The organism is Proteus sp. Marseille-Q3619, from assembly GCF_965283115.1.
The window spans coordinates 1-41,570 of the sequence record NZ_CBDIMP010000002.1 but is presented as its reverse complement, the minus strand read 5'-3'; the positions used below and the strand labels follow the sequence as shown (position 1 = coordinate 41,570).

Annotated in this window: 53 protein-coding genes; 14 read left to right on the top strand and 39 right to left on the bottom strand. The window is 39.2% G+C overall.

The window, feature by feature from the left end:
* Window positions 1-226, bottom strand: a 226-nt coding sequence (locus tag ACWPWK_RS18960; RefSeq protein ID WP_454209242.1) for a hypothetical protein, incomplete at its 3' end; no start/stop codon positions are given.
* Window positions 227-291: 65 nt separating this feature from the next.
* Entirely contained in the window at window positions 292-1,311 is a 1,020-nt protein-coding gene (locus tag ACWPWK_RS18955) for a terminase small subunit (RefSeq protein WP_109372829.1), read from the bottom strand.
* A 99-nt stretch (window positions 1,312-1,410) separates the two neighbouring features.
* Here ACWPWK_RS18955 and ACWPWK_RS18950 point away from each other — a divergent pair, with 99 nt between their 5' ends.
* Complete coding sequence (locus ACWPWK_RS18950) at window positions 1,411-1,839, top strand: hypothetical protein (RefSeq protein WP_109372828.1); 429 nt, start codon at window positions 1,411-1,413, stop codon at window positions 1,837-1,839.
* Between the two features lies 1 nt (window position 1,840).
* Here the strand turns inward: ACWPWK_RS18950 and ACWPWK_RS18945 are convergent, their stop codons facing one another.
* The 8 genes from ACWPWK_RS18945 to ACWPWK_RS18910 form a co-directional block, all read right to left on the bottom strand.
* Entirely contained in the window at window positions 1,841-2,293 is a 453-nt protein-coding gene (locus tag ACWPWK_RS18945) for a lysis protein (RefSeq protein WP_109372827.1), read from the bottom strand.
* A gap of 5 nt (window positions 2,294-2,298) precedes the next feature.
* The gene (locus ACWPWK_RS18940; protein WP_109372960.1) at window positions 2,299-2,652 is read right to left on the bottom strand and encodes a M15 family metallopeptidase; all 354 of its coding nucleotides are present in this window, start codon (window positions 2,650-2,652) and stop codon (window positions 2,299-2,301) included.
* A 31-nt stretch (window positions 2,653-2,683) separates the two neighbouring features.
* Entirely contained in the window at window positions 2,684-2,989 is a 306-nt protein-coding gene (locus ACWPWK_RS18935; protein WP_036908815.1) for a phage holin family protein, read from the bottom strand.
* Window positions 2,990-3,052: 63 nt separating this feature from the next.
* Window positions 3,053-4,105, bottom strand: a complete 1,053-nt coding sequence (locus tag ACWPWK_RS18930) for a DNA-methyltransferase (RefSeq protein ID WP_208623305.1) — start codon at window positions 4,103-4,105, stop codon at window positions 3,053-3,055.
* A gap of 142 nt (window positions 4,106-4,247) precedes the next feature.
* The gene (locus ACWPWK_RS18925; protein WP_109372826.1) at window positions 4,248-4,445 is read right to left on the bottom strand and encodes a TrmB family transcriptional regulator; all 198 of its coding nucleotides are present in this window, start codon (window positions 4,443-4,445) and stop codon (window positions 4,248-4,250) included.
* Between the two features lie 162 nt (window positions 4,446-4,607).
* Window positions 4,608-5,141, bottom strand: a complete 534-nt coding sequence (locus ACWPWK_RS18920; RefSeq protein WP_109372825.1) for an antiterminator Q family protein — start codon at window positions 5,139-5,141, stop codon at window positions 4,608-4,610.
* Window positions 5,129-5,440, bottom strand: a complete 312-nt coding sequence (locus ACWPWK_RS18915) for a Ref family recombination enhancement nuclease (protein WP_109372824.1) — start codon at window positions 5,438-5,440, stop codon at window positions 5,129-5,131. The genes ACWPWK_RS18920 and ACWPWK_RS18915 overlap by 13 nt, the downstream gene beginning before the upstream one ends.
* A gap of 11 nt (window positions 5,441-5,451) precedes the next feature.
* The gene (locus ACWPWK_RS18910) at window positions 5,452-6,045 is read right to left on the bottom strand and encodes a DUF1367 family protein (protein WP_219410104.1); all 594 of its coding nucleotides are present in this window, start codon (window positions 6,043-6,045) and stop codon (window positions 5,452-5,454) included.
* A gap of 259 nt (window positions 6,046-6,304) precedes the next feature.
* On the opposite strand from ACWPWK_RS18910, the gene ACWPWK_RS18905 reads away from it, so the two are divergent.
* The gene (locus tag ACWPWK_RS18905) at window positions 6,305-7,825 is read left to right on the top strand and encodes an RNA-directed DNA polymerase (protein WP_454209241.1); all 1,521 of its coding nucleotides are present in this window, start codon (window positions 6,305-6,307) and stop codon (window positions 7,823-7,825) included.
* Window positions 7,822-8,559: a hypothetical protein gene (locus ACWPWK_RS18900; RefSeq protein WP_109372822.1), complete on the top strand. Its 738-nt coding sequence runs from the start codon at window positions 7,822-7,824 to the stop codon at window positions 8,557-8,559. Before ACWPWK_RS18905 ends, ACWPWK_RS18900 begins: the two co-directional genes overlap by 4 nt.
* A gap of 47 nt (window positions 8,560-8,606) precedes the next feature.
* Here ACWPWK_RS18900 and ACWPWK_RS18895 read toward each other — a convergent pair whose 3' ends face one another.
* Genes ACWPWK_RS18895 through ACWPWK_RS18875 form a run of 5 tightly spaced genes read right to left on the bottom strand, consistent with a single transcriptional unit; the run spans window position 8,607 to window position 11,829 of the window.
* Window positions 8,607-10,016, bottom strand: a complete 1,410-nt coding sequence (locus tag ACWPWK_RS18895) for a replicative DNA helicase (RefSeq protein ID WP_109372821.1) — start codon at window positions 10,014-10,016, stop codon at window positions 8,607-8,609.
* A complete protein-coding gene (locus ACWPWK_RS18890) occupies window positions 10,006-10,836 on the bottom strand; it encodes a replication protein (RefSeq protein ID WP_109372820.1) in 831 nt (276 codons plus the stop codon). Before ACWPWK_RS18890 ends, ACWPWK_RS18895 begins: the two co-directional genes overlap by 11 nt.
* 1 nt (window position 10,837) lies before the next feature.
* Complete coding sequence (locus ACWPWK_RS18885; protein WP_103004846.1) at window positions 10,838-11,062, bottom strand: hypothetical protein; 225 nt, start codon at window positions 11,060-11,062, stop codon at window positions 10,838-10,840.
* Between the two features lie 17 nt (window positions 11,063-11,079).
* Window positions 11,080-11,535 carry a toxin YdaT family protein gene (locus ACWPWK_RS18880; RefSeq protein WP_049257326.1) on the bottom strand — a complete coding sequence of 152 codons (456 nt, stop codon included), beginning with the start codon at window positions 11,533-11,535 and terminating at the stop codon, window positions 11,080-11,082.
* Window positions 11,536-11,583: 48 nt separating this feature from the next.
* The gene (locus ACWPWK_RS18875) at window positions 11,584-11,829 is read right to left on the bottom strand and encodes a transcriptional regulator (RefSeq protein WP_109372819.1); all 246 of its coding nucleotides are present in this window, start codon (window positions 11,827-11,829) and stop codon (window positions 11,584-11,586) included.
* A gap of 105 nt (window positions 11,830-11,934) precedes the next feature.
* On the opposite strand from ACWPWK_RS18875, the gene ACWPWK_RS18870 reads away from it, so the two are divergent.
* The 11 genes from ACWPWK_RS18870 (at window position 11,935) to ACWPWK_RS18820 (ending at window position 20,610) form a co-directional block, all read left to right on the top strand.
* On the top strand, window positions 11,935-12,627 hold the full coding sequence (locus ACWPWK_RS18870) for a S24 family peptidase (protein WP_109372818.1): 693 nt from the start codon (window positions 11,935-11,937) through the stop codon (window positions 12,625-12,627).
* A gap of 401 nt (window positions 12,628-13,028) precedes the next feature.
* The gene (locus ACWPWK_RS18865) at window positions 13,029-13,361 is read left to right on the top strand and encodes a hypothetical protein (RefSeq protein ID WP_072069979.1); all 333 of its coding nucleotides are present in this window, start codon (window positions 13,029-13,031) and stop codon (window positions 13,359-13,361) included.
* A 12-nt stretch (window positions 13,362-13,373) separates the two neighbouring features.
* Entirely contained in the window at window positions 13,374-15,341 is a 1,968-nt protein-coding gene (locus ACWPWK_RS18860) for an exonuclease family protein (protein ID WP_109372817.1), read from the top strand.
* Complete coding sequence (locus ACWPWK_RS18855) at window positions 15,341-15,841, top strand: siphovirus Gp157 family protein (RefSeq protein WP_109372816.1); 501 nt, start codon at window positions 15,341-15,343, stop codon at window positions 15,839-15,841. Before ACWPWK_RS18860 ends, ACWPWK_RS18855 begins: the two co-directional genes overlap by 1 nt.
* A 47-nt stretch (window positions 15,842-15,888) precedes the next feature.
* Window positions 15,889-16,068: a hypothetical protein gene (locus ACWPWK_RS18850; RefSeq protein ID WP_049199463.1), complete on the top strand. Its 180-nt coding sequence runs from the start codon at window positions 15,889-15,891 to the stop codon at window positions 16,066-16,068.
* 28 nt (window positions 16,069-16,096) lie between these two features.
* The gene (locus ACWPWK_RS18845) at window positions 16,097-16,267 is read left to right on the top strand and encodes a hypothetical protein (protein ID WP_167392492.1); all 171 of its coding nucleotides are present in this window, start codon (window positions 16,097-16,099) and stop codon (window positions 16,265-16,267) included.
* A gap of 414 nt (window positions 16,268-16,681) precedes the next feature.
* The gene (locus ACWPWK_RS18840) at window positions 16,682-16,894 is read left to right on the top strand and encodes a hypothetical protein (protein ID WP_036937941.1); all 213 of its coding nucleotides are present in this window, start codon (window positions 16,682-16,684) and stop codon (window positions 16,892-16,894) included.
* 1 nt (window position 16,895) lies between these two features.
* Window positions 16,896-18,071: a tyrosine-type recombinase/integrase gene (locus tag ACWPWK_RS18835; RefSeq protein ID WP_109372815.1), complete on the top strand. Its 1,176-nt coding sequence runs from the start codon at window positions 16,896-16,898 to the stop codon at window positions 18,069-18,071.
* Window positions 18,072-18,254: 183 nt separating this feature from the next.
* Complete coding sequence (locus ACWPWK_RS18830) at window positions 18,255-19,205, top strand: hypothetical protein (protein WP_109372814.1); 951 nt, start codon at window positions 18,255-18,257, stop codon at window positions 19,203-19,205.
* Window positions 19,206-19,722: 517 nt separating this feature from the next.
* On the top strand, window positions 19,723-19,977 hold the full coding sequence (locus ACWPWK_RS18825; protein ID WP_109372813.1) for a hypothetical protein: 255 nt from the start codon (window positions 19,723-19,725) through the stop codon (window positions 19,975-19,977).
* 234 nt (window positions 19,978-20,211) lie between these two features.
* Complete coding sequence (locus ACWPWK_RS18820; protein WP_349419700.1) at window positions 20,212-20,610, top strand: LbetaH domain-containing protein; 399 nt, start codon at window positions 20,212-20,214, stop codon at window positions 20,608-20,610.
* Window positions 20,611-20,654: 44 nt separating this feature from the next.
* On the opposite strand, the gene ACWPWK_RS18815 is transcribed toward ACWPWK_RS18820, so the two are convergent.
* From ACWPWK_RS18815 to ACWPWK_RS18700, 24 genes are all read right to left on the bottom strand, one after another.
* The gene (locus ACWPWK_RS18815; protein ID WP_244185040.1) at window positions 20,655-22,028 is read right to left on the bottom strand and encodes a hypothetical protein; all 1,374 of its coding nucleotides are present in this window, start codon (window positions 22,026-22,028) and stop codon (window positions 20,655-20,657) included.
* Window positions 22,029-22,033: 5 nt separating this feature from the next.
* Window positions 22,034-22,690: a DUF2612 domain-containing protein gene (locus ACWPWK_RS18810; RefSeq protein WP_049213669.1), complete on the bottom strand. Its 657-nt coding sequence runs from the start codon at window positions 22,688-22,690 to the stop codon at window positions 22,034-22,036.
* On the bottom strand, window positions 22,687-23,874 hold the full coding sequence (locus ACWPWK_RS18805; protein ID WP_109372849.1) for a baseplate J/gp47 family protein: 1,188 nt from the start codon (window positions 23,872-23,874) through the stop codon (window positions 22,687-22,689). The genes ACWPWK_RS18810 and ACWPWK_RS18805 overlap by 4 nt, the downstream gene beginning before the upstream one ends.
* On the bottom strand, window positions 23,867-24,211 hold the full coding sequence (locus ACWPWK_RS18800; protein WP_109372848.1) for a hypothetical protein: 345 nt from the start codon (window positions 24,209-24,211) through the stop codon (window positions 23,867-23,869). The genes ACWPWK_RS18805 and ACWPWK_RS18800 overlap by 8 nt, the downstream gene beginning before the upstream one ends.
* On the bottom strand, window positions 24,208-24,900 hold the full coding sequence (locus ACWPWK_RS18795) for a Gp138 family membrane-puncturing spike protein (RefSeq protein ID WP_109372847.1): 693 nt from the start codon (window positions 24,898-24,900) through the stop codon (window positions 24,208-24,210). The genes ACWPWK_RS18800 and ACWPWK_RS18795 overlap by 4 nt, the downstream gene beginning before the upstream one ends.
* 2 nt (window positions 24,901-24,902) lie before the next feature.
* Window positions 24,903-25,718, bottom strand: a complete 816-nt coding sequence (locus ACWPWK_RS18790; RefSeq protein WP_109372846.1) for a baseplate hub protein — start codon at window positions 25,716-25,718, stop codon at window positions 24,903-24,905.
* Window positions 25,684-26,001, bottom strand: coding sequence for a phage baseplate plug family protein (locus ACWPWK_RS18785; RefSeq protein ID WP_109372845.1), 318 nt, complete (start codon window positions 25,999-26,001; stop codon window positions 25,684-25,686). The genes ACWPWK_RS18790 and ACWPWK_RS18785 overlap by 35 nt, the downstream gene beginning before the upstream one ends.
* A complete protein-coding gene (locus tag ACWPWK_RS18780) occupies window positions 26,001-26,528 on the bottom strand; it encodes a phage baseplate protein (protein ID WP_109372844.1) in 528 nt (175 codons plus the stop codon). Before ACWPWK_RS18780 ends, ACWPWK_RS18785 begins: the two co-directional genes overlap by 1 nt.
* On the bottom strand, window positions 26,525-28,783 hold the full coding sequence (locus ACWPWK_RS18775; protein WP_109372843.1) for a hypothetical protein: 2,259 nt from the start codon (window positions 28,781-28,783) through the stop codon (window positions 26,525-26,527). The genes ACWPWK_RS18780 and ACWPWK_RS18775 overlap by 4 nt, the downstream gene beginning before the upstream one ends.
* An 85-nt stretch (window positions 28,784-28,868) precedes the next feature.
* Complete coding sequence (locus tag ACWPWK_RS18770) at window positions 28,869-29,327, bottom strand: hypothetical protein (protein WP_109372842.1); 459 nt, start codon at window positions 29,325-29,327, stop codon at window positions 28,869-28,871.
* A gap of 39 nt (window positions 29,328-29,366) precedes the next feature.
* Window positions 29,367-29,819, bottom strand: coding sequence for a phage tail fiber protein (locus tag ACWPWK_RS18765; RefSeq protein ID WP_100157941.1), 453 nt, complete (start codon window positions 29,817-29,819; stop codon window positions 29,367-29,369).
* Window positions 29,820-29,829: 10 nt separating this feature from the next.
* A complete protein-coding gene (locus ACWPWK_RS18760; RefSeq protein ID WP_109372841.1) occupies window positions 29,830-31,317 on the bottom strand; it encodes a DUF3383 domain-containing protein in 1,488 nt (495 codons plus the stop codon).
* Between the two features lie 8 nt (window positions 31,318-31,325).
* A complete protein-coding gene (locus ACWPWK_RS18755) occupies window positions 31,326-31,841 on the bottom strand; it encodes a phage gateway protein (protein WP_109372840.1) in 516 nt (171 codons plus the stop codon).
* Window positions 31,828-32,199 carry a phage collar protein gene (locus ACWPWK_RS18750; protein ID WP_109372839.1) on the bottom strand — a complete coding sequence of 124 codons (372 nt, stop codon included), beginning with the start codon at window positions 32,197-32,199 and terminating at the stop codon, window positions 31,828-31,830. Before ACWPWK_RS18750 ends, ACWPWK_RS18755 begins: the two co-directional genes overlap by 14 nt.
* Window positions 32,199-32,657, bottom strand: coding sequence for a hypothetical protein (locus tag ACWPWK_RS18745; RefSeq protein WP_109372838.1), 459 nt, complete (start codon window positions 32,655-32,657; stop codon window positions 32,199-32,201). Before ACWPWK_RS18745 ends, ACWPWK_RS18750 begins: the two co-directional genes overlap by 1 nt.
* Entirely contained in the window at window positions 32,657-33,088 is a 432-nt protein-coding gene (locus ACWPWK_RS18740) for a DUF4054 domain-containing protein (protein WP_080726878.1), read from the bottom strand. Before ACWPWK_RS18740 ends, ACWPWK_RS18745 begins: the two co-directional genes overlap by 1 nt.
* Window positions 33,089-33,090: 2 nt before the next feature.
* Entirely contained in the window at window positions 33,091-33,432 is a 342-nt protein-coding gene (locus ACWPWK_RS18735; protein WP_109372837.1) for a hypothetical protein, read from the bottom strand.
* A gap of 69 nt (window positions 33,433-33,501) precedes the next feature.
* Window positions 33,502-34,569, bottom strand: a complete 1,068-nt coding sequence (locus ACWPWK_RS18730; protein WP_109372836.1) for a major capsid family protein — start codon at window positions 34,567-34,569, stop codon at window positions 33,502-33,504.
* A complete protein-coding gene (locus ACWPWK_RS18725) occupies window positions 34,569-35,066 on the bottom strand; it encodes a structural cement protein Gp24 (RefSeq protein ID WP_109372835.1) in 498 nt (165 codons plus the stop codon). Before ACWPWK_RS18725 ends, ACWPWK_RS18730 begins: the two co-directional genes overlap by 1 nt.
* Window positions 35,066-36,328, bottom strand: a complete 1,263-nt coding sequence (locus ACWPWK_RS18720; protein WP_109372834.1) for a DUF2213 domain-containing protein — start codon at window positions 36,326-36,328, stop codon at window positions 35,066-35,068. Before ACWPWK_RS18720 ends, ACWPWK_RS18725 begins: the two co-directional genes overlap by 1 nt.
* Complete coding sequence (locus ACWPWK_RS18715) at window positions 36,325-37,038, bottom strand: phage head morphogenesis protein (protein ID WP_109372961.1); 714 nt, start codon at window positions 37,036-37,038, stop codon at window positions 36,325-36,327. Before ACWPWK_RS18715 ends, ACWPWK_RS18720 begins: the two co-directional genes overlap by 4 nt.
* Window positions 37,039-37,075: 37 nt before the next feature.
* Complete coding sequence (locus tag ACWPWK_RS18710) at window positions 37,076-38,578, bottom strand: phage portal protein (protein WP_109372833.1); 1,503 nt, start codon at window positions 38,576-38,578, stop codon at window positions 37,076-37,078.
* Between the two features lie 3 nt (window positions 38,579-38,581).
* On the bottom strand, window positions 38,582-39,979 hold the full coding sequence (gene terL, locus ACWPWK_RS18705; protein WP_109372832.1) for a phage terminase large subunit: 1,398 nt from the start codon (window positions 39,977-39,979) through the stop codon (window positions 38,582-38,584).
* A gap of 437 nt (window positions 39,980-40,416) precedes the next feature.
* On the bottom strand, window positions 40,417-41,337 hold the full coding sequence (locus tag ACWPWK_RS18700; protein ID WP_109372831.1) for a hypothetical protein: 921 nt from the start codon (window positions 41,335-41,337) through the stop codon (window positions 40,417-40,419).
* Between the last annotated feature and the right edge of the window lie 233 nt (window positions 41,338-41,570).

Genomic DNA, 41,570 nt, shown 5'->3' with positions numbered 1-41,570 from the left:
AAACTAGCTCTCCTAACACGAATATAATGAAAATAATAAAACCTATATAAATAGTGTATTTATATGGAAATGATAAAGATGTCTCACCAAGCCATGCCGTAAAAGCAAGCGCAACTAAAAACATGATAAACAATGCCATATATGATGAAATAACTCCAAACGGCAACAAAAACAGAGGCGAAGGAATCGCTATACAAAAAAGTAATATAATACATTTTTCTTTCATTTTAAAAATCCCATTTATACAGCTTATTGAATAATAATTAAGTTGTGACAAACAAACATAATATATTAATTTTTTTTATACTTCCTCAGTTTCTTTAATTGTTCAAAGCTCAAGTGGCTTAAGTCGATCCCTGTCGTTTGAATAGGCCCACCATCTGCACCCGTTAATTCCGTCTTGTTCTTCAGCATACCTAAATGCTGTGCAACCATCTTAAGCGCTTCATCTTGATTACGAGTAATAACCTCGACACCAAACTTCCCTTCTTTCACACCGGCAAATACTCGACGCGCTGGCCCTGTTAAATCACGCGTATCATGGAAATACGCACGACCAATACCAGCACCATTACAACGAGGGCAATCAGGATTTGGATCTAATGTTTCATCGTAACCGTAGCCACCCACATCTTGTGGAGGCGGTTTATTGGCTGTAAGCGCTTTTTTAATGGCATCTTCAAACTCTATTGAATCACGCCACTGGTAATTGAAACCAAAGCCCCAGCAATGACGACAACATAATCGACGGTATTCGGCCAGCTCGTTAACGTCTGCCGTTGCGATATCCCACCACATTTTTAATACGGCATCTTGGGTTATCTCTGTTCTGCGTTCCCGTTCTGCTAATGCGTCAGTGATTGCTCTTGAAACCTTAGCATTTCTTAGCATGCGAGTAGCATTTACATAAGCTGTATTTCCTTCGCCTTTATAACCAGCTCGCTTATATGCTCCTGTTCGATTTAAGTCGATAAGGTATTCACTAACAAATTTAACCTGTTGTTCAGTTAACCCGTAATTGCGTAGACTAAAGGTGTTTTCATCATCATGCGCATTACTGGATTCATTACTCTGCACATCGGGTATATCACTCTTGCGCATTAGCTCTTTTGCGCATTCTTTTTTCTGCGCAGTGCGCAATTTCTTGTGCGCAGTTTTTTGCGCATTCTGCGCACTGGATACTTTGATATATCGTCGTGCTGTTGCGTAATTTAGTTCCTTTAGTTCACACCACTCTTTAGAGGATATTCCTGTTATAGCATGTTCGGCGAGGAACTGTTGTTGTAGCATCCCCCAATCCGGTTTTGCCATTGTGTTTATCTCCTTAGCCTATTAAAAAGCCCATTCGTTAAAATAAGCTTTGTAATGAGTTATATTGACTTGCTAAACGTTAATTTAAGGAATGTATTAATGAAGATTAGTAAAATAATTGAACCAATAAATAGATATGCCGAAAAATTAAATGATTTTTTTGATGAAGTACCATCAATTAGTAAAAGAATTAGTATCATAGTATCAAACTTAGCAGCTTATACAGTGGTAAATGGTTTAATTCTCCTTATAGCAATCAGGGCATCATGTAAATATCCTAAGCTACAAGTTAACCCATATGATGTAAGTGCTATTCTTATCGCTATGCTATTTTTTTTCTTTATCAATGATGTCTTTACTAATCACTTTCCGATAAAACCCCAAAAAAATGAGAAATTCACTTTAAAATTAGTTTTCATATATATATGTTTTGCTCTAGGTTCAATGCTTATCACATGGTTATATGTTGCTTCTATTTATCAGCCATTAATCTCAATGCCTGATAGTATTTTTGAATGCACATCATAAATTAATAATCAACGTTACACTCTGTTCTCACGTACTCCTGCAACCCTTTAATCATTTGCTCTGACTCTGCAATTCGTTCTCGGAGTAACCAATAATTTCGGATAGCGGTGTCAGTAGGTCGGGCGGTGGTTGCATCATCCATGCCGGAGGTGGTAACACCTTCGGATTTTGGACATTCGGCTTTGATGTACACCCGCTCAGGATGACGCTCGCTAAGATCACGTAACCGGCTAATTTCTGTTTTAGCATTATTGAGTTCCTGCGTATGTTTTACATCGAGGTCATGAAGGGATTTTATGCGTGCTTGGTAATCTTGATTGATATTGACTTGCTCATTGAACGAACTAGTAAGTAATTTGTGATTCGCTTTTAACGTTCCATAGTCATCTATTACCCACCAGAGCCAGAACACCAACACCACACAACTACCAGCGAGTAATTTGGTGATATTCATAGACGTTATGCTGGATATGATTTCCACGTTAATTGAAAATGAGGGCCATCTTTGAATGAATCCCAATTACCGCCCCACTCAACATCAATGCCAAACTCTTTACCTGCTTGGATCATCGCTTCAGCCACTTTTTTAAAGTATGGCCATTCTTGCCAAGGTATTGAGCCATTCACAATAGGGGCACAATCCACGGCATGACCAGTAAGATGCCGACTATTCATCGTTCGACTTTTACCATTAATAACCAACTGACGTTGACGAGCTTCATTACGCTTTCCTTCAATAACTATAAAATCGACATCTGTTAATTTAAGTGCTCGTCGAGTTACTTTGACTAAATCAGGATGAACACCCTGCATATTCTTTTCACTACGTGTGCTAAATACAAATTTACTCACCGCTAACCTTCCTTAAAAACCGTTTTTCTAATGTTTTAATTAACTCAGCTCCAGACCAACCGGCTAAACCAGCAATACCACCAGCGAGTTCTGGAACCCACTCATAATAGCTAGACGCTAAGTACACCATTGCGCCAGCAAAAATAGAGACGATAACTTGAAGGAAAAATACTCCCCAACTTATATGCTCCCCATTCAACGCTTTATATGCACAACTAGCTGCAGTGCCTAACAAAGTCATGACGCTGATAAGTATGCCCACAAGCCAGTTATAGTTATTGGGGTCTTTATATGGCATTTTCTTCATACCTCCCCCTTAGCTTGGGGCTTATTAGTTAATAAAAGTTGGACTTAGTCATAATTACTTTCGTAATCTAAACTGTTCTATTTCCAGTGTGGTTTGTTCAAATCGCTCTTTCTCAAGTTCAACCCCAAGAACTCGACGATTTAACTTTAATGCAGACTTTAGTGTTGCACCTGACCCCATAAAAAAATCAGCAACCAGATCACCTTCGCGACTGCTTGAACGAATAATGTGTTCCATCATTTCTGCTGGTTTTTCACAAGGGTGTTTACCTGCGTAATATTGCACAGGTGGATACGTCCACACATCGGTGTAAGGAACATCAACGGTGACAGAAAAAGGACGACGTAATAATTGATATTGTTCAGCAAGCTCCTGGTACTCTTGACTAAGAGAAGCCTGCACCTCTATCAAATCAGTATGATCACGATTTAAAGGATTACTACTAAACTTTTCACTTGCTACACGCTGAAACAGCTCCTGCAGTTTTTTGTAATCAGACTCACTAGGTAGTTGCCATTGGCTGTAACTAAACCAGTGTGAAGCCATCTGCTTACCTGTTGCCTGTTTTATTTCTTTTGCTGTTATTCCTAATGATTCACGTGCAGATTTAAAATACTCAATCAAAGGTTTAAATACGTTTTCTTTAAGCGCCTTGCATTGCTGAAGATAGACACTGGTTTTACCCTTGTATGGGCTTTGATAATGTTCAGCAAATAAAATTCTTTCAGTGCTTGGAAAGAAACTGCGTAAATCAGCTTTACATGCCCTGCGCCAAGGCCCTGATGGTTTAGCCCATATAATGTGACTTAGAATATTAAATCTTTCACGGACGAGTAATTCTGTATCTGACGCTAGTTTCGAACCGCAAAAGATATAAAGACTACCGTTAGGCTTTAATACCCGCCAAAATTCCGCAAGCATTTCATCAAGCCAAGATAAATATGATGTTACGTTTTCCCACTGATTATCCCAACTACAAGACTTCACCTGAAAGTAAGGCGGGTCAGTTGCGATTAAATCAATACAATTATCGGGAAGTGTTTTTATATAGCTGAGTGAGTCATCATTGACTAAATTCACACTGTTTAAATTCACAGTATTTTTCATAGATCAGGAGAACCTTTTTTGATAAGCTCACCATGCTTTGTGCACATAAGCAGTGGGCTTTAGTTTGTCCGTGATCTACCAGAACGGGCAAATGACTGTAAAGGTGCTACCAACACTTTTACAGTCGCCCATTTTCACAGTATTAGATATTTTGAAATGTGTTTTCTTTGATATTTTCTTTGATTAGCCCCGCCATCGCCAACTGCGTTAATATCAATTGACAACGTGGCTCAGTTAAATAAGTAAATTGTGCAACTTCGCCAACTGTAACTTCCATCGTGTGCGGAACAACTTCAAAAACAAGTCTTGCCTCTTCTGTCATATCACTATGTTTTAACATGATATTTTAATACCTTTGGTCAGTTATTGGTCGTGAACACACATGTAACTCTGAACAAAGGAAACAGCAAGCCTTATCTGTTTTAGATACAAAAAAACCCAGCGCTTAGGCTGGGTTAGTTGGTCACTGTATAAAAACGGCAACTTATATTTAAATAGTGGATCATTGGCTCAAAGAAGTCAACACGTTCTTGCTATTATTTTTACTTTTCCACTCTTTTTCACGTTTTTTAAATGCATCTTTTAAATGTGGGTAAATTAAATATTCGGCTGAACTAATGATGTCCTCAATTTCTCTTCTGCATGTAGACATAGAAGGTTTTCTATATTCTACCGTTCTATTGCGTCTAATCATTTGGCGCGGTTTCACGATATGGTGATAATAACGAGCAATAGCGCGATCTGAGCTACCAAAGGCATAACGCAGTAATAAGAGCGTAAACGCTATTCTGTCTATGTGATAAATTTTATCGACCACTTTAGCGATCAACATACCATCGTCGTCATTACACATTTCTCGCTCAGGATAATCACGCCTTTCTACTGTCTCCATAAATTCAGCAATAATACTGCTTTGCCTTTTTTCTATCCTCCCTGAATATACCCATGCTCCAAATTTTGATAACCAAGGCTGGATCCATGCAACCTGATCATCATCAAGTTTTAACCCATCTGATATGCTCTTTATACTCGACATGCTCGTAACTCCATTACTTCTTGCTTAGTCTGTTCTAATAACTCAATTTCGGTACCATGAATTTCTTGCCATGATTTAGGTGATGCATGAAAGCCGGTTTCATAACACGCCCTATGATGTGGAGGACATAGTGGTAAAACATCTGTATGACTGGCTCGCTGTGCCATTCCCTGCCCAGTCCTAACATGATGTATTTCCGCTCTACTTGCCCCAAGCCCCATATTGCGACAGCAAATACAACCCAGCTCCGCTACATCTGATAGCCATTTCTTTTCTTCTTTGGTCTTTGATTTGATCATTGGTCTTGCCTCTATGTGAAACTTAATAATTGAGATACTGCATTTTCTACAGCTTTTTGAGTAGAGAATTGCTTACGAAGGATAAAATTCCAAAGCACATCGAGTGTAGCTTTGTAGAGTTCGCTAAATGCTAGGTCATCCATATTTGCAAAGCTGATTGATTTAGCGATACGACGTAAACTACCGTCAGGCATTTCAAATGTGTCGTAATAACCGGCTTGCTCTACAACCCAATAGCGAAAAGCATCAAATGATTTTGTTGCTGAGATATTTTGCGCACGATCTTGTGCGACTTCTTCAAGATAAATATCAGATGCGGATAAAAGCGCGTCAGCATTATCCGTGTAATATGAAAGGAATGTGATGTAACCACGCACAAGCTCTTTTTCTTCAGGTGAAATGGTACCGCCAACTGGTTCCCAATATTCATAGCCTAAGTTGAGTAATGCGAAGTATTTACGATGAAATCGAGGGTTACGAGCTTTCTTAAAATTAGCTGAAAGCACATCACCACACTTGATTTTTGAATGCAGAAAATCTCTCGTAACAGGGTTAGCCGGTACAAGAGTATCGTTAGACATTTTGATAAAACTATGCTGTGCCATACTTGGGTCTCAGTTGACACAGCAAATGTTTAGGATTGGGTGTTCAGACCAATTATTATTGTATAATAAATTTAATATTATTACTATAATAAAATTAAACAACAATATTAAAAATTGAGAATATCATGGCTAAAAAAATAATAGATAAGAATACATTTATATATAAAAGTAATGACCAAAATCATCTTTTGCGCTAGCTCTTAAAAATATCATTAATTTTGGTGATACTGATATTTTTCCTTATCCATATGAAACAAGAATGTTCGATGATATATTTTCAGAAATTTTAACATCTTTAAAAGAAACACATAAGAATTTCACAGAACATATAAATGAATGTCCACCAATAAATATAAGTACATGCTCCACCGTAGGATACAATGGATATCGATGGGCAACTCAAATAGATCCATATTGGAATGCTTATTTTTTAGGATTAGTCTTGTTTCTAGCATCTGATATTGAAAATAATAGAGTTGATAGCACACATGTTTACTCATATAGATTCGCACCTGACTTTGCTTCAGGGGCTTTATTCTGTAAAAATATAAATTGGAGGAAATTTCAAGAAGATAGTTTAGAGCTAGCTAAATCAGATGAAAAAATTAATTTTATAGTCACATGTGATATAGCGGATTTTTACACTCGAATTTATCATCATAGGTTAGAGAATTCATTAGACAGAATAGACCCACATAAAAACATATCATCTAAAATAAAAAAAATGATGCAAATATTTTCTGGTACAAATTCTTATGGTCTACCAGTAGGTGGCCCAGCATCGAGGATATTAGCTGAATTAGCACTAAATAGTTTAGATCATTTATTATTAATAAATAGTATTAAATTTAAAAGATATGTCGATGACTTTGTTATCTTTTGCGAGACCAGAGAAGAAGCTCATTCTATATTAACTCTACTCAGTAAAAAATTGATGGAGAATGAAGGTTTAACTCTACAAAAGCATAAAACAAATATTTTATCTAAAGATGAATTTGTATCTCTAACCCAATCAAAGTTATTTGGTAGTTCTGAAGATATAGACTCTCCAATGAAAGCTAAATTTATGAGTTTACCTATCAGGTATGATCCATATTCACAAAATGCAGATAAACAATATGAAGAAATAAAAGACTCATTAAAAGACTTTGATTTGCTCGGAATGTTAAGTGACGAACTACAGAAGTCAAAAATTAATCAACCATTTACAAAACAGTTAGTAAAATCACTAACTGTTGCATCTGACAAAATTTTATCCGATGCTTTTAAAGTTATGTTTAATAGTATTAATGAATTATATCCAATATTCAATACAATAATCCAAATAGCTATATCTAGCTGGCAACGTTTTGATCCAGAAACCAAAAAATTCATTAATACTAAAATTATAGAGCTAATTAAAAATGATTCATTTATATTAAAAATAGAATTAAATATTTCATTTGTAATAAGACTACTATCAAAAGAAAATACTGTAGAAAATCAAATTATATTAATAGACTTATATAACTCTAATAGTGATAGCCTATTAATTAACTTATTAATTACCCAAGCGATGACAAAATGGAATACATTCTATTGGATATCCGAATTAAAAAGAAACTTTTCCACAATGTCTTCATGGCAAAGAAGATTATTCATTATAGCATCATACTTATTAGGTGATGAAGGAAAACATTGGCAAGAACACAATAAAAGTAAATTTAATTTCATTGATAAACTATATAAATCATGGGGAGCAAAACGCAAAGAAAATAAAGATTTGGGGGATGCTTTATGATTTCTGAAGTGACGTTTTCTAAGAAATTTACTTCATTTTGGAATGAAGTTTTACCGAATGCTAAAAACTATGTAAGACTAATTAATGGAGGACTACTAATCGCCGAATACAATCCTATTCCTTCGACGCATAGAAAAGAAAATATTGCATTAATTAACACTCTATCATTTTTTATGTTAAGAAAGTTAATTCAAAAAGAATATAATATTGAAAAGTTATCTCACAATTCATTTTTGAAGAGCGATGAATTTATAGTTATAATGGAAGAATGCTTACAATATTTATTAAACTTTAGCTATGGTAAAGATTTTTCTTTACCATTGGAAAATGTTGAATTGATTCAAGTTAATAAATTATTTAAATTAATGTATGAACACTTCAAAAACAACCGTGAAATATGCATAGATCCTTGTTTTGACGGATGTGGTTTTATAAACCAATCTTATGGGGATTTAATTTGTGATGGTACACTTACTGAAATAAAATCTGGGGAAAGAAAATTTAGTTTAACAGACATAAGACAAATAGTAATATATTTAACTTTGAATCATTATTCAAATATACCATATTTAATTAATAAAATAGAACTTTTTAATCCTAGAATGGGAATTTCATTTTCAGAAGATGTTAATGACTTTTGCTTAAAAATAAGTGCATTAAATTGCACTGAATTATATTCAGAAATTCAAAAATATATAATTGATAATAATTTTATTGAAGAATATTCTTTTTAGAAAAAATTAACGTATTGTAGTAATAAAATGCTACAATACGTTTCACTTTAAAAACCCAATGTCATTTTTTTTGAATATCCTATTTGATTTTCCATCCTCTTAAAACTTAATCTTTCCGCCTCCCCCTTACTAATATTTTTAATATAAGAATTCACCAGCTGAGCATAAGCGGTACCAGTATTTCCATCACGATTTAATCTAAGAAGAATTTCCATTAGAGATTTATCAGCATTATCGTTGTAAACAGCATCACGATATAAACCAATCCAGACATCACAATCTTGCTCAATTTGCCCTGTATCACGGCTATCAGCTGGTGTCGGGCGCTTATCTGCCCTATCTTCCAATTTACGGTTAAGTTGAGTTAATAACAGGACAACACAATCCATTTCTTTTGCTAGATTTTTTAACCCCGTAGTAATATCACCATATGCAATATCACGACGTTCAGCCTGCCCAGCTTTGATAAGAGTCAGGTAGTCAATCGCTATTAGGCCTATTTGCCCTTTAGCTCGTTTAACCTTGCGACATTCAGCAATGATATGGTTAAGATCAATACCAGGAGTGCTATCGATATACATATTCGATTCTGCAATCTCTTTTGCTCTGGCTAATGCCCTAGCCATTTCCATATCATCATGTGTACCTGTATAAAAAATATCTGCAGATACATCGCCTTCTTGAGAGATCATTCGTTCAATGATCCCACGGTCTGTCATTTCAAGGCTGAAAAGCAATGTGGGTAACTGGTGGTTTAATGCAAAGTGAGTTGCAACACGATTATAAAATGCGGTTTTACCCATTTTGGGTCTTGCACCAACAACAATTAATGATCCTCTTAATGCCTGCTTAGGAGCCATTAACTCATCCAGTGACTCTATACCCAAAGTAAAACCCACCGCATTTTTAGGATCACTAAAGCGCCTATCAACATCATCAAGCCAATCTCCAACAACATCTAGAGCAGGCCTTAAACCTTTGCTTTTTCCTGTTTTCGCATGTTCTACAATGCTTGATACAACCTGCTGAACATTTGATAGTTTATTGTTGATATCAAGACCATCATTCGCCATTAGCATTTCAACGCAGGTATTAAGGTTGTTGATAGCATAACGCTGTATCGCCTTATCTCGTACAATCCGAGCGTAGTTCACAATGTTAGCAACTGAAGGTAATCTACAAAGCTCCGCTATGTAGGCAAATCCCCCAACTTTTTCTAAATCACCACTACGTGTTAAAGAGTCACTAACTGTAATGACATCTGTTGGGTAGTCAGATTTTATTAACTTCACAATCTCTGTAAAAATTCGACTGTGAGGTCTTGAATAAAATGATCCTGATTTAACTAGTGATATCACATGTTGACGCTTATCTTCGTCAGTGCTGATCATCAAGCCACCTAGTACAGCCTGCTCTGCTTCAAGATTGTATGGAGGGGTGAAATAATCATTTGTCATTAGCACGTTCCTCTTTGACCGCAACATAACAACGTTCCGTAATTAAATAATCTAAATTTTTACGTCGCCATGTACCCCCTCGCCCATTATCTCGATCCTCCATCATCCATCGACAATTACTGGCAATATACGATAAATAATTTTCCCAGCGCTCTTGATTGAATTTAAATTTTATCCAGAAATTTCTTAGCTTCCGTTTACGCTCATCAGTCATTACTTTGATAGCTGGCATATCAGACAAAATATTGTGATATGAATTAATAATATTTTCATAATTCAATTTAATTTTTGGTGACGATTTGTTGTCGTCAGGTTCTCCTGACGTACCCTCAGTAATATCTGTAGTAATATATGTAGTAATCTCTGTAGGATCGAACTGCGGATTTGTTTCATCGCTACCGTCAGTTTTGTCTTGTCGCGGTCGTTCGTTTTGTTGTTCCGCGAAATCACTATTGTGACTTTCCCCAGTTGCGCTTTGCGCATTTGGGGCATTTTCAATAGGTTGTGACATGACATAATCTAATTTTTCGCAGTCAATTAGATAATAAATCTTATGCTCTAAGCGTTTATTAGTCTCAACCAGAATACCTCTGCTAACTAAATGCTTTCTAGCCGTAAGCTGTTCTCGGTAGCTTAAACCCGTCTCAGATTCAATTTCTTCTGATGTTTTATAAACACCTAATTTAGAGTCAGCTTTATCCTGCCAATAAAATATTTGGCTAAAAAATATTACTGCATTTACACTGCCCAAACGTTTTACTAACCCAGGGAAATAAGCAACTGGACGTCCAAAGTCTAATAACAAATCAGATGCTCTCACTTTACACCCCCAGTGCTTTAGCAATATTACGGCAAGCATTTTGGTACTGCTCAGGGGTTAAATTCTTCGACAGTAATTTTTGTTTTTGCTTTTCATACTGTTCCCAAACTAACAACGCAATAACACGTCTACCCTCAAAGATATCCCTAATTTCTGATATATGGGCAGGTTTATCATTCAGCATAAACCCATTACGGTATGTAATTTTTTCAGTTGATCTAATCATTGGTCTTGCCTCTTGAATTAATGCACGCTGGTCGGGCGTGATATCTCATTTAATGCACGTACTACATTGTTTATTTGGTGTGACATGTCACGACCTTCTAATAAGATTTCAGTCATAGCATCAGCAAAACGCTGAATAGCCACGGTTGCTAAATAGTTTTTCGTATCTCCACGTACTCGAGCTAACCTCGAAGCCGGTAGTGCCATTTCAATCGCAGGCATTAACTCAGCAATCTTCCTTTGAGATGCACGAGAATCACCTCTTAACCAGCGAAATATCTGTTGCCGGTTATTATTGATTGCTTTCCAATCGGCCTTACCAGTTTGATCCTCAATGGCATATAATCGACCATGTTCTTGATTAACCACTAATCGTAAATAAGCTCGGCTAATCTCAATGGCAACATGTTCTTGCCCTTGTTCTACCGCCCAATCTTCAATTTCAGCTCTGATAATGTTGATATCAAAATTCATTTTTGCGTCTCCTGTCGCTAGAAAAATTGATTATGCATAATCAGTTTTTTAATTTGATACCTGTAATACTGATGATGATTTAGGAAGCCCATCAAACTGATTAGGATAAATTTCTGGCGCAACCTCATGAGGTGTCACTTGCCATCCTAAACACTCACACAGGCTTAAAACCTTCGGAGCAGGAACGCCATTTTTAAACCATAAATGCACTGTTTGAGGCTTCGTATTTAATCGTCGAGCAATCTCTGATTGGCTCGCTAGATTGATAATTTTGTTTTTTATACAAGGTGTCATTGTTTTCTCCTTTTTGAATTACAAGTTAATCTTACAATCAAACACGCAACAATATCAAGTTTTTCTTGAAGTGATCCCTACAAGGAAAGCTTGTAATATAATTTTATGAAAAAGAATCCGAATGAAGTATCAGCTACACGTATTAGCCAAATACTAACCGAGCGAAACTGGTCTCAATCAGAATTAGCTCGTAGGCTCGGTGTTAGCCCTCAATCAGTGCAATTTTGGGTGAGCGGTAAAACAGCACCTAGGGGTAATAATTTAACAGCATTGTCTAGTATCTCAGGATATCCAGAACATTGGTTTTTTATGAGTGATGTTTCAACTGAAGTAATGAATAAGCCAGTTGTCCGTAAGAGTGATTCTTATCTTGTTGAACTACTTGATATAGAAGCAAGCGCAGGCCCTGGCATTATTAATAAAAGTGAATTTATTGAAACAATTAGAGCTATTGAATATACATCTGATGAAGCACTCCGTTTATTTGGCAACAGACCTAGCGCTAATATAAAAATGATCACTGTGGTTGGTGATAGTATGCAAAATACTATTGAACCAGGAGACCAAGTTTTCATAGATGTTCACATAGATTATTTTGATGGTGATGGCATTTACGTTTTCATTTTTGGTCAAACATTGCACATTAAAAGACTTCAAATGATAAAGAATAAATTAACCGTTATCTCTGATAATCCCAATTACCGAGATTGGGATATTGGTAAAGAAGATGAAGACCAATTCTTCATTTTTGGTAAAGTCCTCCTCAGTCAATCTAGAACATACAAGCGTTACGCTTAAAATCCTTTCATAAAATTCAAATTAAATTACAGGAGCTTAATAACTCTTGTAATTTTTTTTATATATAATTACAAGAATTATTTGTAAAATAGACTTGCAATATTCAATTTTAACTTGTAGATTTACTAACAACAAAAACAACACAGCAAGTGTTTAGGTAAGTGTTCAGACCTTCTTATTCAGCACTAGGGAATATTTAAGACCAAAGCTACAAAGACATGACCATGACGGCTCGGAAAGACGAGCAATAAGTTACAGACGTAAAAAAACCCACCGAAGTGGGTTCCTTTACCTCGGGTCGCCGACCAAAGCTAACCGAGAGTTCTACTAGCGCGACCAAACGCTAGAAGAGGCAAGACCAATGATAAATCACTGATCACCGTTATTTTAAAGGAGTTGCTATGAAAGCACAACCTGAAAGCCTAACCGTCACACTCTATATTCACGCTCAAAAACAGTTCGATGGTTCTTATCAATATAACGCCTACGCATTTAAAGCCGATCCTAATGATGGACTAGGTTTCGTTATTGCAGAACACACTGTTGATGTTCCTTTTAAAGAGCCAACTCAAACTGATCTCGTTCACGCTGAAATTGATTTTCTACGCAATGAGCAAGAAAAAATTCTTTCTGATGCCCAAGTGAAATCAAGCCTGTTAGAAGATCAAATCCAAATGCTTCTCTGCTTGGAAGGCAAACCCATTTCGAAAACTGACGAAGAAATCCCTTACTAAGAGGCAAGACCAATGAAAACTTTTATCTGTGTATTTGAGCCTACGACCGAGGCTCGTACAAACAATGGTGCTGTACCGTTGGCCATAGCGTTAAGCACTGCTAATGCAAAACTGGCAACAGCGACTGCAGTAGTGAAATTATCTGAAGCATATCCAGAAGCTATGGATAACTTTAATACTGATGAGCCATTAATTAGCGAACATCTTGACGGTTCTGCATGCCCTACTTTAGATGCTTTCGATGAAAAATTTGCTGTTGAAAATGAGTATGACGGTACTCAATGGAAACCTATCGAATATAGAGAGTTCAAAAAGCTAGCCACAAAACCTCGTATCGCCAGCCTGCTGTTATTTGGAAAGACTCAAATAACAAACAAAGAGTTCTCTTTTACATTGAAATATCTTGCTGGCACAGAAGATCCCAAAATTCGTAATATCGCCACAGGCCTTGCAGAAATAACAAAGTTATCTTTGATGGATGCTGAACAAACGATGGAAATAGCACAGGCTATCTATGAGTTTGCTAATGAAGATGTCACCGTTGAAGAAGCTAAATCACTAGGTGAAAGCTGGCTGACAGAAGAATCAGAGCAACCACAAGAAGAAATATCTTCTATCAAGCGTAACTACACAACTATAGATACTGAAATCGCCTTAGCGCTGTTAGATGATTTTGATCCTAATAATGTTCTTCCCTCTCAAGTAAAGAAAGCCAAAGAGCTGATAGATGATGACGACAAAGCATGGAAACGCTGGTCAATGGATTTACGCACAACAGCTGGCATCTTAGATATACCTCGTGAAAAGATTTTTGCATTAATAGCTGAAAGTAAAAAACAACCTGAGTTATTAGATAATCCTAATGCACGAAAAGAGTTGATTGATCTGCATTTGGGCATTAGCAAATCTAACAACATTAAAAAAGAAGAAATTACTACTAAGTTAACTCAAACAGATAATGCCTCTTTAATATCCAAAGAAAATACAGTTGAGAAAGAAACTAAGCCTAAACGTTCGCGTAAAAAGCAAGAAGTAGCACTTAAGACAGAAACAGCTCAAGTGATTGAGCAAACTGAAGAACCCAAAGAACCTGAAACACCATCAGTACAGCACGATAATTTTGAACAACGCGCGAGTGTGCTTGAGGAAGTTCTTAACTTAGGTGATGCAAATAATCTTAATATTTGGAAGCGTGTACAACGTACAGACCCTCGCTTTACTAAGCCGTTAGAAGGCATGGGATTTATAGGAACTAGCATAAACAGCACCTACATGTTTATGCGTGCGACTGAAATATTCGGCCCTATTGGTGAAGGTTGGGGTTATGAAGTCCTTGAAGAAAAATTTATTGATGGAAAGCCTCTTGTAGAACCTGTTCTCGATGAACGTAATAAACAAGTTGCAACCCGTTTTTTACGTGATGGTGATGGAGCGTTATTCTGCGAACAAAACCACTCAATTAAGATCCGTTTTTGGTACATCATCGAATGTGAAACCCGCGGTGAGTTTGAAAGTTATGGTGCAACACCATACCGCTATCAAACTAACTATGGCATTAAGGTTGACGGTGAAGCTATTAAAAAATCACTAACTGATGCCATCAAAAAAGCCCTATCAATGCTTGGCTTTAGCTCTGATGTCTTTATGGGTATGCATGATAACCCTGAATACTTAGCGAGTAATAAGCTTGAGTTTGAAATTAAAAATGCGAGCGAGAAAGCTGAAGATATTACTCGCATTCGTAAAGAATTAGACGAGAAATTTACTAAACATACGGAAGTGATGCGTAGTGCTGTTACTGAGAATGAATTACGAGGCATTGCATCTACATTAACGCGTGAAATTTCTGCACATATCAAATCAGCTCAAGAACGTCGTGACGAAGAATACGAGAAATATTTATCTGGCCGGTTACGCCGATTAAATCAAATCGAAAAAGAGTGCTCAGACCAACTTAAACAGAAAGAAGAGGCAATCTAATGACCAATACTACTGCTATCGCACTGGCGACCAATTACGAAAAATTACAACAACTCGTTGAAAAAGGAGAATTCTCTCCTGAAGATATCGCAGATACGTTGGAAGGTATCGAGGGCGAGTTAGGTGATAAATTGGATGCAATTATGCACCACGTTCGCAATATCGAAGGTCAAGCTAAAACACTGGATGAGGAATCTAAACGTTTATCTGATCGTAAAAAATCATTCGAAAACCAAGCTAAAAATCTAAAGAAATATGCTCTCAACTGCTTATTAGCTTCAGGATTAGATAAATTAAAAACAACAAAAAATACATTCACAGCTAGAGCTGGCGTTGTTCGAGTCATTATCGACAATGAAGCTTTGTTGCCAGATGAGTTGGTTGATGTTCAAACCATCACCGCACCTGATAAAAAAGGCATCAAAGAAGCGATTGAAAACGGAATTGAAATACCTGGTGCTCACTTAGAAGTCGGTGACCGATCATTAATGGTTCGTTAATTCATAATAGCGCCCTTTCTTGGGCGCATTATCAGGAGATAAACGTTATGGCCATGAAGTTAGAAGTTGTCATCACTCATGATGAAACGACAAATAAATGCAGTATCGAATGGTCTACGGCATCAACAAAAAATGTCACCGAGCAAGAACAGCAAGCACTTTCATCAATGCAGAAAGCGTTATTGCTACAACTGGGGCATCCTATAAATACAGCTATCATTCATTAGCGTGACATGTCACAAAGAGGCAAGACCAATGCTAAGACACTCTCAACAAAAAGACCAAGCCGTAAAGATCACATTACCTGATGGTACACATGGCTTTGTTTCAACAGATAGACGTTGCCATGTTTCATACGACTTTCCAGCACACGTCAAAATTGAACTTCAACCCACTCCTGCTGAGCAACAAAGGAGTAAACAATAATGTTTGGTTTATTCCTTTTGATATGTAGCTCGGTGAATTGTCAGTTTGAACCCTACGGTTATATTTATCCTGATGAACAAAATTGTTTAATTGATAAGGAATTACTCGCGACCAAAGGGAAAATTGCAGAGTGCTATCCAGTGGAGGAAATTATTCGGGTAAAAAGTTGATTAAGCATAATCAGTTTTTACTTTTCGTTGTTATTAGCATGGTGGTTTATTCAAGACCAATGGATGACCACCATGAAATTATTAACACCTTGGAAACCAGGGAACCAATTATTAACAAGTTTTGATATTAAATTAGGTCGGTTAGCGTTCAGTGTAAGAAATAGACCATGCACTGACGCTGAAATCAAACACTCCTGTGATACAGCAGACCGACTTATTTTATTAATGATGAGGCAAGACCAAAATGAGCGGAAAACTGATGAAAGCTAGTGCGTGGGCTAAACGAGAATTTGAAATAGGTTCTATTCCAGATAATAGAACCATAAAAAAATGGGTAGAAACTGGCTTATTAAAAGGCAAAATCGTTGATTGTTCTGTTTGGGTATATTCATCCGAACGTTGGGGTATCGAGTCCGTTATTTCTTCATGTGTCGATGAGTTAATAAGGGCTTCGTGATATGGCCAGTAGACCAAGAAGAAAGGAATTTAGGCATCTACCTGACTTTCTGTATTACGATTCATCCAAAAAACAGTATCGCTTAACGCTGACTAATGGTATTCGAAAATGCATTGGTGCTGATAAAGCAAAAGCTATCGCAATAGCCAGAGAATACAACAATATTATGCGACCAGAAAAATCTGTTTCTGTTAATTCATTAATTATTGACTCGGGAGGACAATATGGAGAAGCCCTCCCTCTTTCAGAACATTTAGATAAGTTATTTTTGCGGATCACTAATGATGAGAAACCATCAGACAGTACACTTAGTAACTGGGTTAATGACTTAGAAAGAATTAAGATCTTTTTTAAAGATATCCCCGCGAATGAAATCTCACTGGAACATGTAAATGGCTATATTAATGAATATCATGCCGATGCTTCTGCTAATGTACAAAATCGTAAGGTAAGCTTTCTAAAGAAAATTTTTAGTTACGCAATGGATGAATCTCTTATGTTTGATAATCCCGCTGAACGTAAGAAAATGAAAAGAGTCGATGGGAAAAAACGTAGAAGATTATCTTATGATGATTTTCTTAAAATTCGAGCATCTGCAGAACCTTGGTTAAGAACAGCAATGGATCTGGCATTACAAACAACACAAGCAAGGCTTGAAGTATCACGCATAAAATATAATATCAAAGCCCCAAAAGAAGGCATCTGTGGATGCTTATGGTATGAGGAACCTTTAAATGGAATATACGGGATGATTTATATTCACAGACAAAAAGTGCAACATAAAGAGGCATCTCATATTGCGATCCCCATAGGTAAAGCGCTTAAGGAAATCATCGATAATAGCCGTGACAATGTGGCAAGCCCTTATATTGTGCATAGACTACCTACTCGTATTCCAAATAAGATGAGTAAAGAAGTTAATCATCCAACACAAGTTGCACCTGATTACCTTAGCCGTGCATTTTCAGCATTGCGTGATCAAGTAGGCGTTGCCAGTCATTTGCCTTTAGATGAAAGACCTACCTTTCATGAAATAAGGGCATTGGCGGCCTTTATGTTTAAACAACGTGGTTTTGATCCTCAAGCTCGAATGGCTCATAGTGATGCAGAGTCGACAAAAATTTATACTGAAAACCATGTACAATGGGTTGAAGTGCCACATTGTGAGATAGCATAAATTGTATTAGTTCAGATTTGAGCTAATACAGGTATGATACAGAGTCGATTCTAATTTGATAGACTACTATGTGCCATAAGCAAACATAGCTTATATCATGCCATGTGGGTTAACTTGGATCAAATTAGAAACTTAATATCATATGCTTATATATGACAATCATGAGATTTAGGTTAAGTGATAATGATAATAGACATTCCTACTAAGAATGATTTTTATACAATGGCTGATCATATAGTAAATGAAGCTTGGGAAAAGGTTACTGATTTAGCTTATAACTTTGACGAATTCGACATATGGAGGAGGTTTTATAAAGAACCTGAATATTTTTTAGGATCAGATATAAGAAATCTTGACCATTATTGGGCGTTTGCTCGACCTAAGTTAATTACTGCTTTTAATTTGATACTTCAATCTATCGAGTTCAGATTAAAAGGACTAATTGTTGAAATATCTCCTTACCTTCTTATTACTAATGCAACTCGTAATCCCCCCAAATCTGATCGTGATGGTAATATTTCATTTTCAGCGTTTCGTACTTTAGATTCTCAAGATTTAATTAAGGTACACAATACATTCTCTTCTAAAGTATTACCCGACCAATTTACTACTTGGTTCAACGATATGCGTACTTTAAGAAATCGTTTTATGCATTCGGTTGACAAAACAACAGATATCATGCCTGACCTAATATTCACCGCTATTGTACGTGCTCACAACTACCTCAACACCGAATCTGCACATTGGATATGGCATAGATATAATTATAGAGCAACTCATGCCTCTGGTAGTAATATAGACATAAAAGAGGATGAAGAATTTTCAGGTATTGTATGGTCCATGCTTCAAACTCATTATGAGTTTACTTCCGCTATATCTGTTTGCTCAAAAGAGTCGGTGAGAGAATTGTTTGGGTATACGAAAAATGATACTGAAGATAGTAACCCTAAAGAAAGTTTTTACTGCAGGAAGTGTGTTTCAGTTATGGAGAAAGGATGGAATTTTGATAGTAAACATCTAGATAGGGCTTTGGAAACAGTTCAGTACCACCGAGGTAAAAAAATGTATATTTGCGCATTCTGTTTAGATGAACAGAAAACCAAACCACGTGAAATATGGGAGGAAGATGATTAATAAAGTAATATATTTTCTTACTATAGTTTAATCATGTCTGCTTCTCGCTCAAAACAGACGATCATATTTGGTTATATTCTACTTACGAAACCTATTAGCTCAAATCTAAGCTAACATACATAAACATAGTGGTAAAACTCCCTTTAACTCATTGATTCTTATAATGCATGTTTTGTATATCTAGCACTGTATGCAATCACATATAAATGCATTATTTATATTTATAATCAAAGTGTTAGGTAACTTAAAATCAGTTTCATGGGGTGTCAGGGGTCGTAGGTTCAAATCCTATCATGCCGACCAAAATTCCTTAGAAAAACCAACCGCTTATGGTTGGTTTTTTTATGTCTAGAATTTGTCACTGGTAAAACTCTGGTAAAACTCTGGTAAAACGACGACAAATCATCTCTCAAAATCACCCTTTCTTTAGCTCATAAAATTGCCCTTTTCTCCTTGCTATTCTATTCGTTACCTTATATAAATTACTGTACAAAAACACAGTAAAATAGGTGATATCATGATTAAACTAGAAATCAATAATGCTGAATATATTGCTCAATTAGAAGAAGCTCGCTTATCTGCAGACAACCCTTATGGTTATCTGTTTATGGACATTATCTTTTCTGATCCAAGGTTTGATGAAAATACATTTGAAATGAAGAACATTAGACGAGAACCGATGAGAACCTATATGACGGAGGATGTGGCTAGTGATTTGCTTGAGCAATTGGAGCGATTTTTATATAGTAAAAATACTGTACATAACTCTTAAGAACATAAATACAATTAATTTATATAAAAATTTATTTTGGAATACAGCAATGGATAGTTACGATTACGCTAGTTATGAATATTTAAAACACTGTTTATATGTTGAAGTAATAAACTCTAATAATAAAAAATTTTCATGGAGGAGAACTTTACTAAGAGCTTATAGCTACCCTGATCGTCGCTTCATTTTTGGTGGAGAATAGCCAATTATTTTTACCATAAAAAAAGCCTAAGAATGAAACGTTTCTCCGAATATATAAACCATAAGCTAACCAGTAAATATGGAGCTGATATTGAATTAGGCACAAAGATTGCGCCCGGATTTACCAGCCCTCACCTCATTGGTATTGTTATAAATAGGATATCCATTATTGGCGCTAATTTTCACATACGCCAAAACACAACCATAGGAACATCTGGCTCTAGAATTCATAATAAAACATCAGAAAAACAATTTATAAAAATTGGTGATAATGTTGAAATTGGCGCTAACTCTTGCATTATTGGAGATAATTTAACTATTGGAAATAACGTTATTATTGGTGCCATGTCTTTTATTAATAAAGATATTCCAGATAATTGTGTTTGTTATACAAAGAAAGAAAATAAAATAATAATATCAAATATAAAATAACACTGTAGACACCATCATATTACAAATAATGGTGTCTATGTTAATCACTGTTCTACATAAACAGCTACAACATCATGATACCAAGTTTGAACTTTTTCTATCTTTGTTGGGCTAATATTAAATCTTAATTCACCTGCTCCACCAACCACTACATGCATCCAACTTATTGTATCTTGAGGTATAATAAAAGGTGTTGATTTAACCATATTCCCTCCATCATTAAACTCAATAATACATAACTTACCTGAGCAATTACGTCCGAAATTGATTGGTGATGCACCATTATTAGGCCAGCTAAATTTTTGCATGCTATTGCGAGTAGGCTTAGAATACCGACTATCGCTCTCAGCTTTTGTGTAGCTACTTCCAGCTGTTGCATAGCTTCCTTTTGGCTGATATTTATTATCAGTTTCTGCTTTTGAATAACTGTAACCGGATGCTTGATAGCTCCCTTTTGGTTGATATTTACTGTCAGACTCCGCCTTAGTATAAGATGCTCCTACTAATGCATAATTACCCGCTGGTTGGTAATTCCCTTTGCTTTGATAACGTCCATCACTTTCTGCTTTTGTATAGCTACTTCCAGCTGTCGCATAGCTCCCTTTAGCTTGATATCGACCATCCGATTCGGTCTTCGTATATGAAGTACCAGCTAATGCATAATTGCCTGAAGGTTGATAACTTCCTTTAGGCTGAAAAGCATCCGTAGAGGCTTTCTGGCTCATCACATGAACCGTTGATGTTCCCGTACCTTGAGCTACATTACTCTTATCAAACTTATTATTAAGCCCACTATTTAACGCTGAATTTGTCGCATAATCGCCTGATGGTTGGTAACTTCCTTTCGCTTGATATCGTCCATCGCTTTCCGTTTTTGTGTAACTATCCCCTTTATTGGCATAGTTCCCCGCAGGCGCATAATTCCCTTTTGGCTGATACTTGGTGTCAGTTTCTGCCTTTGAGTAGCTGTAACCGGATGGCGCGTAGTTACCTAATGGTTGAAAACGTTGATCTGATTCTGTTTTAGAATAAGCACCTACATCACCTGCTGTGGCATCGGCTTTTAACTCTGTCCATGCATTGCCGGCAACTGGCTCAATATTGTTATTCTCAACTTTAGACTGCCAGGCTTTATTTTTATGATACACAATAGCCCGTATCGCATACGGCTTACCGGCTTCATCCCATTTTGGAAAACCAAATAGCTGAATTTCGCCAATCGCTTCTGTGATATCGTGAAATATCCCGTTCATTTTTTCACGTTCAATATCTTTCGCAGCAGGATCTGTCACTTGGTCACGTTCATAGTCGTAACCATAGCCTTGTGTATAAGACACAGAGCCATCTGATTGGATTTCTACGGGAATAGAAGCCTTATCCCCTTGTGTTGCAAAGGGGGTTTTAAAAATAGTTGTCATAGGAATTATGCTCCGAAGTTACTGCCTAAGAAGTTTTTACGATGCTGACCAACACCAAAGGCTTTTTTGGTCACAATGCGATATTTGACGCCAACACCCGAAGGACGTGGCATTAAGTCAAAGTTTTCGAGAAGAACACGTAGACGTTCGTCAGGGTTGAAGTTAAAGACGTAATACATATAAGTCATGTCTAGCGGATCAAGGACAAAAACTTTGCTGTCATCACGCCAAAAGAAACGTTTTAAAAATTCATTAATATTGGTGACCGTGGGGCTTTGTGTCAGATTAAAATAGCGCATTCGTACTAACATGCGTTTTTGATCAACAGTCAGTGACAAGGTGTAATCCGCATTACGTCGGAAGTTAGATTTAAAATTGGCTTTCTTTTTGCCAAAACCAAACCCAACTTTATTTTTATCGCTCGGTGGAATATCAATACCTAACGGCACATCCAGAATACGTGACCAAATCGACAACCCAAAGTCATTCGCGGTATCGATATTAAACACATCTCGGTACCAGTTTTGCCAAAATGACACCATCGACTTTTCAAAATGAGAGGCTTTAAAACTGGCGAGTTTCTTTAAATTCTCTGCATCTTCATACTGCCAGAGGATCGCTTTTAATAGGTCTGAATGGAACTCAAATTGTTGAACGTTCATACAATCACCACTTGCACAGCACCCCGTTGCAAGCGTGCGATTTGATTAATGGCAATCGGAATTAACGCAACATTCCATACTTTCCCGTCCAGTGACAATTCAACTTTAGTGACAAATAAGCGAGGTTCAACAGTATTTACCGCTGAAGCTATCTCAAAAGGCGATACTTCACGCCCAACAATCAAACCGTTATCGCCGTCCAGCTCTCCACGCGTCCATTGTTCAATAGCACTAGGGATGATAGTTTGCGCATCAACGGCTGATTTTTTAACGGTCACTCGACAAAAAATGGTAACCTCTTTAGGCCGTGAAAATTTCACTTTGTATTCTTGTCCACTCACAGGCTCTACAACACCAATTTCAATCTCACCATTAAAAGCCGATCCAATGGTTTTGGTTCTCAGCAATGATTTAGCAATTTCATTACTGTCGCCCCCTTCAACACAAACGTAAATGCTATGAGGCAAAAGAGAGATACCATCAATAGTGAGTACTGCATCAGTGTAGTTCTCACGAAAAGAAAGTGAGTTAACACCCTCTAGCTCATACAGTGAAGAAGTGATCGCTTCTGCAACACTGACGGTATTTTTAGCCAGTGTTTGCTTACGTCGTCGCCTTGCTTTGATATCAGATTCAGCATAACGGCCAACAACCGCATGAGTGGGATTATTGACTTTCTCCCAACCTAATACCGAGCTAGCCACAGAATTAAGTTGGCCGGCACCGCATTCAACAGGACCATATTCAACCGCCCTCATATCCCCTGTTGCTTTGCCAGTATTATTAATAATCAAGGGTGAAACTGTTTCGAACATGGCACCAGCAACACTAGACGCTAATGAGCCTTTAGGAATAATGGTGCCGGGTACGCCACTAAATTCAACGCTGGAAAGATAAGAGTGAGTGGCATTAATGCGTTGGCCACCCATTAGCGCCCATATTGCATCAAGAAAAACACCACCAGCAATATCGGGATTGATTTGATTTGCTAACTCGGCATTGTTTCTCACCATTGCATCACGATTTTCAACTTCCATCGTCGCCAATGCCCCTTGTGGTGTTTCAGGGGCAAGATTAATCGATTGACCAAACACCGCACGAAACTCACTTTCAACTTCATCACGTATTGTAACCGTGTCGGGAAGAATAACGCCTTTATTATTAATATAACGATAATCAGCCATTCAATGTAAACCCTCCGTATATCGTGCGAATTGTCGCTTGGTACTTCAATTCACCGTTTTCCACTATGGCGCTAAAATGAGTCACTTCAACCACCTCTGCAATTTCGCTCATACGTTGTCTAAACGCCGTTTCAAACATCGGGATATCAGTTTGGCGACCAAAGGTTGTTGGCCAGAACGGAATACCTTTATCTTTTTTATGTAACATTTCACCACGAACCGCTTTTGCAAAATGCTGACAAAGGTTTTTAACCGCTTCATCTTTTTCGCTGAATTGTAGATTTCCATCAGGGCCAATAAAAAGATCATTATTTTTATCAATTGAAAATGTTCTCACAAAGGCGCTCCTGTATTTCCATGACCGGTCTCAACACCGCTATGTTGATGCGTAGAACCGATATCTTTTCCGTTATGTCGCATGGTTCCCCCTTGAGAATCACTATTACCATTTACCGCGTAATTACCGTTCACTGTGACGTTGCCAGTAAATATCGTTTCAGGGGCATTGACTTCATACTTAGGGGTTTCCAGCACCACTTTATCGTTATGCAGAGAGAAACAAACTGAACCATCCATTGATTGGATCACCAAGGCATCAATGTTCTTTCCATCAATCGCCCATCCTTTGATGGTGTCAGGGAAAAACATTGCGTCACTAAATGAATGGAGGCGTGCGGTATTAGGTTGATCCTCCAATCCTCCACGCTGAAATATCAGGCTAATATCTCTGTCATTGGCTTTTATCCAACCAAAATCACCCGGCTTAATCGGTGCGCGAATAAAGAAACCACCTCCGCCAAATCTAAAAACGGGAATGTTAGCCAATGGTGCTCGCCCGACTGTTCCCCCTTCAGTTGTTACCATCATCACCAGTGGTTTGATAACAGCACGATTAGTTTTATCGTCATAACTGACTACTGTTGCTGGGAGCATGTCCTCTGTATTCATCATCAGGTTACGAAATGCAGACGATAGCGCACCTGCCAGCGAACCATCACTGGCAATATCAGTATTGGGTTTATTCATGGTTATGCTCGTTTACAGGTAGCCTGATAAAAGAAAGGATCATCATGTGAAGCAACATCGAATTTCAGTTGTTCAATGATATAGTCACCATTAAGTGCGGAATTAAATTTACTCTCGAGTCGTAGCATCCCCCCTAGCTCTGAAGCGCCATCAATTAAGTAGGTAACGGACAACCCTTTTTCGGTGGCTTTGGGTATACCCACCATGCCTGATTTCATGCTGAGAATGCGCAGACGACCTTTTAAGGCTTGGTTATCATCTTTGACAAACAACGTATCATCATCAATAAAGGCTTTAACGTTTCCTGCTTCCTGCAGTCGTTGTACTTGCTGTAATGCTGAACCGCAAAAATACCAATTGGCAATATTTTTATCGGTAGCTTGAAAGTCCAATCTAACCTTGCAATCCTTCGCCACCGATGAAGCGATCTCGCTCATTTTCTGCATGGCACCACCACTGGAAGAAACAATATCACCTGAATTGGCATTATTAGTTTTGGCTTTAATAGTTAGCGTTACATCGGGAGGCGAGGCAATTTCTGCACTGACAATATCACCGGTAAAGATACGAAATAATCCCGTATTAATTCGCCCTACCTCGAGGTAAAGACGGCGAGTTTGTTTACTTTTATGATAAGGGCTGGTTTCAGTGAGAAGGTAATCTCGAGTATGGGCGTTTAATCCATCAATACTAATTGTGCATTCATTTTGTAAGGGGTTTGCGTACTTGGTGCCGTTAGCTTTAATTCGTAATCCTTCATACCACTGCAGTCGTTCTGCAACTTCAATCCCCACCCGTATTCGTCGTAAGTCCATCATCACTCCAAATAATTAATGATTGAGTTCTATCAAATGATTCATACCAGGGCAGATCATCATTTTCTGTTATAAATGCTAAATTCGTGCCATCAGTCAGATAGCGATAAGGAATAATAGGTGTGTTTGCCACCGCACGCATGCCCACTGCGATAACCTTACTTTCTCGTTCAATATCGAGATACATCACATGGCGACCAGCTTTTATTGTTAGCGTCCAATTAGCACCGTCTAAATTGACAGATAAGCGTTGATTAGGAATGGCTTTTAAGGGTATGACTTTCATTAGAAGCTCCAATCACCATCTGCGATACGTGTTGCGACTGAACCTTTCTTTTTAGTCTCAGTATCGGCTTCTTTTGTTTGCACATTTCCCCGATTTACGGTTGATGACTGAGCAGGCTTTTGTGTAGATCGAGGCGGTAAATCTCCGTATTCAGGCTCAACAGTTTGCCACTCAATAAACCGTAGCGATAGTTTTATCGCATCTATCATGTCGGGGATTTCATCATGATTAAAACCCGTCAATAACATCGGCTGATAGGTTTTTACTCGGGTTTGAATACCAACAAGTTTGTGTTCATCAAAAACTTGTTGCATCGATGAGAAAATATTTTTTATTTCCCCTGTTAGCACTAAATCCATGCCAATTTCGATGGGATTAATAATCACATGATCACTACGTGTTTCACCACTTTCAACTTGAAATTGTGTCGCTTTATGCTCATCTCTCACATTAATTTGAATAGGACTCACACTATCAAACAGTGTAGAAAACGACTCTAAATCAAATATTTTGACCTCTGTTATCATTTTGCTACTCCCGTTGAGTTTTGCTGATTGAAATCGGCTAGTTGATCTTGCAATGCATCCTTTACGCCCGATGCCATACCCTGCGCATCTGTGGCTTGAGTTTCAACCTTAATTTCTCCAATGCTTACGTTACTTTCATTCTTCACACTGGATCGATTACTGATGGCTTGGCTCGTTATAGGATTCATCGCATTATTGGCAATCGCATCTAACTGTGCATTGGCTTGAGCAATAGATTGTCTCGTTGAAAATTGTTCTGATCCCTGATTATCTTCAGGAATGGTATATTCCAGTTTTCCATCATCAGTTAGCTTTCTTTCTACTTTTTGAGTTACAGTGACTTCGTCCTCATCGTCACTGCTAAACAAGTTTTTAGCCGATTCCCAAACACCTTTTACGCTATCAATCCCCTTAGTTACCCAACCTAATATTTTTTCAACCTGCTTCCACATCCAATTGAATGCATCGACTATTGCATCAGTCACCGTAGTAAAAACACCTGCAAATGACTTCCCCCATCCTGCAATGACTGAAATACAATTGATAAGAAACTTAACATAAGCTTTTAAGCCTGATGCCATTAAATTCCAACCAGCGACAACAATATCCGCCACAACCCCAACGATAACCTTTAGATATTCAAACAGTTTTTTGAATGTTTCCCATAATGCAAGAATAACTATTTTTAATCGTGGATATTTTTCAAGAATACGACCTATCATTGAATCATTGCCGTCAATGAAATTCATAATGTCGTCATAAACAATTGCAAAAGCTGCCGCTAATAGTGCAATAACGGCGATGATGGCAATAATAGGGAAAAGTGTTGTCCATGTGCTAATACTGGCCAACTTCATGGCATGTATGTATTTCCCCATCAAGATAGTTGCAACAGCAGTAAAGAAGCCTACTACAATGTTTTTGTTTTCTTGGCAAAATTTGACAAAGGTTTGCACCCAAGAAAGGACTTTAGTTAACGCTGGTAACGCACTATTCATAATACTCATCATGACACTACTGAATACGGTTTTTAATCCTCCAGTCACTTCCTTATATTTTTGGGATTGTAATGCAAGTTCCTTTGTAACAACGCCATTTTCCTTTTGCTTTTTAGTCAACGCCTCGAGTTCTTTTCGCCCTTTAAGAATGGATTCAACAATTTTATTGTCTGTTATTCCCACTTCTTTAATTCGAAATATAGCTTCTTCTTTACTCATCCCTTGTACAGCATCAGACAAGCGATATATGCCCTCCATTGCGCCAATAGATTCGCCTTTCATATCTTTTAATGAGATATTTAAACTTTTGAAAACATCTGCTTTCCCTGATGAAGTATCTTGTAATGCTTCACCAATACTTTCAGACATATCCATCAATGAGTCACGAGCGCCTTGAGCATCTCCTCCCATTGAGGTTATGACTTTGCCAAAAGCATCAACATCTTCAACAGGAAGTTCTAAGGCTTCTGCGGATTGAGAAAGCGTATTCACTTCTTCTGCTGTTGTTTGAATAAATGACGCAATTCCCCCTACCGTTAAACCAATCCCAACCATCCCTGCCATTCGACCGAGAAAACCAGCTAACGACGAGGTAGCCTTACCATAATTATCTGCAACCTCATCGGCTGACTCAGCTAATTCATTATTTCGCCTCGTCAGTCGTTCCGTTTCTCTAGATGCCGAATTATTCGTGGCAATTTGATCATTGATTGACTGCTCTGCTCTCTGAATATTACGTTCGAGTAATACAATGCCTTCCGATAGTTTTTTATTACTTTCTGATGAGAGAGCATTAGACTGTAAAAGTAACTTCGCATACTCAAGATAATCTTTCATTTTTTCTATGTATGCGCTTAACTCAGCTTGAGCAGTATCACTATCAATATTTATCTCAGTATGTTCGTTAGATACATTACCTAAACTATCAATAATATTTTGAACAATATTATCAATGTCTTCAGAATTCCCCTCCGCTTCTTCAGTGATCCGTTTAATTTCTGAAATGATGGCATCAGAGGCATTGGATGCATCACCATTAACATGAATATCAACTGAATTTGATGATAGCGCTGTCAATTGTGCGGATAGATTTTGAATAAATTGCGTAAATCCATCCGCACCGATAGTTGCGGATTGTTGCGCCTTTTTCATCTCAGCAATAATGTCATCAGTCGATTTGCTCACTCGATTAAACGCATCATCAGCTTGGCGGGTATCGAATTCAAATACCTGAACAAATGTATCTAGCAAGGCCATATGATTTATCCTTTCGATGAAGCCAGCGCTTCGTTATAACGATTAGTAATAGCAATTTCCCACAGGTCAAACGCCTCTTCTAAATCTATTGACGTTTTGAGTTCGGTGAGTGTGGCGAAACCGGCTGAGATGATGACGGCAAAGAAGCCATCAGCGTTTTTATAATCGACGGGAGTGAACCGGTGATTTTGTTGAGCAGGAATTGGAGGAAACCTTGGCTCCCGTCTTTGCCGAAAAAACTGGTGTTATACTTCAACATTTCCAGTTCTAGACGAATAAGGGCTTCACCATCGGGCACATGGTTATCAATTAATGTGCTGGTCTTCAGATAAATCTCTTGCCCCCCTTTTTCGACAGCAACATAGGCCATCATCTTTAACATAGCTTCTTTGCTGACTTCATAGTCGCCAATTTTAGGCGCATTCGATAAAGGGTATTTTGCCAGAATTTCACGTCCAATCGTTGCCGGTAATCGGCTAATGATAAAGGTGTGCTCTTCACGATCAGCATCGGTGATCGTGATTTCTTTCGGTTTAATTAACATGATTGATATCCATAAAAAAGGCGGAATAACCGCCTAGAATTAACGTGCGCGAGTGCGATCGAAGTCTTGAAATACGAAGGTATACGCTTTGGATTTGTGTCGTCCTGCACTAGCAACAGAGCTACCACGACTACCATTGGTGATTTTGCCGTTGCGTGCCGTGGTTGTTGAGCCATCACCATACGAAGCGACCAGAGTGATAATATCCCCCGCATGCCGTTGTCCACGTCGTGCGGTGTTCGATTCCAGTAAGATAGCGAGATTTTCGTCTTCTTCACTGCCCGCTAAGACGTTAATGGTGACCGTTTGAGGTGTTGGCGTTGACCATGTAACCAAATTACCGTTGATATCCATTCCTGTTTGTGCAATGTCCACTGCAGGCAAATCTAATGGATCGGCATCATCAGCGAAGGTGGTAATTTGAATACCGGCAGGAAAGGTTTTGTGTGCTTGAATAACAATACTCAAGCCGGTTGCTGATACATCATGCATATTGTGTTCCTTACACTAAGTTGTGAGAGCCTTCGACTTTACGAACCCAATCGCCCTTACCGTAAATCAATACGTATTTCATCACGTACTCGGGTAAATCAGAGGGCCCTGTGTTTTCGACAATTTGAGCGTTGTACCAATAACCTTTGTTTTGTACATCATGCCATGCCAAATCATCACCAGAAGCGTCTGTCACCGCGATTTTTTGCACATCGGTTAAAGTTTTACCCGCTAGAATAGTGCCGTTATTAATCCCCTTGGTTACCGCCCCCGCAATCACCATCATTGCTCTTGCTTCACCGTCTTTATTGGCGGGTACTCCGCGTGTGGCCATCAACAAACTAAACCACTGTTGCGCGATGTAGGCTTTTAACCATTGCTCATTAGCATGGACACTCATATCTAATGGGTTGGCAACCCCACCACATAAGAAGCCACGTTGATAGAAACTGATATGCGAACCCGATACGGCCGTTTCTCCGTAATAATTCACCCGTAATTTATCTAAGCGATCGGCATCGATATCGGTCGTAATTTGCGATGGGAACGTGACACCAAATTGACGATACATATAGTTTGTTGTCGCATTGGTTCGGTCATAATCCGTGGCTGACATAATGGCCATAGGTAACGCTTGAACAAAAAAATTATCCGCTGTTTTCAGGTTTAAGCCCGTTGAAGCCGTACCCACCAGTGCCCCGCTAAAATCTTCTGCATTTTGATTGGTCACAGACAAGTGCAATTGATACTTCACGTTTTCACCTGCCACGTACTGCGCCAACTCTACGGCATGCTCTAATGAGAGTTCCGTTAAAAACGTTGCACTACCAAAAGAGTCAGAAACAGCCTCAGAAGCAATAAAGGCTTGTAACGGGGTTTGCGCTGGATTACCAGCTGATGATGTGCCGTGGCTAATATTCATTGCATCAGCGAGTACCGATTGACGCACACTAATATCTGCACGCTCTTGTACGCCACCGCTAATGACAAAGGCACTATCCAGTGAATTAAATGTGACATAAGCGCTAGCAAATTGAGGCTCACTTTCTGCGTTTAATTTCGCTTGCACAGCTGTTGCAACGTCCGCGTATGACGTACTTTCAGTAAGATCAATTCCTGTGATTGTTTTTGTCACTTTTCCGATAGTGATATTAAGTTCACCGTCATTAATTAATTTTAAATCAGCTAAATCTCCTGTCTTCTCGCCAAACAAGGTAGGCGCTCGACCAACAGGCTCATAAGAGGCAATTTGCAGTTCCTTCGGTTTACTTGCTGGTGCAGGACTGACATAGCTGAAATACTGACGCGCAAAATGTGCCTCGGGGGAGTCAGTACCCAATAAGTCATCCACTTGGCCACTGGCAAATTCAAGCACTTTACCGGCAGGGATTTTAGGGTTAGTTGAAAAAATACGAGCCGTGAGCTTACGCATCGGTACAGCAGACGCGCCAATCACCGCACTCGCGATATCGACATAGCGAGTTTGTTTGATAGACATAACGTTCCTTAAATACGATAGATATCGGGATACAACGCACTCACGGCGTCTGTATCAGGATGAAGTGTGCGATTAAATGTCACATTGAAATCAAATGAGGGGTTTTGTTCGTAGTTGCCCTGGTCATTCAGAAAATAAGGTGTTCGAATACCGCTTGCCCGCTGAACGCCAATGCCTTGTTTGCGGAGAGCTTCAACAAACGGTAATGAATTGGCGATCATTCTGACAATCGCGGTAATATCACTCGCTGAATAATGGCCTAACTGGGTAATGAAAGCCTGAACTTGATACGTTTTTTCGGATAACTGGTTTTCTTGGTGATTGGCTTTATTGCCTTGAACGTTATATTTACGCCCTTGCCAGCCGTAGCCGTTTTCATTAATGGGAAAGAACATCACCATATTATCTTCACGGCCTTGCTTGGTAGATTGAAAACCGGCTTTAACGGGGATCTCAATGCCGACTGCTTTTAACTGCAACAAGAGTTGTTTGCGAATAGCAATATCAACCTCATAATCCGTCATAAGTACCCGCCTCGATACAGATCACCGATTTCCAACCGTCTTGTTCGTACCAGTCTGCATCACCCACAACATCATATTTTCGACCATTGAATACAAGAAAATCAGGAGATGTTCCTCGTTGCACCGCTTTAATATCATGAGAGGTATATAAGCGTCGGTACACTTGGCTCGTATCTAATCCCATTGATTGAACATCTTGGGTATCGACCGACTGCCAACTGCCACGAACTTCTACGGGATCATAATAATAATTTTGGTCATTCCCTCGTTTATCAGGTGCCCGTTCTTTAAATCGAAACCAGAGCACCTTTTGCTGTGGAATATAACGTGAAGCAATACGATTTAAGTTACCAAACATTATTTATCCTCCACTGCGAAACTAACCGCTTGAAGCATTTGGCCGGTATCGACTAACGGCTTATCGGTGGCTTTCCCTTTGCTGTGACGGCGTGCTCTTGCTTTGACCGTTGACTCCTCCAGTGCAGGTGTTGTGACTGCTTTTATTGCCATTTTCACATCGCCCGCAACCGTCGCACCAATTTGAGTCAGCCCATTATCCAGCGTGATATTGCCCTTAATAGAGGCTTTAACCGCACGGAAAATTAACTGACTATAATCCTGCTTTTTATCATTCATGGTCGGTCGTAAAAATGGGCGAGGAGGAATGCCACCAGCGGGATAGCCCAACTCTTGAATAGAGGCAATATAAGCAATAGGTGTTCCATCGGGATATTTTGCGTGCTCAAAGAAGCCAACACTTAATCGCTTTTTAGCCAATTCATCATAAACCGCTTTTAATTGCGCTAATTTAGTCATTAACGTAATCGCCCTCCTCGTGTAAACCGCCCTCCTACACCACGAAAGGCAGAACGCTCACCGCCACCACCGAAGTATTGAGGTACGCTACAACGCTTAATTAGCGCTAGAAACTGCTGACCAAAAGTGGTCATTTTGAACCAGTGCGACCAGTCCGAACCGGCAGGCGGTGCCGTAAATGACACGCTTACCTTATCGATAGTCACACTCGTCACCACACCGGTAGGCGACTCATCATCAGCAATCATTTTTCTGAGTGTTAGCATGTGTGCAACAACGAGCATCCACAGCTCGTTAGTGCAAACACCCTTACAGGCAGAGAAATAGTTCAACGCAGATTGAGCAATGATATCTATTTCATCATCACCCACACCGTTAAACTGCGGATAGAGCACACGGAATGACGTTAAAGGAAATGTGCTCGTCTCCATGATCACTTACCTTTTTTGTTGGTTTTAGGAACGTCTAACTTTTCAGCCTCTAACGATTCAGGAGTGTCAGGAGCTGATTGGTCGCTGGCTTCCATATCTGTGGCGACTTTTTCAGGATCTTCTTTACGATGCTCAACGGTAATAAAGCCATTGTCACAATGAAGATTGAAAACGTGATTTTCTTTGAGCTGTTTATATTGCTCATCAGAAATTTCTGTCACACGGCCACGCGGTGTGTACATGTGTTTAGTCATCACGTTCGCTTGACCAGCAATAAACACTTTTCCGTCTCTCACGGTGTAGTTCTGGTCATTTGATAAGGTGCAATATGCGTAAAGAGGCATGGAGTACTCTCCTGTTGTTTGGATATAAAAAAGCCCTCAAATGAGGGCGCAAAAAGAGAAGTGGTAAGATTAAATGCCTGTTAAGCGTGTCACCGCCCACGGACGGGTCACAAATACACCTGCAGTCGCATTGGTTGCATCTTCCATATACCCTTTAATTTGGTTGAGTGAACCTAATAACTGGTATTTCGCAGGAACGACTTGAAGGATCACCGCACTGGTTGCCGTTGAGCCATCATCAATGCTATCTGCGAACATATAGGCCACATCAGCCCCACCATTTGCGCCAACAAATTCAGGAGAGAAAACCAGACGCATATTTGGATAGTTTTCATTTATCCATTGTTTGACTGTTTCACCACGTGCCACCGGATTAGCCACATTCAGCGCAGAACGAAAGCCCAACGGCAATGTTAAGGTGATTGGCGTATCATCTTTGATAATACCGCCAGAACTCGTTTCAATACGCGAGAACATATCGGTAATATCAGCAGTAATATCTGCAAATGTTCCACCTTTCCATTTACCCTTTGCTGTTTCATAGGCGGGTAAGTTAGGCTCATTCATCAAACCAAAGACGCGCGTTTCAGGGCTATTAAACCCGTAGTAACCCACGCGCTCACGACCTTGCTCTAATGATTCAGTCACTGAATTACGTTTTTCTTCCATCGCAACAAAGCCAGCAGAAGATTGACGCGCTTCTTCTAATTTACCCACTTGGAAGCCTAATTCGAAACGGACAAGACCACGGCGCTCTTGGTCTTGCGCATAAGACGCTAATGGTACATTGGTATGATCACCATAAAGTTCGGCTTTACCGGTTGGTGTCGCCACATTCAGAATGATTTCTTCATCATGCCACTCACCAGCATTAATAATACCCGTGATTTCATCTAACACACGCACGCGCGTAGCAGTACGAATGACACCCGGTAAAACGTGTTGCAACATTTCACGCTGAATTAAACCACCCTGCATTGCACCACCGCTAATTGCGGAGTCCATCGCAGAAAAACCACCAAAGCCGATTTGTGCTAATTCTCCGTATGTCCATTTCTGGTCAGGGTTAATATTTAGTTGGCCATGTTTTTTGACATCACGACCAGACATGTGAAACTTAATTTTACTGACTGGCATTATTCACCTTCCTTTGGAGATGCTGGATATGGGATTTCTGTTAAACGAATAATGCCCAAATGAGCACTTTCTGTGGATTCAAGGTGTCGGCTGATGAAACCAATGACACGATCACCGGCACTAATGGTGGTTTTAGAAGATAGCGAGCCGTCAGCTTCATCGAACACAACCGGTGCGTTGATTTTTCCTGCCACTTCTTTTAGTTCAACGAAAACTTCCCCCATTGTCAGGAATTCGCCCTGTGTGCCATTACGAGCAAATTGTTCTTCGATACGATAGGCTTTAGGATTAATCATGATCCCCGCAAATGCCCCTTTACCACCGACTTGAACGGATTCCACTGAATCATCTTTGTAGGTATAGGCGCGACCGAAAATATTCAGCTTTTCATCCGTTGAACTGAGAATGGCTGAAACAGCGCGAATAGGGCCTGCATGACTAATTTCACCGACAACACCAGAAATTAAGCCATCTGCTACTGATTTAGGAATTGCCATTATTTAGCTCCCCATTTATCCATAATTGTTTTATTGCTCACTGCAGAGTCCATTGTTGAGCTGGGCTTTTGAGAATCAGGTACACGTCCTTGCATCCATGCATCAAGAGCAATCGCTTCGGTTCCCTTACTGCATTGAATACCCAGTTTTTCAACGCCGTACTCTGCAACTTGTTGTTGAGTCATGGCGGAGTGGTCAAACACACCAAGAAACGGCGTTAATTTATGCGCCAGTGCATCACGCGCACCGATTTGTTTGAGTAACTCCCCCGTATCCATTGCCGGTTTTGCTTTCTCTAATCGTTTAACTTTACGTTTTAGCGATGCCATTTCATCCATTGCGGTAATGCTACGATTTAAGCGTTTTAAACGGCGATGGAGGCCATCAGTAGTCGCTTGATCAAGATGCTCTTTGGCTTCTTCAATCGCTTCAACAGCTTCTTCAATCGCGACTTCGGCTTTCTCTACCGCTTCGGGTTCACCAGATTCTGCTTCTTCTGTGGCGATTTCGGCTTTTTCCACAGCATCTTCAGCTTTCTTCTCTTCATCAGGATCTGAATCAGTAGAAGACTTTTCCTTATCTTTCGGTTCATCGTCTGTTGCTGGTTTAGCGCTGGTGATTGCTTCCTTGATAATGATTTTTAACGCCTCCAATTGCTCGGGCGTAAAGGCACCTTCATCAGTGGTTGGTTTGTCTTTGTTTTCATCTTCAGGATTCATGCGAATAAGTTCCTTAGTGTCTATGGTAATAACGGAATGGTCTTGCACAGCAACATCAGCGCCAGTGCGCCCTTCATCGACTAACGCAAGATGGTTGGCTCTAATATGCCGTTGTATGGCGTCATAACGTTCACCGTTAAATTCGCCTGGTGTGAAGTCGTAAATACAGCGATAACCCGGAGATAATTCAATTTTTCCCCCATCAATTTGGTTAAGCGCTGAATTAGACAGGATTTTGATATTGCCTCTGAGGTAGGGATATTCAAAATAAACCCGCTCCCCAATGACCCCTTGTATCCCCTTTGTCTCTGCTGGTGTGCCGTCTTTCCCTAACATTTCATGCTCATCAACAAAGGGCATTAATTTGAAAGAGTTAATTGTCTCTGTGCTGGCCAGTTCTTCTTGTGGGCGATACACCTTGTAAATCTTTTCAGGTATCGGTGCACCAATTTCAAACCCTAAATAATCAAAAACCCCAACTTTAGAGATGGGGTTATCTTTTACTTCCAGCCAGCCGTTTAAATCATATTGTCGTTTGCTCATGTCTCCTCACCGAAATCTATTACGGGTGTCCAGAAACACTTACAGTTTGGTAATTGTCCGGGCAATCCTCGTTCTCCCGTTTTAGGATCAATAATCGGTGGGTTATCTAAATCAAACACTTCACCGTCCAATTTAATATGCCATTCACGAGGTTCAGCACTCCCACCAGAATGATGCCAAACCGCCTTACGAATACCGGCAGATTTCATGCGCTCATAATTCACTGCTGTCGTGATTTTTCGTGTTTGATCAACAGCGATAAAATTCGCCCTTTTCTCTGTCACACTGCCGGTCTGCCGAATTTCCTCTAATAACGTCTTTGCACCTTCACCACCTTGGCTGATAGAGCGTAAGGCAACACTTTCAATACGTTGATGAAATTGCAGTGGAATGGATTTAATGAGTGCTACGTTTTCAGCCGTAGAAGCAATGATTTTATCTTTCAGGGCTTCGGGCATATCTGGGGTTTTGATGGTGATCCCACCTGACAACTGTTTAAGAGAATCATCTAAATTACGCTTTGCGCCTATATCGACTTGGGATACAAACTTATCCGCAATCTCTGTGGATTTTTGTTTAAAAATCTTATCCCATTTGCGTTTTAGCCGGTTAAGCCAGATGCGAGTTTGACTGGCAAAGCTGGCATCCATCGTAAAGCCATCGAAGTCGTCATTTAATTCGCTAAACACTTTTTCATAGTCTTTAATCATTGAATTAATGAGGCGTGACATGTCACCTTGATAACGACTAGAGGGCGCTACTGAATACTGCAGGGGCTTCCCTTTCATTACTGCTTGGCGAGAGGTTGCCCACTGCGCTCGCTTCGTTCGTACTCGTATTCGCCTCGACATAATCTGCCTCGTTCACTTCAATGCCGTAATAGCTGGACGCTTTATTGCTCGCTAGTTTTTTACGTATATCTAACCCATCTATCGCACCGGTCGAAGCTAATGCCACATCGGTCTGCGCTTCTTTCAGTTCAATATCTGCACTCTCAACAGCCGTTGGACTATCAAGTGGTGCCCATGTGATAGAGATTTCTGTCACAGGTAAACCATCGCTACGCATTAGCATGTCGTAATGGCGCTGTAATAGCTCTTCAAGGTCGTTTGATTGAATGCTCTCAAGCTCTTCGCGGTAATTAGACTCTTCGTATTCACCCGTTGAGTTAAAGCCTTTCGGTGTGGTGCCTAATAGCTTTGTTACCGGTACATTGGAAGCCGATGCCACTAACTGATATTGCGTCATAATCGTGGCGTCTAAATCAGCTAATGACGTATCGAACTGTTGAACAGTGTCACCACTGCCCGTCATTTGCACACCGTAGTTATCGCGCATTTCCATAAAATAGAGCATATTTTCATTGATAATGCTCTTATCTGCCGACTCAAGGTCTGCAATCCCCATCGTAAGTAAACGCTTAGTCATTGCCAGTTGTGGCGCTTCATTGGCGGTACGTTCTGAAGCATAGACACGCTCATAAATACGTTCTGGCACTGATACACCAAAGTAGTTGTACATTGGCTTAAGCACGTTAGATACAGGAAATGGCACAAACTTAATAAAGTGAGACTTGTGATATTTACGCCCACCAATCACATAATAGGTTGGCTCGTAGAAATCCATGCTGGCAGGATCTTGAACATTGGCGTCCGTTAAATCAGGTGTTACCCATTGTGGATCAATCTGCTTAATCCCCTTGTACATGCCTTTGGTCACGCCATCGATATTAAACGGGTTTTCATACCACTCTTTCGGGTTTGATGTCTCCACAACGAATAATGCTAAACGACCGCCGTAAACTCGCCCAAAGTGAACCAGCTCTTTAAGCTGATGTGTAATGCGGTATTTTTTATCCCGTTTACGGAGCTTTTTACTGATAGCTCTATCATCGTCGTTATCACAATCAATATCGTAACCCTGACGTATCGCATCACGCGCGGGCATATTACAGGCTTTATCCACCAGCCAATGTTTAGCGATAACCGCACACATATTGTTACCAATAAACATTTGTGAGACATACCATGAGGCTTGTGACTCTGGCACACCGTAAACCTGCTCACCTTTAAACGAGGGCACATAACTATCAATGCTATCCATCGCGACACCATTGATTACCGGCTGAGGTAAATCAATCCCATCAAAGCCTCGTTCTCGCGCCAGCGCAGGATATAAGTCAGTTGTGAATGCTGACCGCTTAACTGGTGCGAGTGGTTCTGTTTTTCGCCTCTTAAACGGCCACCACATAGATCATCTCCTAGTTGTGAAGAAACTACCTTTTTTCTTCTGATATAAATCGCGTAATGCTTGAGTCATGGCATCCACTGTGTCGTCATGGCCAGCAAACGGGAATGTGGTAATTTCCTCCACAGTTTCCACAATCCACGGTGCGATATCTTTGTGAGGTAACCACACGTTGCCAGCTTCCCACTCAGCAGTACACGCATGAGCACGAGCAACTTTACTACCATCTGGCTCAACGGGAATTAGCCCTGATACGGTTGATTTGAGAGAATCAATAACTGCAGGGCCATTAGCTTTGTCTTCCACCAGCTTACGTCGTCCTTCAGGGAATTTTTCAGCCAACCATTTCACTGACTTTAAGGTTTCAGTAAAGCTCATGCGTTTTCGAATTTGATACAGTAAATAAGCATTTGCGTCTTTCTTGCCCCATACCTGCCCCACCACATAGTCAGTACCGTCACTATCTTTAAAGGTCATATCCCAACTATGGATAACCTTATCGAATTTTTCAGGTAGGTCTTTCGGTAGGTAGTACTGAGCAAATTCTTCGTGGAAGATTTGACCATCACCCGGCTTAGGTGATTGTTGGTACATTGCAGACCAGAAATAATCACCAATGATTGCTTTTGTCTCAAGGAGTTTGTCAATTGGGTGTAACTCTGGTACCAGTGCTTCCCCTCGTTCATTGATTGCAGGGAATGCAAGCACCTTGGTTTCAGGCGCTTTTTCTTTTAATTGGCCAGACAAATCATCAGTTGCCCACCGAGTGGCCATGATAATTTCACCGCTATTTTTTGATAAACGGGTCTTAAAGGTCGAAACGTACCAGTTCCAAATTGATTTTTTAACAGTCTGGCTAAGCGCTTCTTTTGAGTTCTTTATCGGGTCATCAATAATACCGAGGTCAACTTTCTTACCCGTTAATGGGCCACCTACTCCCGCACAAACATAGCCTCCTTTGTGGTTGGCAAGGCCAAACTCATCAGAATTACGTTTAACTGCAATGCCGTTCTCAGGCTTATTGCCTAACCAACTTTTAGGAAATAGCACGCGATATTCATCGGACATCATAATGCGCTGAACATCGGTATTCATATCACCGGCTAAATCTGAGGAATAAGACAGTGCACCCACACGCATGTTAGGGTATTTTCCAAAGAAATAAGCGGGAAGATAGCGAGAAACAATATCAGACTTACCGTGTTGTGGCGGTGCCCCTAATATTAATTTAGGGCGCTTACCTGCCATCATATCAATCAAGAACTGGTCGAGCGCATCACATACCGTCTGAGAAAAATGGCTTGTGATGTATTCAGGGTTTATATACTGAATAAATTCATGCAAACTACGGCGTGCTATCTCCCTTTCGATCTCTTCATCAAACAAACTGAAATCGATATCCATAGTCACACCTAAAATGTAATAAATAGCCCTTTCACCTCAAAATAACAGTGAAATGGAAAGTGAGTTTCTGATAACAAATTAGCAACAAATAAAAAGCCTAAATTCAGGAAGAAGATTTAGGCTTTTATCGGTTTGGCTTTCTTTTTTAATTGAGTTAAAAAGCGAAGGGACGCTTAAGCACCCTTATGTTAAAAAGGGTTATTATCAACTAAGTTTTCTTTCATGAGCAGGTCCTAAGATATCTACTCAGAAGGCTTTCAATTAGGTGTCATAATCCTGTCATCATTCTGTCTGGTTAATTATGGCGGTTATTGGTGGTCGAATGAGCAACAAAAATGGTCGACCAAAAGATGTTTTAAATGGTTCTTCCATTTCAAAAGAAAAACCATGGTTAGAGATTGGTGTTAGTCGTGCTACATGGTATAGAAACTAAATAATTAAGATGAGATCTTTTCCCACTCATTTTTTTTCATTGTGAAAAATTTATCGCTGAGATCTACTAAAGAAAACATAATATCATTGTTTATCGGTCTTATTATTTTTAACTTGCACCATGGTTTATTTAGCTTAGGCGTGATAAGTATAGTTCCATTATTATGAATATATCTTTTAGATATTTTTGCAATTTCACTTTCATTCTTATTTAGTAAATTCATATCTATAATGAACATCCCCTCAATGTCCCCATCATTATTTTCCGTAATGCATGGCGTAACCCTTAATAAATACCTGTACTTTTCTTTTTTTAGTTCGTAACAACTGATGGCTAAGGCTAAAAGAAGTGACGCGTCAGGTTTGCTTTGAAGGATTTTCTCATAAGCTTTCCTTCTTAGCTCAGTGTTGATTACATCTCCCACGCCTGTGCATATTATTTCATAAATTGGTTCTAGGCGTTCTGATACCTCCCCTCTGTAATACTTTTCTATAAATTCACTTCTTTCATTTTTTTCGCTGCTTCTTATTTCATTTGTTATCCAGTTTGAATCTAACTTTACGTAACTTGATGGTTCAAAATCTATCTCAGAAATATAATCTATTTTAGATTCCCACTCCCATAACTTACATGCACGAACAGCTTCTTCATAGGACTCAAAGAAAAATGCGCCAGATAATCGTGACTGCTTCTCAGGAAATATTTCTGATCTTATTTTTTCAATTTGCAATTCAGACTCTAAATCTTTTTTGAAATTATCATTTTTTGCCTGTGATATATTGTTATAGAACCAGAGTGAAGGTGTTGGGTAAGTTTTATTTTCTGTGTCTTCAATTGGTGTCGCCAATATTCTACCAATAGCCACTTCCCACGCGACCATCAGATGATCTATGTCGAGTACTGCAAAAAGCCTTTTTCTTTCCATATTGAGCCTCACAAAAGTAAAAAAAACGGGTCATAACATTTGAGACAAAAAACAAAGCCTATATCAGATAATTTGATTCCCATAAGAACCATTATGTTAAATAGGGTTAGTTATTAATTAATTTTGTTTATTTTTTAGCCTTTGGGTTTTCTTATGCCACAAAATAAAACCACAAGCTATAATAAAATCGACACCTACTTCAACAACATAGGTGATAAGGGGACACTGAGGAA

Coding starts and splice junctions, on each gene's coding strand:
- ACWPWK_RS18910 (WP_219410104.1), bottom strand. CDS start 6,045: ATGGCACAGCATAGTTTTATCAAAATGTCTAACGATACTCTTGTACCG.
- ACWPWK_RS18780 (WP_109372844.1), bottom strand. CDS start 26,528: ATGATAACAGAGGTCAAAATATTTGATTTAGAGTCGTTTTCTACACTG.
- ACWPWK_RS18915 (WP_109372824.1), bottom strand. CDS start 5,440: ATGATCAAATCAAAGACCAAAGAAGAAAAGAAATGGCTATCAGATGTA.
- ACWPWK_RS18750 (WP_109372839.1), bottom strand. CDS start 32,199: ATGTTTGGTAACTTAAATCGTATTGCTTCACGTTATATTCCACAGCAA.
- ACWPWK_RS18880 (WP_049257326.1), bottom strand. CDS start 11,535: ATGAATTTTGATATCAACATTATCAGAGCTGAAATTGAAGATTGGGCG.
- ACWPWK_RS18815 (WP_244185040.1), bottom strand. CDS start 22,028: ATGACAACTATTTTTAAAACCCCCTTTGCAACACAAGGGGATAAGGCT.
- ACWPWK_RS18850 (WP_049199463.1), top strand. CDS start 15,889: ATGGCCATGAAGTTAGAAGTTGTCATCACTCATGATGAAACGACAAAT.
- ACWPWK_RS18825 (WP_109372813.1), top strand. CDS start 19,723: ATGATTAAACTAGAAATCAATAATGCTGAATATATTGCTCAATTAGAA.
- ACWPWK_RS18715 (WP_109372961.1), bottom strand. CDS start 37,038: ATGATTAAAGACTATGAAAAAGTGTTTAGCGAATTAAATGACGACTTC.
- ACWPWK_RS18730 (WP_109372836.1), bottom strand. CDS start 34,569: ATGCCAGTCAGTAAAATTAAGTTTCACATGTCTGGTCGTGATGTCAAA.
- ACWPWK_RS18945 (WP_109372827.1), bottom strand. CDS start 2,293: ATGAATATCACCAAATTACTCGCTGGTAGTTGTGTGGTGTTGGTGTTC.
- ACWPWK_RS18855 (WP_109372816.1), top strand. CDS start 15,341: ATGACCAATACTACTGCTATCGCACTGGCGACCAATTACGAAAAATTA.
- ACWPWK_RS18840 (WP_036937941.1), top strand. CDS start 16,682: ATGAGCGGAAAACTGATGAAAGCTAGTGCGTGGGCTAAACGAGAATTT.
- ACWPWK_RS18735 (WP_109372837.1), bottom strand. CDS start 33,432: ATGCCTCTTTACGCATATTGCACCTTATCAAATGACCAGAACTACACC.
- ACWPWK_RS18740 (WP_080726878.1), bottom strand. CDS start 33,088: ATGGAGACGAGCACATTTCCTTTAACGTCATTCCGTGTGCTCTATCCG.
- ACWPWK_RS18935 (WP_036908815.1), bottom strand. CDS start 2,989: ATGCCATATAAAGACCCCAATAACTATAACTGGCTTGTGGGCATACTT.
- ACWPWK_RS18925 (WP_109372826.1), bottom strand. CDS start 4,445: ATGTTAAAACATAGTGATATGACAGAAGAGGCAAGACTTGTTTTTGAA.
- terL (WP_109372832.1), bottom strand. CDS start 39,979: ATGGATATCGATTTCAGTTTGTTTGATGAAGAGATCGAAAGGGAGATA.
- ACWPWK_RS18830 (WP_109372814.1), top strand. CDS start 18,255: ATGATAATAGACATTCCTACTAAGAATGATTTTTATACAATGGCTGAT.
- ACWPWK_RS18790 (WP_109372846.1), bottom strand. CDS start 25,718: ATGATGGACTTACGACGAATACGGGTGGGGATTGAAGTTGCAGAACGA.
- ACWPWK_RS18710 (WP_109372833.1), bottom strand. CDS start 38,578: ATGTGGTGGCCGTTTAAGAGGCGAAAAACAGAACCACTCGCACCAGTT.
- ACWPWK_RS18865 (WP_072069979.1), top strand. CDS start 13,029: ATGAAAGCACAACCTGAAAGCCTAACCGTCACACTCTATATTCACGCT.
- ACWPWK_RS18905 (WP_454209241.1), top strand. CDS start 6,305: ATGTTCGATGATATATTTTCAGAAATTTTAACATCTTTAAAAGAAACA.
- ACWPWK_RS18755 (WP_109372840.1), bottom strand. CDS start 31,841: ATGACGGATTATGAGGTTGATATTGCTATTCGCAAACAACTCTTGTTG.
- ACWPWK_RS18950 (WP_109372828.1), top strand. CDS start 1,411: ATGAAGATTAGTAAAATAATTGAACCAATAAATAGATATGCCGAAAAA.
- ACWPWK_RS18885 (WP_103004846.1), bottom strand. CDS start 11,062: ATGATTAGATCAACTGAAAAAATTACATACCGTAATGGGTTTATGCTG.
- ACWPWK_RS18700 (WP_109372831.1), bottom strand. CDS start 41,337: ATGGAAAGAAAAAGGCTTTTTGCAGTACTCGACATAGATCATCTGATG.
- ACWPWK_RS18920 (WP_109372825.1), bottom strand. CDS start 5,141: ATGTCGAGTATAAAGAGCATATCAGATGGGTTAAAACTTGATGATGAT.
- ACWPWK_RS18775 (WP_109372843.1), bottom strand. CDS start 28,783: ATGGCCTTGCTAGATACATTTGTTCAGGTATTTGAATTCGATACCCGC.
- ACWPWK_RS18785 (WP_109372845.1), bottom strand. CDS start 26,001: ATGAAAGTCATACCCTTAAAAGCCATTCCTAATCAACGCTTATCTGTC.
- ACWPWK_RS18760 (WP_109372841.1), bottom strand. CDS start 31,317: ATGTCTATCAAACAAACTCGCTATGTCGATATCGCGAGTGCGGTGATT.
- ACWPWK_RS18900 (WP_109372822.1), top strand. CDS start 7,822: ATGATTTCTGAAGTGACGTTTTCTAAGAAATTTACTTCATTTTGGAAT.
- ACWPWK_RS18860 (WP_109372817.1), top strand. CDS start 13,374: ATGAAAACTTTTATCTGTGTATTTGAGCCTACGACCGAGGCTCGTACA.
- ACWPWK_RS18720 (WP_109372834.1), bottom strand. CDS start 36,328: ATGAGCAAACGACAATATGATTTAAACGGCTGGCTGGAAGTAAAAGAT.
- ACWPWK_RS18725 (WP_109372835.1), bottom strand. CDS start 35,066: ATGGCAATTCCTAAATCAGTAGCAGATGGCTTAATTTCTGGTGTTGTC.
- ACWPWK_RS18940 (WP_109372960.1), bottom strand. CDS start 2,652: ATGCAGGGTGTTCATCCTGATTTAGTCAAAGTAACTCGACGAGCACTT.
- ACWPWK_RS18770 (WP_109372842.1), bottom strand. CDS start 29,327: ATGTTAATTAAACCGAAAGAAATCACGATCACCGATGCTGATCGTGAA.
- ACWPWK_RS18875 (WP_109372819.1), bottom strand. CDS start 11,829: ATGACACCTTGTATAAAAAACAAAATTATCAATCTAGCGAGCCAATCA.
- ACWPWK_RS18745 (WP_109372838.1), bottom strand. CDS start 32,657: ATGACTAAATTAGCGCAATTAAAAGCGGTTTATGATGAATTGGCTAAA.
- ACWPWK_RS18835 (WP_109372815.1), top strand. CDS start 16,896: ATGGCCAGTAGACCAAGAAGAAAGGAATTTAGGCATCTACCTGACTTT.
- ACWPWK_RS18895 (WP_109372821.1), bottom strand. CDS start 10,016: ATGACAAATGATTATTTCACCCCTCCATACAATCTTGAAGCAGAGCAG.
- ACWPWK_RS18955 (WP_109372829.1), bottom strand. CDS start 1,311: ATGGCAAAACCGGATTGGGGGATGCTACAACAACAGTTCCTCGCCGAA.
- ACWPWK_RS18930 (WP_208623305.1), bottom strand. CDS start 4,105: ATGAAAAATACTGTGAATTTAAACAGTGTGAATTTAGTCAATGATGAC.
- ACWPWK_RS18805 (WP_109372849.1), bottom strand. CDS start 23,874: ATGGCTGATTATCGTTATATTAATAATAAAGGCGTTATTCTTCCCGAC.
- ACWPWK_RS18870 (WP_109372818.1), top strand. CDS start 11,935: ATGAAAAAGAATCCGAATGAAGTATCAGCTACACGTATTAGCCAAATA.
- ACWPWK_RS18795 (WP_109372847.1), bottom strand. CDS start 24,900: ATGAATAAACCCAATACTGATATTGCCAGTGATGGTTCGCTGGCAGGT.
- ACWPWK_RS18765 (WP_100157941.1), bottom strand. CDS start 29,819: ATGCATGATGTATCAGCAACCGGCTTGAGTATTGTTATTCAAGCACAC.
- ACWPWK_RS18810 (WP_049213669.1), bottom strand. CDS start 22,690: ATGAACGTTCAACAATTTGAGTTCCATTCAGACCTATTAAAAGCGATC.
- ACWPWK_RS18845 (WP_167392492.1), top strand. CDS start 16,097: ATGCTAAGACACTCTCAACAAAAAGACCAAGCCGTAAAGATCACATTA.
- ACWPWK_RS18820 (WP_349419700.1), top strand. CDS start 20,212: ATGAAACGTTTCTCCGAATATATAAACCATAAGCTAACCAGTAAATAT.